Below are 56266 nucleotides of genomic sequence, written 5' to 3'. Positions count from 1 at the left end.
AAGGACGCGCCGCCGAAGGAGGTCGGCAAGACCGACGCGCCGCCGGCCAAGGGCGGGTACCAGGCCGGCGGGTCGATCTCGTTCTCCGCCGGAACGGCGACGGCCCCGGCCCCGCCGCGGCCGCCGACCAAGCCGATGCCGGTGGTGCCGGACCTGCTGCCCGAGCGGACCGAGGTGGACGGCCAACCCGGTGTCGGCGACGACGCCGCGGTGCCTCGGGACGCGCCGAGCCGGGACATCCTCGAGGTGCCGCTGCCCGAGGACGTGGTGATCGAGGAGATCGTCGTCGAGGAGACGACGGTGCGGCCCGACGGCACCGTGGAGACGGTCTTCGTCGAAGAGGTCATCGTCGAACCGATCGGGACGGCGCCGGGGGCGGTGGTCGACGGCACCGTCGGCGACGTGATCGACGAGATCGCCGCGCCCCCGGTACACGAGGAGATCGAGCCCACCGCCGGCCGGCTGTCCCGGCTGCGGGGCCGGCTGTCCCGGTCGCAGAACGCGTTCGGCCGATCGCTGCTGGGCCTGCTCGGCGCCGGCACGCTGGACGACGACTCCTGGGAGGAGGTCGAGGACACCCTGCTGATGGCCGACCTCGGTGCGGCGGCCGCGGCGGAGATCACCGAGCAGTTGCGGGCCGCGGTGGCCGCGCACGGCGTCACCGACGCGACCAGTGCCCGCGCCCTGCTGCGCAAGGTGCTCATCGACGCCGTCGACCCGTCGATGGATCGGTCGGTGCGGGCCCTGCCGCACGACGGGCGGCCCAGTGTGCTGCTGATCGTCGGCGTCAACGGCACCGGAAAGACCACCACCACCGGAAAGCTGGCCCGCGTGCTGGTGGCCGACGGCCGGCACGTGGTGCTCGGCGCCGCCGACACGTTCCGGGCCGCCGCTGCCGATCAGCTGCAGACCTGGGGGGAGCGGGCCGGGGCCGTGGTGGTGCGGGCGGATGCCGGGGCCGACCCGGCGGCGGTCGCGTTCGACGCGGTCAAACGGGGCATCACGGATGGCGCCGACGCCGTGCTGATCGACACCGCCGGCCGGTTGCACACCAAGACCGGGCTGATGGACGAGCTCGGCAAGGTCAAACGGGTCGTTGAAAAACTGGCGAAAGCAGACGAAATTTTGCTGGTGCTGGACGCCACCACCGGGCAGAACGGCCTGGTGCAGGCCACCGTGTTCGCCGAGGTGGTGGACATCACCGGGATCGTGCTGACGAAGCTGGACGGCACGGCCAAGGGCGGCATCGTGGTGGCCGTGCAGCGGACGCTGAACGTGCCGGTCAAGCTGGTCGGGCTCGGCGAGGGCCCGGACGACCTCGCGCCGTTCGAACCCGCCGCCTTCGTGGACGCCCTATTGGGTGACTGAGCGTCACACGTTGTCTTCGCCCGGGAAACACGTCGGAAACACATTCCGAAGCGTGTTCACACCGGCGAAACCTCCGGGAGCGCCCGGCGCAACACGCACCGGCGAATCTTCGAGTGTCATTCGGGCCTGCCGCCCTGCTCGCCGGCGGCCGGCCCGAACATCCCACTCCTAGAGCCTGGAGGCTTGATGGATTCCACCTTCGAACTGGACGCAGGCAATACCGCCTGGATGCTGGCCGCGGCATCGCTGGTCCTGTTGATGACTCCCGCGCTGGCGTTCTTCTACGGCGGCATGACGCGGTCCAAGTCCGTGCTGAACATGATGATGATGAGCTTCGGCGCGCTGGCTATCGTCGGACCGATCTGGATGCTCTGGGGTTACTCCGAGGTGTTCGGCGAGAACATCGGCGGCGTCATCGGCAATCCCTTCGAGTTCTTCGCCCTGCACGGGCTGACCGACGAGAACGGCCTGATGGCCGCGACCGGCGTGCCCGCCACCGTGGCCGTCGGCTACCAGGCCACCTTCGCGATCATCACGGTCGCGCTGATCAGCGGCGCGATCGCCGACCGGGCCCGCTTCGGCACCTGGCTGGTGTTCTCGGCCCTGTGGGTGACCCTGTGCTACGGCCCGATCGCCCACATGGTGTGGGGCGGTGGCGCGCTGGGTACCGAAGGCTTCGTCGCCCAGTGGCTGTCCACGCCGATCGACTTCGCCGGTGGCACGGTCGTGCACATCAACGCCGGTATGGCCGGCTTCATGCTGGCGATCATCATCGGCAAGCGGAAGGGCTTCGCCAAGGACCCGATGAAGCCGCACAACCTGCCGTTCGTCATGCTCGGCGCCGCGCTGCTGTGGTTTGGTTGGTTCGGCTTCAACGCCGGCTCCGAATTCGCCGCCGACGGCACCGCCGGTCAGGCGTGGATCAACACGCTGACCGCCACCTGCGTCGCCGCCCTCGGCTGGTTGATCGTGGAGCGGATCCGGGACAAGCATGCCACCAGCCTGGGCGCCGCGTCCGGCGTCGTGGCCGGCCTGGTCGCGATCACCCCGGCCGCCGCGGCCGTGGACGTCGTCGGATCGATGTTCGTCGGCCTCGCCGCCGGTGTGGTCTGCGCGCTGGCCGTCGGCCTGAAGTACCGGTTCGGTTACGACGATTCGCTCGACGTGGTCGGGGTGCACCTGGTCGGCGGCATCATCGGCACCGTGCTGATCGGTCTGTTCGCCAACGTCACCCGGGACGCGGACGGTGCGGTCACCTCGTCGACCTGGGCCCCCGACGGCGCCCTGAACGGCCTGTTCTACGGCGGCGGCTGGACCCAGCTGTGGACCCAGATCCTGGTCGCCATCATCGCTGTCGTGCTGTCCGGCGTGATCACCCTGATCATCGGCTACGCGCTGAAGTTCACCATGGGCTGGCGGATCCCCGAGGAGCACGAGGTCGAGGGGGTCGACGTCACCACCCACGGTGAGGCCGCCTACGACCTGGAGCCGTCGTCCGGCGCGAGCCACACGTCCGGCGCGCTCACCCACGTTCCCTCGCACCGCGCCCAGGAGGCCAAGGCATGAAGCTCGTCACCGCCGTCATCAAGCCGTTCAAGCTCGACGAGGTGCGTGCAGCGTTGCTTGCCTTCGGGGTCCAGGGAATGACCGTCTCGGAGTCGTCGGGCTACGGCCGCCAGCGCGGCCACACCGAGGTCTACCGCGGCGCGGAGTACACCGTCGAACTGCTGCCCAAGGTCCGGCTGGAGATCCTCGTCGACGACGAGGACGCCGATGACGTCGTCGACGTCATCGTCCGCGCCGCCCGCACCGGCAAGATCGGCGACGGCAAGGTCTGGCAGATTCCGGTCGAAACCGTGGTGCGCGTGCGCACCGGCGAGCGCGGTCAGGAAGCGCTGTAGGCCGATGCGGAATTCGCCTGTGGGGATGGCGGGCGGTTTCGCGCAGTTGCGAGCCCAACTGCTGAGCCGGACCGGCGTGCCCGGTCCGGCTCGGCGGAAGGCCCTGGCGCGGTTGACCGACGGTTGGCTCGGTGAACTCGCCCAGGACGCCGGGGTCAACGTCGGCGGCGTCGCGCTGGTGGCGGTCGGCGGGTACGGCCGCGGCGAACTGTCGCCCTTCTCGGATCTCGACCTCGTTCTGCTGCATTCGACGGAGACGCCGGCCTCGTACGCCGGCATGCTGGCCGAGCGGCTCTGGTACCCGATCTGGGACTCCAAGATCCGGCTCGACCATTCGGTGCGCAGTGTCGGCGGCGCGCGCCAGATCGCCCGGGCCGACCTGCCGGCCATGCTCGGCATGCTCGACCTGCGGCACATCGCCGGCGACCCCGACCTGGCCACCACCCTGCACCGGCGGGTCCTGGCCGACTGGCGGTCCGACGCGAAGAACCGCCTCGCGGACCTGCGGGAATCCTGCCAGGAACGCGCGGATCGCTCCGGGCAGCTGGCCTTCGCCACCACGCCCGACCTCAAGGAGTCCCGCGGCGGGCTGCGCGACCTGGTGGTGATGCGCGCGGTGGCCGCCTCCTGGGTGGCCGACTGCCCGCACCAGGGGCTGGAAGAGGCCCGGTCGGCCCTGCTGGACGTCCGTGACGTCGTGCAGACCATCGCCGGCCGCGCGACGGACCGGCTGCAGGTGCAGGACCAGGACGCCGTGGCCGCATCACTGGGGCTCGACGACCGGGACGCCCTGCTCAAGCACGTCGCCGGGATCGCCCGCACGGTCGACCACGCCAGCGACCTGACCTGGCACCGGGTGGACCGGGCCCTGTCCCGGCCGCAGGGCACGATCACCGATCTCGGTGGCCGGCTCACCCGGCGCATCGAACGCACCCCGCTGGCCGACGGCATCGTCGAGCAGGCCGGTGAGGCGGTGCTGGCCCGGGCGGTGAACCCGGCGGGCGACCCGACCCTGGTGGTGCGGGCGGCGGCCGCGGCCGCCCAGGCCGGGCTGCCGGTCTCGCCGGCGACCGTGCTGCGGCTGGCCCGCACGTGCCCGCCGCTGCCCGACCCGTGGCCACCGGTCGCCCTGGACGCCTTTCTGTCCCTGCTCGGCGCCGGTGAGCCGATGATCGCCGCCTGGGAGGACCTGGACCAGGCCGGCCTGATCGCCACCCTGCTGCCCGGGTGGGAGCGGCTGCGGTCGCTGCCGCAGCGCGACCCGATCCACCTGTACACGGTCGACCGGCACCTCATGCAGACCGCCGTCGTCGCGTCCGGGCTGGTCCGCCGGGTCGCCCGGCCGGACCTGCTGCTGCTCGCCGCGATCCTGCACGACATCGGCAAGGGGCCGCGGGAGGACCAGCGCGACCACGCCGACCACGCGATCGTCGGGGCCGATCTGTGCGTGCCCTGGCTGCGCCGGATGGGCTTGCCCGCCGCTGATGTCACTGTCATCGTGACCTTGATCCGGCACCACCTGCTGCTCGGCGACTCGGCCGCCCGCCGCGACCCGGACGACCCGGCGACGATCCAGACCATCGTCGACGCGGTCGGTGACGTGCAGACCCTCGAGCTGCTGGCGGCACTGACCGAGTCGGATGCCCGGGCCGCCGGCCCGGCCGCCTGGACCACCTGGCGGGCGGGCCAGATCCGGCACCTGGTGGGTCGGGTCCGGCGGGCGCTGGCCGGGGAGCAGCCGGCGCAGCCGCCGGCGATGACCAGGGTCGAGACCGAACTCGTCGAGGCCGGCGGGGTCGGCATCGTCATCGAGCAGGTCCCCGCGGCGCTGCGGATCACGATCTGCGCACCGGACCGGACCGGCCTGCTGGCCGCGTCGGCCGCGGTGCTGACGATGCACCGGCTGACCGTGCGGTCGGCCGCGATCCGCACGGTCGACGGGAACGCCCTGCAGACCTGGATCGCCGCGCCGCAGTTCGGGGACGCGCCGGCGGCGGCGACGCTGCGGGCCGACCTGGTGCGGGCGCTGGACGGCAGCCTGGACGTGGCCGCCCGGCTGGCCCGCCGGACGGCTCCGCCCCGGCGCGGGCCGGTGGTGCCGCCCGAGGTGCGGCTGCCCGAGAACGCCTCCGCCACCTCGACGGTGATCGAGGTTCGCGCCCACGACCTGCCCGGTCTGCTGTACAAGGTGTCGTCGGTGCTCGCCGCCGCCGGCCTCGGCGTGGTCAGCGCCCGGGTGGACACCCTGGGCGCGGACGCGGTCGACGTCTTCTACGTGCAGACCCCGGACGGGGCGCCGCTGACCGCGCCGCGGGCGCGGGAGGTCGCGGCGCTGATCGATCAGGCGCTCGCCTGACCGGGGGACTGACCGATCCGCGGGAAGGGCTTGGTGGCGAACACCTGCTCGACCGGCAGCTGGAAGTACTCGGCGATGCGCAGGGCCAGCAGCAGGCTGGGGCTGTACTCGCCGCGTTCCAGGTAGCCGACGGTCTGGTAGTGCACCCCGACCGCCAGGGCCAGCTGGCGCCGGGTGATGCCGCGCTCGGCGCGCAGCACCGCGAGCCGGTTGTGGAGCACATCAGACACGTTGCAGGGCCTTCTCCCGGCGGGCCGCGACGGAAGATCCGGATTCCCGGCGGGCCATCCGGCGCAGCAACGGCGGGGCCACCAGGAACCCGACGACGGCCCAGACCAGCAGCACGCCCACCGCGGCCAGGGTCCGCCAGCTGCCGTCGATCTCGACGGCGGCCGCGGCCTCGGGCAGCAGCGCCGAGCGCAGGCCCAGCCCCAGCCAGTAGGTCGGGGTGAGCTGGCCCAGCACCTGCGCCCAGCCGGCCATCTGGGCGAGCGGGAAGAAGATGCCGGAGACCCAGATGATGCCGCCCATCACGAGCATTCCCCAGCCGCCGACCATCCGCGGGCTCTTGAACACCGACCCGATGGCGAACCCCAGCGGCAGCACGGCGAGCAGGCCCAGCAGCAGGAAGCCGATCGCCTCCATCCAGCCGGTGAGCCCGTTCGCGGTCAGGCCCGGAATGAAGAAGAAGGCAGGGATCAGCACGATCGCCATGCTGAACGCGATCTCCAGGGTGGTCCGCAGCATCTGCCCGACGACGTACCCGGTCATTCCGCCGGGTATCGATTTGAGCCGCAGCAGGGTGCCGTCCTCCCGTTCGGTGGCCAGCTGGGTGGCCATCCCGTAGGCCCCGGAGAACACGATCTGCAGCGCCAGCAGGCCGGGCAGCATGAACAGCGCCACCGAGACGTCGGTGTCGGGCAGGGTGGTGTCGCGGTTGAGCCAGAGCACGACGAGCACGATCAGCGACACGATGACGTAGTAGGCGATGTCCTGGCCGGCCCGCACGCTGTTGGCGAACTCGACGCGTCCGCGGCGCAGGCCGCAGTGCACGGGATTCATCGGACGACCTCCGGGCTCGGCGTGGCTTCGTCGGCGACCATCGACAGGTAGGTGCTCTCCAGGCTGGGCCGGCGTACCTCCAGGTCGGTGATGGAGCCGGTTTCGGGGCGTTCGTGCGCGAACAGGTCGCGGACGAAGCCGGTCGCGTCGTCGGTGGCGTGCACCTGACGGACGCCGTGCTGGGTCCAGCGCACCTCGGCGGTGCCGGCCACCTGGCGGGCCAGCGCCTCGGCGCTGCCGTCGGCGACGATCCGGCCGTGATGCAGGATCAGGATGCGGTCGGCCAGCTTCTCCGCCTCGTCCAGGTCGTGCGTGGTGAGCAGCACCGTGGTGTCCTGCAGGTCGGACAGCCGGTGCACCAGGTCGTGGAAGTCGCGGCGGGCGGCCGGGTCGAACCCGGCGGTCGGTTCGTCGAGGAACAGCAGTTCGGGCCGGCCGACGATGCCGATCGCCACGTCGAGGCGGCGCCGTTGACCGCCGGACAGGGTGGCGACCTTGGCCCGCCGGTGCCCGGTCAGGCCGACCATCTCGATCAGCTCGTCGGTCGGGTAGGGCCGGGGTCGATCGGGCGTGCTGTACGGCGCGTAGAAGCCGCCGAGGTGGTCGAGCAGGTCGCGCACCCGCCACCGGCCGTGGTCCCGCCAGGACTGCAGCACCACCCCGATCCGGGCCCGCCAGGCCTCGTTCGCCCGGGTCGGATCCTCGCCCAGCACGCGCACCGTGCCCGCCGACGGGGTCCGGAAACCCTCCAGGATCTCGATGGTGGTGGTCTTGCCCGCACCGTTGGGGCCCAGCAACACCAGGACTTCACCGCGGGCGATGGTGAAGTCGACGCCATGAAGCACGTCCTTGGTGCCGTACCGCATCGCCAGGCCTGACACTTCGACAGATGTGTAGGACGACATGTAGCAGTTCTACTACATCTCTACGGCCGATAGGATCGCACCGTGTTCGAAACCCTGTCCGATCGCCTCTCGTCGGTCTTCACCAACCTTCGGGGCAAGGGCCGGCTGACCCCGGCCGATATCGACAAGACCTGCCGCGAGATCCGCGTCGCACTGCTCGAGGCGGACGTGGCGCTGCCGGTCGTCCGCGCCTTCGTGGCCCGGATCAAGGAACGTGCGACCGGTGTGGTCGTGTCCGCCGCGCTCAATCCGGCCCAGCAGATCATCAAGATCGTCAATGAGGAGCTCGTCGCGATCCTCGGCGGCGAGACCCGGCGGCTGACCTACGCCAAGACCCCGCCGACGGTGATCATGCTGGCCGGCCTGCAGGGCGCCGGCAAGACCACCCTGGCCGGCAAGCTGGCGCTGTGGCTCAAGGGACAGGGGCACACCCCGCTGCTGGTCGCCTCCGACCTGCAGCGGCCCAACGCCGTCACCCAGCTGCAGATCGTCGGGGAGCAGGCCGGCGTGCAGGTCTTCGCCCCCGAGCCCGGCAACGGGGTGGGCGATCCGGTCGCGGTGGCCCGCGGCGGCGTGGACCACGCCCGGGTCCGGCTGCACGACGTGGTCATCGTCGACACCGCCGGCCGGCTCGGCGTCGACGCCGAGATGATGCAGCAGGCCGTCGACATCCGTGATGCGGTGCAGCCGCAGGAGATCCTGTTCGTCCTCGACGCGATGGTCGGCCAGGACGCGGTCACCACCGCGCAGGCGTTCCGCGACGGCGTCGGCTTCAACGGCGTCGTGCTGACCAAGCTGGACGGCGACGCCCGCGGTGGCGCCGCGCTGTCCGTGCGGCACGTGACCGGGCAGCCGATCATGTTCGCCTCCACCGGCGAGAAGCTGGCCGACTTCGACGTCTTCCACCCGGACCGGATGGCCTCCCGGATCCTGGGCATGGGCGACATGCTCACCCTGATCGAACAGGCCGAGCAGCATTTCGAGGCCGACCAGGCCGAGGCGATGGCCGCCAAAATGGCGGGCAACGAGTTCACCCTCGACGACTTCCTCGACCAGATGATGATGATCCGCAAGATGGGTCCCATCGGCGGCCTGCTCGGCATGCTGCCCGGCGCCGGCCAGATGAAGGAGGCCCTGGCCAACGTCGACGACCGGGACATCGACCGCACCGCCGCGATCATCCAGTCCATGACGCGCGCGGAGCGGCAGGACCCGAAGATCATCAACGCGTCCCGGCGGCAGCGCATCGCCAAGGGGTCCGGGTCCACCGTCTCCCAGGTGAACGCGCTGGTGGAGCGGTTCTTCGAGGCCCGCAAGATGATGTCGTCGATGGCCGGCCGGTTCGGCCTCGGCGGCCGCCCGTCCAACCGTAAGGCGGCCAAGGGACGCAAGGGCAAGCGCTCGACCGGGCGCGGGCCGACCCCGCCGAAGGTCAAGGGCATGCCCGGCGGCTTCCCCGGCATGGGGGCGCTGCCGCCCGGGATGGGCGCGCCGGGTGGGGCCGCGCCCGGCGGGCTCCCCGGTCTGGACCAGTTCCCCGGCGACTTCGACCCGAGCAAGCTCAAGTTCCCCAAGCAGTGAGCCCGGACCTGCGGGTCCGCGGCACCGACCCGGCCACCGGCGAGCCGGTCGACCTGGCGGTCTCCGGCGGCCGCATCGTCGATGGAGCCGCTGCCGGCGCGGTCACCGTCACCGGGTTCGTGCTGCCGGGCTTCGTCGACGCGCACTGCCATGTCGGCTATTCGCCGACCGGCCCGGCCACGATCGCGGAGGCGGAGCAGCAGGCGCTGACGAACCTGCAGGCCGGGGCGCTGGCCCTGCGGGACTGCGGATCGCCGGTGGACACCGGCGAGCTGGTCGACCGGGACGACCTGCCCGTGCTGATCCGGGCCGGCCGGCACGTGGCGTTCGTCAAGCGGTACATCAGGGACCTGGGCGTCGATCTGGACGATCCGGACGACCTGCCGGCCGAGGTCGCCCGGCAGGTCGCCTACGGCAGCGGGCAGTGGGTCAAGATCGTCGGCGACTGGATCGACCGCGGCGCCGGCGACCTGGCCCCGCTCTGGCCGGAGGACAAGCTGGCCGAGGCGGTCGCGCTGGCCCACGCCGCCGGCTGCCGGGTCACCACCCACGTCTTCGGCGAGGATGCCCTGCCCGGCCTGCTCGCCGCCGGCGTCGACTGCATCGAGCACGGCACCGGGCTGACCGACGAGACGATCGCCACCGCCGCCGCCCAGGGCACCCACCTGGTCCCGACGCTGATCAACATCGAGAACTTCCCGGCGTTCGCCGAGCAGGCGACGCGGTTCCCGGCCTACGCCCGGCACATGCGTGAGCTGTACGCGCGCAACCACGAGACGGTCCGGGCCGCGGTCGACGCCGGCATCGCGGTGCACGCCGGCACCGATGCCGGCGGGTTCATCGAGCACGGCCGGATCGCCGACGAGGTGATCGCGATGGGGCGGCTGCTGGGCATGCGCCGGGCGCTGGCCGCCGCCGCGCACGAGGCCCGGCAGTGGATGCGGGTACCGGGCACCGAGGTCGGCGCGCCGGCCGACCTGGTCGTTTTCGCCGACGACCCGGTGGCCGATCCGTCCGTGTTGCAGCGGCCGGCCGTGATCATCCGGGCCGGTCGGGTGGTGCGGGGCACCGTCGGCGCGGCGGCGCGCTCCCATCGACTACACTGACCCGGTTACGGTCGCGCAGCGGACCCTCTCACCGGTCGCGGCCGCCATTGGTGTGTTCGGACCGCTGCCCCACGCGGACCAGAACCCGCCCCCCGCACCGATCCGCAAGGAGCATTGCAGCACCGTGGCAGTCAAGATCAAACTCGCTCGCTTCGGCAAGATCCGTGAGCCGCACTACCGCATCGTCGTCGCCGACTCCCGGACCCGCCGCGCCGGCCGGACCATCGAGAACATCGGCCTCTACCAGCCGAAGGCCGATCCCAGCGTCATCGAGATCGACTCGGAGCGGGCGCAGTACTGGCTGGGGGTCGGCGCGCAGCCGACCGAGCCGGTGCTCGGCCTGCTCAAGGTGACCGGCGACTGGCAGAAGTTCAAGGGTCTGCCCGGCGCCGAGGGCACCCTGAAGCCGCAGCCGGTCAAGGCCGACAAGCGCGCGCTGTACGAGGCCGCGATCGCCGCCGTCGGTTCGGACGACGGGAACTCCGCGACGACCGCGCGGCGTCGCCCGGCCAAGGCCGAGGCTCCCGCCGACGAGGCCGCGACCGAGAGCGCCGACGCGTCGTGACCATGCTCGAGGACGCCCTGGACCATCTGGTCCGGGGCATCGTCGACCATGCCGACGACGTCAGCGTCGAGATGACGACCGGCCGTCGGGGCCGCACGCTGCAGATCCGGGTGCACCCCGACGATCTGGGCAAGGTCATCGGTCGTGGCGGGCGCACCGCTACCGCTCTGCGCACCGTGATGAGCGCGGTCGGCGGCCGCGGGATCCGGGTCGACGTCGTCGACACTGATAGATAGAGCCCGATCCTCCGATGCCTGATGTGATGGTCGGCCGGATCGGCCGGCCGCATGGGCTGCGCGGCGACGTCACCGTCGCCGTGTCGACCGACGACCCCGACACCCGGTTCGCGCCGGGCTCGGTGCTGGATTCGGACCGGGGTCCGCTGACCGTGGCGGCCCGGCGCCGATCCGGCGGCGCTCTGGTGCTGCGGTTCGAAGGCGTCGAGGACCGGGACGCCGCCGAGGCGCTGCGCGGCACCGCGCTGAGCGTTGCCGCGGAAACGCTCCCCGAGGTCGACGACCCGGACGAGTTCTACGATCACCAGCTCGTCGGGCTGGCCGTGCGGCACGCCGACGGCCGGGCTCTCGGCGAGGTGATCGACGTCTGGCATCCACCGGCGTCCCCGGTCCTGCTGGTCCGCCGGCCGGACGGGACGGAGGAAGCGGTGCCGTTCGTGCGCGCACTCGTGCCCACCGTCGATCTGGCCGGCGGGTTCCTGGTCGTCGAGCCGCCCGACGGCATGTTCGGCTGAGGATCCTTCATGCGGATCGACGTCATCTCCATCTTCCCGGCCTACCTGGCGCCGTTGCGCGAGTCACTGCTGGGCAGGGCGATCGACGACGGCCGGGTGCAGCTGGGCGTGCACGACCTGCGGGACTGGACGACCGACCGGCACCGCACCGTGGACGACGCCCCCTACGGCGGCGGGCCCGGGATGGTGATGCGGCCGGACGTGTGGGGCCGGGCGCTCGACGCAGTGGTCGATCCCGCCGCGACATCCGGTGCTGTCCTGGTGGTGCCGACGCCGGCCGGGCGCCGGTTCACCCAGCCGGTGGCCGCCGAGCTGGCCCTGGGTGAGCACCTGGTGTTCGCCTGCGGCCGGTACGAGGGGATCGATCAGCGGGTGGTCGTCGACGCGGCCACCCGGATGCCGGTGCGGGAGCTGACCATCGGCGACTACGTGCTGGCCGGCGGCGAGGTCGCCGCGATGGTGATGATCGAGGCGGTGACCCGGCTGCTGCCCGGCGTGCTGGGCAATCCGGACTCCGCGGTCGACGACTCGTTCAGCGGTCCGCTCGAGCAACTGGTCGAGGCGCCGTCATACACCCGGCCGCCGGTGTACCGGGGACTGGCCGTGCCGCCGGTGCTCACCAGCGGTGACCACGCCGCGGTGGCCGCCTGGCGGCGTGAGGAATCGCGGCGCCGTACGACCGAGAACCGACCCGACCTGCCGATTCAATGATCAGGGTCCCGCTCTGGCACAATGGAGCGGTTGCCCTGCCGACTTGTGATTTGAGGAATTCCACATGAACACCCTGGACGAACTGGACGCCGCCTCCCTGCGGTCCGACATCCCGGACTTCCGGCCCGGCGACACGGTCAAGGTCCACGTCAAGGTCATCGAGGGCAACCGGTCCCGGGTCCAGGTCTTCGCCGGCCATGTGATCCGCCGCCAGGGTGGCGGGGTCCGCGAGACCTTCACCGTGCGCAAGATCAGCTTCGGGGTGGGTGTGGAGCGCACCTTCCCGGTGCACTCGCCGAACCTGGACAAGATCGAGCTGGTCACCCGGGGCGACGTCCGGCGGGCCAAGCTGTACTACCTGCGCGACCTGCGCGGTAAGGCCGCCAAGATCAAGGAAAAGCGCGAAGGTCGCTGACCGGACCCGGTCCTGGTGTCGGACTCGCCGGAATCGGCCGACTCGGCCGATCAGGCTGACCCAGTGGCGGACGAGCCCACGGCCAGGCCGCCGAAGAAGAAGCGCCCGTTCTGGGTGGAGCTGCCGATTCTGATCGTCATCGCGTTCGCGCTGACGTTTCTGATCCAGACCTTCATCGCGAAGGTCTATTACGTCCCGTCCGGGTCGATGGAACAGACGTTGCACGGCGTGTCGTCCGGTGGTGACCGGATCCTGGCGAACAAGATCGTCTATGACTTCGGCGAACCCGAACCGGGCGACGTCGTGGTGTTCTCCGGGCCGCCGTCGTGGGCGCCGGAGGCCCGGATCCCGGGTCCGTCCAACTGGTTCGGGCAGGTGCTGCAGTCCCTCGGTTCGGTGGTCGGCATCGCCCCGCCGAACGAGAAGGACTACGTCAAACGGGTCATCGCGACCGGCGGGCAGACGGTTCAATGCTGCGATGCGCAGGGCAACGTGACGGTCAACGGGCACTCCCTGAACGAGCCGTACATCTACGAGCCGATCGAGTTCATCCCCGGCCAGCTCGACTGCACCACCACCCAGATGTCGCGGCGCTGCTTCGGTCCGGTGACCGTTCCCGACGGCCAGCTGTGGGTGATGGGCGACCATCGCTCCGACTCCGCCGACTCGTCCTACCAGTGCCAGGGGATGCCGGCCGGCAGCGGAGCCCAGTGTCAGGGTCCGATCCCGGTCGACAACGTCATCGGCAAGGCGGTGTTCATCGTCATGCCGCCGTCCCGGTGGGGCACCATCTCCTCGCCCGACCTCGATGCCGGATGGGGGCCCTGATGGCCGCCGTGCGGCGGCCGAGCCTTCGGCTGGAGAAGCAGCTGATGCGGGACGGGGTGATCCGGCTCGCCGCGATGGACGAGGTCGGCCGGGGCGCGCTGGCCGGCCCGGTGACGGTCGGCGTGGTGGTGGTGACTCCGTCGGTGCGCCGCGTGCCGCCCGGATTGGCCGACTCCAAGCTGCTCACCCCGGTGGAGCGGCAGCGGCTGGTCGGGCCGGTGCGCCGCTGGGTCGGTGAATACGCCGTCGGGCACGCGGGCGCCGACGAGATCGACACGATCGGCATCATCGCCGCGCTGCGGCTGGCCGGCCGGCGGGCGTTGGCCGCGCTGTCCGGGCCGGTCGACGCGGTCCTGCTCGACGGCAACCACAACTACCTGCGCGAGCCCGCCGAGGACGTCGTCGGACCACCCGTGCACGTGCGGATCAAGGCCGACCTGACCTGCGCCGCGGTGGCCGGCGCGAGTGTGCTGGCCAAGACCGAACGGGACGCGATCCTGACCGACCTGTCGCCGGCCTACCCCGTCTACCGGTTCGCCGAGAACAAGGGATACGGGACCCCCGAGCACGTCGCCGCGCTGCGTGAGCACGGGCCGTCGGCGATGCACCGGCGCAGCTGGCGGCTGCCGTGCGGGGAGCAGTTGGCCGAGAGGATGATGTTCTCGTGAGCGAGGGGTCGGCGTGAGCGCTGAGGATCTGGAACAGTACGAGACCGAGATGGAGCTGCAGCTCTATCGGGAGTACCGGGACATCGTCGGCCAGTTCTCCTACGTGGTGGAGACCGAGCGCCGGTTCTACCTGTGCAACGCGGTCGACCTGCAGGTACGCAATCCCGACGGTGACATGTACTTCGAGCTGCGGATGTCGGACGCCTGGGTCTGGGACATGTACCGGCCGGCCCGATTCGTCAAGAACGTCCGGGTGGTGACGTTCAAGGACGTCAACGTCGAGGAGCTGGAGAAACCGGACCTGCGGTTGCCCGGCGACGACCAGTTCTGACGTGAACCCGTCGTGATCGACGTCCAGGCGCTGCGGGCGCAGTTCCCGGCCCTGCGGTCCGGGTCCGGCTTGCCGATCGCCTTCTTCGACGGTCCGGGCGGCTCCCAGGTGCCCGACGCGGTGGCTGCCGCGGTGGCCTCGACGATGACCGCCGGCATCGCCAACCGGGGCCGGGTGACGGCGGCCGAACGGGTCGCCGACGACACCGTGCTCGCCGCCCGCGCGGCGATGGCCGACCTGCTCGGTGCCGACGCCGGGGGCATCGTCTTCGGCCGGAGCATGACCGCACTGACCTTCGACATGGCCAGGACCCTGGCCGCGACATGGTCGCCCGGTGACGAGATCGTGGTGACCCGGCTCGACCACGACGCCAACATCCGGCCCTGGGTGATCGCCGCGCAGCGGGCCGGGGTGACGGTGCGGTGGGCCGAGTTCGACGCGGCGACCGCCGAACTGCCCGTCGACGCCGTGGCGAGTGTGCTCACCGACCGGACCCGGCTGGTCGCCGTCACCGCCGCGTCCAACCTGCTCGGCACCCGGCCGGACCTGACCGCGATCTGCGCCGCCGCCCACGAGGCCGGCGCGCTGACCTACGTCGACGCGGTGCACGCGGCCGCGCACGCCCCGTTGGACCAGGCGCAGCTCGGGGCGGACCTGCTGGTCTGCTCGCCGTACAAGTTCCTCGGTCCGCACTGCGGGGTGCTGGCCGGCCGGGTCGACCTGCTGCAGACGCTGCATCCGGACAAGCTGCTGCCGTCCACCGATACGGTGCCCGAGCGGTTCGAACTGGGCACCCTGCCCTACGAGCTGATGGCTGGCACCACCGCGGCGGTGGACTTCCTGGCCGCGCTGGCCGGCCAGGCGCACCGGGTGGCCGGCGACCGCCGGCAGCAGCTGCTGGCCGCGATGGCCGCAGTGGACGAGCACGAGGAACGGTTGCGCCGGCGCATCGAGTCCGGGGTGGCGCAGCTGCCCGGCGTCACGGTGCATTCCCGCGCCGCCCGGCGCACGCCGACCCTGCTGCTGACCTTCGCCGGCCGGTCGGCGGACGAGGCCTACCGGTTCCTGGCCGGACGGGGCGTCAACGCGCCGGCCGGCTCGTTCTACGCGATCGAGGCATCGCGGTTCCTGGGGCTGGGCGACGGCGGCGGGTTGCGGGTGGGTCTGGCCCCGTACAACGACGACGCGGACGTGGACCGACTGCTGGCCGGCCTGGCAGAGTTCGCGTCATGAGGTTCTCCGTCTTCAGGATCACCGAGTGAGCATCGACCCGTCGCGGATCGACATCGAGTTCGACCCCCGGCGGCAGCGGATGGTCGGGGTGTCCGCGCACGGCCTGCTGCCCTTCGACGTGCCGTTCATCAGCGAGATCACCGGCAACCTCTGGCTCGGCGGCTGCGAGGACGGGCTGGTGCTGCCCGAGTTCATCGAGCATCTCGTCTCCCTCTACCCGTGGGAGAAGTACACGGTCCACCACGAGCTGGACTCCCGCCTGGAGATCCGGATGTACGACCAGACCGACCAGGCGATGGACCAGGTCGACGCCATCGCGACCTGGGTCAACACCTGCCGGCGAACGGCACCGACCCTGGTGCACTGCCAGGCCGGGCTCAACCGGTCCAGCCTGGTAGCCGCTCGGGCGCTGGTTCTCGACGGCATGACCGCCGACGAGGCGATCACCCTGATCCGGCAGAAGCGGTCGCCGGCCTGCCTGTGCAATCCGTCGTTCGAGCGGTGGCTGCGGGCGAGCTAGCAGGTGCTCGGGGTTGGGGTACCCGCCCGCGCCGCGGCGAAGAACGCCAGCACGTCCGGCACCACGTCGAGGGCGATCTGCCCGTGCCCGGCGCCGGGGACTTCCTTGAAGACCACGTGGGTGCCCTTGCCGCATTGCTGCGTCACGAACTGCTCGGTGGCCGCCGGATGGACCAGTTGGTCGGCCAGGCCCTGGGCGACGAACAGCGGCACCGTGATCGGCGCGTTGCCCGGGGTGTTCTGCTGCAGGATGCCGGCCCACGGCTCGGTGGTCGCCGGGTCGTTGCTCAGGTACTTCCCGACCAGCGGACCGGCGATGTCGTGCAACTCGCGGTTCTGCCCGATGAGGCAGAGGTCCGCCATCTGCGGGGTGGCTGCCGCGCCGTCGTCGGTGAGGACCTGGGTCAGGGCCAGGCCCGGGATGGTCGAGCCGTAGACGCTCTGATAGGTCTGGAACGCGTACGAGCCCAGCGACACCCCGGAGACGTCGCCGATGTCGTCGTCGAGCAGGGTGCCCAGTTCGGTGGCGGGCGCGGCCACCGCCGCGGCCGTCAGCCGGAGGTCGGGGGCATAGCTCGGCGCCTGCTGCGCGGCGAACAGCACGGCGTGACCGCCCTGGGAATGCCCCCACAACAGCACGTCGCTCAAGGTCGTGACGCCGGTCGGGGCCAGCTGCCGGCTCGCCCGCACCGCGTCCAGCACGGAGTTCGCCTCCGTGGCCCCGACCAGGTAGGAGTCCGGCCCGGCGACCCCCATCCCCGGGTAATCCGCGGCGACCACGGCGTAGCCGGCGTCCAACAGGTTCGTCATGCCCTCGATCAGGTCGAACGGGTCCACGCCGGTCGACGGGGCGCACCGGGCGGCCATCCCGGTGGTCGGGTGACCCCAGGCCACCACGGGCCGCGGGCCGCCGCCGGTCCAGGGTGCGGTCGGCGCGATCACCACCGCGGAGGCGAGCAACGGCGCGCCGTGCACGTCGGTCGAGTGGTACATCACCCGCCAGGCGACCGTGCCGTACGGCGCGGACCGCAACTCCTCGGTGCGCACCACGTCGCCCGGGTTGCCGGCCGGGATCGGGTCGGGCAGCGCGTAGAACGGCTGCTCGGTGATCTCCTCGGCCACACCCTCTTCCAGGCGGTGCTCGGTGGACTGCGCGCACCCCGCCAGCAGGCACGCCGCCGTGAGCAGTGCGCCGAACGCCCAACGTCTCCCTGGCTTCACCCCAGGATTGTGCCTGACAGGGACGTCAGAAGTGACGGCTCAGGAGTACAGACGTCCGGCCAGCACCGCGGCGTAGATGCCCTGGCCCAGCTTGTTCGGATGGAGAATGCGCCGCTCGGGTCACCGCCCGGCGGAGGCGCGCCGACCCCGGAAGAACGGGTCGGAAGAATGTCCAGACCACGGAACCGTGGAGATGCCGCAGACATCCAGCCCGCGGAAGTGCGGCGCGGCGTTGGCGAATCGGAAGTTCGGCCGCCCGCGACGTCTGCTTCAGGGCCGCGTTGACCGAGTTGGCGAAGTCCGCGGCCACGGAGAGCTCTTCCCGGTCCATGTACGGGCAGAAGGGTCCGACGTAACCGGCCGGATCCGGGAACGGATTGCCGTAGTCGACGACGATCACCCTGGCCTTGGCGTGCACGGTGTCGATGCGGGCCTGGACCGCGTCGTTGAGTTTCCGGAACGTGGACGGTGCGGTCAACGAAATATGCTCAGCGAGTCCTGAACGGTGCGGCCGTCGGGCAGCCCTGGTCGCGATGGCAGGTAAGTCGGCGCCGTCTGGATCCAGGCAGAAATAGACCAGCAGCCCGAAGCCGAAGTCGTTGCCACCGGCCTGCACCGTCACCAGGTCGGTATCCGCGCTGATCCGGCGTCGAGTTGCGCAGGCGCCCTCGACGGCCGTCGTCGCACCGCTGCAGGCGGGGAACGCCTGCAAGGTCACCAGCCGCAACTGTTCCAGCCGTTCCGCGTACGCCGATGACTTCGATCGCGCGCAGGCGTCGTCGCTGTAGGGCGTGGTTGCCGGCCCCGGCGGCGAACGAATCGCCCAGGGCAACCAGGTCCGGCGCGTGATGGCGACCCGTCCCGGCGGCGGCCGGCCCGGGCGACCAGCACGGCGGCGAGGACGCCCGCGACGACGAGGAGCTTGGTCAGGAGGCGGCGCATCACGGTTCGTGAGCCTGCTCGCCCCTGTCCGATTTGTCGATAGGCCGAACGGGCGGAGGAAGCCCGGATCGGGTGATCGATGCCCATCGGGTGACAACGATATCTGGACCCGTTTCCGTCGAAATGGATCATGAATTCCGCGACGTTTCCGCGCGGCGACGTTTCGAGTTCGTTGCCGGATCGTGTCTGCGGCCATTCGGGGGGTCGGGGAACGGTATTCTATGACCGTCCGTTCCCGCGCCGTCCGGCGCCCGACGTACCCGATGGAAGCAAAGTGACAATCCGCATACAGAAGAAGTCCGCGACCACCTCCAAGGTCATGTTCGTCCTGCCCGATGAGATCCATCCGGGCGCCGTCTCGGCGGTCGGCACCTTCAACGACTGGCAGCCCGGGGTGCACAAGCTGGTCAAGCGCAGCAATGGCACCCGCAGCGTGAGCGTGGAAGTCCCTGCGGGGCAGGAGATCTGCTTCCGCTACCTGGGCGACGGCGGGGTCTGGTTCGACGACCCGGAGGCCGACACCGTGACCCACGAGGGCACGCTGGTCAAGGCCTGAGCGACCGCAGCACCCCGGGTCACCAGGCCCGGGGTGCTGCGACGGTGACTGACCCCGCTGTTAGTCCCCAGGCTCGAAGTTGTCCACATTCTTCGGATCCGTCCCTGATCGCGACCGCGGGTGCCGCACAGTGGCCGGGTGGCTGCTAAGGACGAACTCGGGCGCCGGGGCGAGCAGTTGGCCGCCGAGCACCTGGAACAGAAGGCGGGACTGACGGTCCTGACCCGGAACTGGCGTTGCGCCGAGGGCGAACTCGACATCGTGGCGACCGACGCCACGGCCGACACCGTCATCTTCTGCGAGGTCAAGACGCGCAGCGGGATCGGCTACGGCACGCCGTTCGAGGCGGTCACCCAGGGCAAGCGGCGAAAGTTGCGGCGGCTGGGCCTGCTCTGGCTGACCGAGAACCGGATCAGGTCGTATCCGGCGATGCGGTTCGACGTGGTTGGCGTGCTCCTCCCGCCGGGCGGACCGGCCCGGATCGAGCATCGGGCGCAGGCGTTCTGATGACGCTCGCGCGCACCTGGTCGATCGGCCTCACCGGGCTGGTCGGGCAGCTGGTCGCCGTCGAGGCCGATCTGTCCGCCGGCCTGCCCGGCACCGCGGTCATCGGCATGCCCGATCAGGCGATCGTCCAGTCCCGCGACCGGATCCGGGCCGCGATCGTCAATTCCGGCTACAAGTGGCCCGACCGGCGGATCACCCTGGGATTGTCCCCGGCCGCGCTGCGCAAGAGCGGCGCCGGATACGACATCGCCTTGGCCATAGCGGTTCTCGCCGCCGCCGGCACGCTGCCCGGCACGGCCGCGGGCAGCACCGTGCTGATCGGCGAACTCGGCCTGGACGGTGCGACGCGGCCCGTGCGCGGCGTGCTGCCGGCGTTGCTGGCCGCCCGGGCGGCCGGCCGGAAGCGCGCGATCGTCCCCCTGGGCAACCTGTCCGAGGCGGCGCTGGCGACCGGCATGACGGTGTGGGGGACGGATACCCTGGCCGACCTCGTCGCCAGCCTGACGGGCGAGAACCACGGCATGATCAAGGGTGTCGCGCCGGACACGGCGCCGCCCGCGGAGGTGCCGGATCTGGCCGACGTGCTCGGTCAGCCCGAGGCTCGGCTGGCGCTGGAGATCGCCGCGGCCGGTGGCCACCACCTGGCCATGCTCGGACCACCGGGCGCCGGGAAAACCATGCTGGCGGCGAGGCTTCCGGGGATCTTGCCGCCGCTGGACGACGAGGAGGCCCTCGAGGTCACCGCCGTTCACTCGGTGGCCGGGCTGCTCGACGAGAAGACCCCGTTGATCACCCGCCCACCCTTCATCGACCCGCATCACTCGGCGACGCAGGCGGCAATCATCGGCGGTGGCTCGGGCCAGATCCGGCCCGGCAGCGTCAGTCTGGCCCACCACGGCGTGTTGTTCCTGGACGAGGCGCCGGAGTTCGAGCGGCGGGCGTTGGATGCGTTGCGGCAGCCGTTGGAGGAGGGGGCCGTGTTGTTGGCGCGGGCGGTCGGGGTGGTGCGGTTTCCGGCGCGGTTCCAGTTGGTGCTGGCGGCGAATCCGTGTCCGTGTGCGGCGGCCAGTGATGCGGATTGCCGGTGTGGTTCGGTGCAGCGGCGGAACTATCTGAACAAATTGTCGGGGCCGTTGATGGACCGGATCGATATCCGGATCGATCTGCCGGCCTTGCCCCCGTCGATTCTGACAGCGGCGGTGGGGCAGGGGGAGTCGAGTGCGGTGGTGGCGGAGCGGGTGGTGTTGGCGCGGAAACGGGCGGCGCATCGGTGGCGGGACACGTCATGGCGGTGCACGGCGGCGGTGCCGGGGTCGGTGGTCCGGCGGATGTGGTCGCCGGGCGAGGCGGAGGCGCAGTTGTTGGAACGTGCGGTGCGGTCGGGGCGGTTGACCGGGCGCGGGTTCGACCGGGTGTTGCGGTTGTCGTTGACGGTGGCGGATCTGGCCGGGCGGGACGTGCCGTCGACGGCGGATGTGGCCGCGGCGTTGGCGCTGCGGTGCGGGGAAACGCTGTGAGTCCGCTGGCGGACGCGGCCGCACCGGACGGTGCGGCGGGTGACGAGGCGCGGGTGGCGTTGGCCGGGTTGCTGCGGGTGTGTGAGCCGCCGTGCGCGGCGGTGGCGCGGTTCGTCGGGGCGCAGGGTCCGGTGGCGGCGTGGCAGGCGGTGCTGGCGCGGCGGGCGCCGCGGGCGGTGGTGTCGGCGACGGCGGCCCGGGTGGACGGGGTGGATCCGGCGGCGCTGGTGGCTCGGGCGCGGGCGGATCTGGTGGCGGCGCGGCGGGTGGGGGCGCGGTTGATCGGTCCGGACGACGCGGAATGGCCGGTGGCGGCGGTGTCCTCGTTCACCGGTGCGGTCGGCCGGGGGGTGCGGGGTTCGGGTCCGCCGCTGGGTCTGTACGTGCGGGGGCGGCCGTTGGCCGGGTTGCCGGATCGGGCGGTGACGGTGGTCGGGTCGCGGGCGAGCAGCCCGTACGGGACACGGGTGGCGGGGGAGGTGGCGTACGAGTTGGCCCGGGCCGGGTGGTCGGTGGTGTCCGGGGCGGCGTTCGGGATCGACACGGCGGCGCACCGGTCGGCGTTGCAGGTGATCCGCCCGGTGGTCGCGGGCGCGCCGGGATCGGCCGGCGCGGGCCGGTCGGTGACGGTGGCGGTGCTGGCCTGCGGGATCGACCGGGCGTATCCGGAGGCGAATCGGGAGTTGCTGGACTTCATCCCGAGGTTCGGGTCGGTGGTCAGCGAGTACCCGCCGGGGACGGTGCCGGCGCGGCATCGGTTCCTGGTGCGGAACCGGCTGATCGCGGCGTTCGGGGCGGGCACGGTGGTGGTCGAGGCGGGGCGGCGGTCGGGGACGCTGTCGACGGCGGCGGCGGCCGAACAGCTGGGTCGGGTGGTGATGGCGGTGCCGGGTCCGGTGACGTCGGCGATGTCGGTGGGCTGTCATCTGCTGCTGGCCGATCGGTTCGCCCAGCTGGTGACCGGTGCGGACGATGTGTTGGCGGCGGTGGGTTCGGCGTCCGGTGCGGTGATGGGGGCGGGGGACGGGGCGGTGCCGGGGGAGGATCCGCGGCATCCGACGGACGGGCTGGAGCCGGAGACGGCGCGCGTGTATGACGCGTTCCCGGCGCGTGGGTCGATCTCGGTGCAGGACCTGGTGGTCGAGTCGGGGTTGCCGGTGTCCGCGGTGCTCGGGGCGTTGGCGGTGCTGCAGCTGCACGGGCTGGTCGACCAGCAGGGGCCGTTATGGCGACGGATCCGGCCCGACCGCTAGCATTGACAGCAACCATGGAGGTCGGAGTGGCTACCATCACCGTGCGCAACCTGTCGCCCACGACGCAACGAAAGATCAAGCAGCGCGCGGCGGCCAACAACCGTTCCATGGAGGCGGAGGCGCGCGCGATCCTGACCGCGGCCGTCGGTGACGACGGATTCGGACCGGCCTGGCTCGCGATGGCAGCCGGGGTCGGCGGCGTCGAGCTCGACCTGCCCGAGCGCAGCATGCCTCGGGACGCCGACGTGTCGTGATCGTCCTCGACACCAACGTGCTGTCCGAGCCGCTCCGGCCCCGGCCGGATCCGGGAGTGCTCCGGTGGATCGGCCGCCAAGCGGAAATCGGCACCACGGCGATCACCGTCGGTGAGCTCCTGGTCGGGCTGGCCCGGCTGCCACCGGGTCGGCGGCGAGATCAGCTGACAGTCGCCATGGAGCAGACCCTGGACCAGTTCCGCGACAACGTTCTGTCCTACGACCAGCGTGCGGCGCACGCCTACGCCCGGCTGTCCGTCCGTCGACGGGAGGCGGGAGCGCCGCTCTCGGTCGAGGACGGCATGATTGCGGCGATCTGCTCAGTGCACCGCTGCGCTCTCGCGACCAGGAATGCGCGCGACTTCGGCGGGCTGGACCTGGTCCTGGTCAATCCCTGGGAACAGATCTGATCGCGGACGACCACACCGGCCGATGAGTTGCCCACCGTCGGACGGTCTACCTGGGCGAGAACCGAATCGCGTCACGGTACGTACCCACGAGCGACTCACCGAACAAGAGTCACCGCACCGGAAGTCCCGGCCGATGCCCGGCCGGAGCGGGCGGTGACCACGTTGCAGCACGCCGGTTCCCGGCGGTCGATGCCCGGCCGCCGGCGGCAGTACCGACCAGCGTGGCCGGCCTCGGTCACCGCGCCGCCCGAGAGCCCTCGGTTCGAGCCCTGTCGCCGACCCCGGGTCAGTCGATACCCTGAAGCGGTCCGATGTGGACGGGCCCCGGCGTGGCACTCCAGCGCAACCCGGTCCGGACGGGACGATTCGCACTGACCTGCGAACGACGGCACCCGACGAAGGGATGTGCGGCATGCGACGAGTCGTCGCGATCGCCAACGGCAAGGGCGGGGTCGGCAAGACCACGCTGACCGCCGGACTGGCCGGCCAGCTCGCCGCCGGCGGTTCCCGGGTGCTGGTGGTGGACACCGATCCGCAGGCGAATCTGGCCCGGGACCTGGGCTATCCGTCCGGTGACGGCGGCAACCTGTCGTTGGCCATCACGCATGGGATGCCGTTGGAGGTCGAGCGCGGCGTGCGGGATCGGCTGGACGTGGTGCCGGGCGGACCGGCCCTCTGGGACGTCCCGCCGGCGTTCACCGCCCGTGGTGCGCGCGGCGCCACCCTGCCTGGCCTCAAGCCCGCGCTGGACAAGGTCAGGCCGGAGCAGAAGGGTTCGGAGAAGGGCGACTACGACGTCGTGCTGATCGACACCCCGCCGGGCGAGCCGATCCTGCAGGAGCTGGTGTTCGGCGCCGCCGACTTCCTGATCATTCCCACGCGATCCGACGAAGCCAGCCTCGACGGGCTCGTCGTCGTCGCCCAGCGGTTCGCCGCCGCCCGCACGGTCAACCCGGAGCTGACCCTGCTCGGCGTCGTCCTGTTCGGCGTCCGGGCGGGCAGCACCCGAATGATCGGTCGGGTGCGGACCGCGCTGGAGGAGACCCTCGGCGATGCCGCGCCGGTCTTCCCGACCTCGATCCGGTACCTGGAGAGCGCGGCCGTCGACATGCGCAGCCGCGGCCTGCTCCCGCACGAGCTGACCGAGCTGCACCGGTCGGACACCAAGAAGCGGTTGTCCCGGCTGCGGGAGGGGGCGCCGGCGCAGACTCGCGACAGCCTGCTCAGCCGCAACTCCTCGGCCGAGGGACTGGCCGCCGACTACGCGGCGCTGGCCGACGAGGTGCTCGCAGCGATGAAGGCCCGCAAGGGCGGCGCCAAGCGCCGACTGGAGGTGGCGGTATGACGAGGCCGAACCTGGAGGGTCTGTTCACCGGCAGCGCGCCGGCGGACCCGCCGATGACGTGGCTGAACGGCAAACCGGCCGCGCCCGAACTACCACCGCAGGCCCAGGCGGCACCGAGGCCGACCACCCCGGCTCCATCGGCCGAGCCGGCCGGCCCGGCCGGGTTGTTCGACCCGATCGCGCTCGCCGAGCGCTACTTCGCCATGATGCAGACCCTGCTCGACCTGCAACGTGATTTCGGGATGCGGGTCGCCCATCAGGTCGCCGAGCTGCCCCCGATCAACCGGTTCCGGCGCTGACCGACGTCAAGGTCGAACTCCACCGCCGGCTGCGGGGTGCCCGCACGCATCTGCTGTCTCGGCTGGTCGGGTTGGGCGAGTACGACCTGCGCCGGCCGGTGGTCGGCAGCGGCACGAACCTGTTGGGGTTGGTCAAACACCTGGCCGGGGTGGAATACGGCTACTTCGTCGAGGCGTTCGGTCGCCCCTGGCCGGAGCGGCTGCCGTGGGTGGACGACGGGTCCATCTGGCACGACGCGGATATGTGGGCCACACCCGACGAGTCCGCCACGGACCTGATGGCGCTGTACCGCCGGGCCGCCGGACACGCGGACCGGACGATCACCGAACTGGACCTGGATGCGCCGGGGCTGGTCGCACACTGGCCGGCCGAGCGCCGGCATACCACCCTGGCGGTCCTGCTGGTGCACATGGTGGTGGAGACCGCTCAGCACGCCGGGCACGCCGACCTGGCCCGCGAGCTGATCGACGGTCGGGTCGGCGGCGAGCTGACCGAACCCGACGGTTCCTTGTTCGCCGCCGCGCAGACCGCCGCCGGGGAATTCGCGGAGAAAATCTGAGAACCGTCGGCCCCGGGTGTACGTATCCCCGGGAGAAGCGCTCCTCAAAGCAACAACAGGATGGTCCACCCGGCGAACAGCGACCGATGCCCGGCCGAACAGGGTGGAACGTCCCGCCTTCCAGCCCCCCCGGGGAGTCGGCGGCCGATGCCCGGCCGCCGTGGGTGAGCGGAAGACGAGCGAAGTGCGGGCCGCGTGATGCACCACGCCGGCCCGCACGCGCATGTCGGCCGCCGGGCCGCTGCCGTCGGGCATGCCGCCGCTACCCAGCCCTGCGCCGTCCGGGATGACAGTCGGCGCGCATTCCGGGCCGGTCCGGTCGCGGGATGGGACGATGTCGCTCGTGCGTAGGACGACCGCGGCCATGCGCGGCGAGCTGCCGCCGCCGCTGGTCGACGTCCTCGACGACTACGAACTGTTCCTGGCCGCCGAGCGCAACCGTTCGCCGGCCACCGTCGCGGCGTACGTGGCCGACGTGGTCTCGTTGCTCGATCACCTGGGCCGGATGACCGGTGACCGGGACGCTGACCTGTCGGAGCTGGCCTTGCCGGTGCTGCGCAGCTGGCTGGCTCGGCAACGCTCTACCGGCGCGGCCCGCTCGTCCATGGGCCGCCGGGCGGCCGCGGCCCGCGGGTTCACCGCCTGGGCGCACCGTACCGGGCGGTTGACCCAGGACGTCGGCGCCCGGCTCGCCGCGCCGCGACCGGACAAGACTCTGCCAGCGGTGCTGCGCGTCGAGCAGGCGCAGCGGATGCTGGCCGCAGCCCCGGTCGAGGAGCAGGCGGCCGATCCGGCCGCGAGCGCCGACCCGTCGGACCCCGCCGTCGCACTCCGGGACCAGGCGATCCTGGAGCTGCTCTACGCCTCGGGCATCCGGGTGTCCGAGCTGACCGGGCTGGACCGGGAGGCGATCGACCGGCACCGGCGGGTCATCCGGGTGCTGGGCAAGGGCGACAAGCAGCGCACCGTCCCGTACGGCCTACCCGCCGACCGGGCGCTCGGGGACTGGCTGGACAAGGGTCGGCCGGTGCTGGCGACCCGGGAGTCCGGCGATGCCGTGTTCCTGGGCCGGCGCGGGCGCCGGATCGACCAGCGGGCCGTGCGGACCCTGGTGCACCGGCGCACCGCCGCCGTCGACGGTGCGCCGGAGATCGCCCCGCACGGGCTCCGGCACACCGCGGCCACCCACCTGCTCGAGGGTGGCGCCGACCTGCGTGCGGTGCAGGAACTGCTCGGCCACGCGAGCCTGGCGACCACGCAGATCTACACCCACGTGTCCACCGAGCGACTGACCGCGGTGTACCGGCAGGCGCACCCGCGGGCGTGAATTGCTAGGGGTGGGTGGCTGGCGTGCTCGGCGGCGACGTCCCGGACAGCGCGGACGAGCAGTTCGCCGTCTGGTTCCACGCCCACGAAGGCGACGCAGTTGTTGTCACCGTCACGGTGGGTGGTGGCGGTGGCGCCGGGTCCGTGTGCACGCCGGTCGAACTCGTGGAGGTGGTTGACGGTGTTGTCGATGTCTCGTTGCAGTTACTCAGGCGCAAGTAACTGGCGGAGTTGCGTGCGGACTCGATCTGCTCGTTCGGCAATGGCGAGAATGCGCACACACCTTGGTACAGGCCTGCCGGAAAGTCCAACTTGGTGATGGACTTGATGGTTCCCGTTGAATCCGGGCCCAGCCGTTCAGAAAGGAGGATCGACACCGTCCCCTGAAACTTGTCGTGCCGGCTGTTGAGGAAATCCTGCAAGTTGTCCCCGGAGCCTGCTCGAATGGAATGAGCGTATATCTGTTCGCAGATCTCTGCGGTGGTGCGGTCGATCACGCTAAACTTGCTCAGGCCCAAGACCTGCACCGAAAGCTGATCTTTGGTGGCAAGTCCGGCCGCGTTGGATTCAACGGTTAGCGTCACCTGGCCGCCTGAGTACGTGGCCTGAAGTGCGATCCCGGGCTGTTCGCGGTCCGCGACGGAAAGTGCGCCCAAGAGGATGGTCGCGCAGATCGACGCAACGATGCCCATGACGTATCGACCTCGAAGAACCTTCTTTCGGTCGCCCGATCGTGATTCGCTGAGATCGACAGTGAAAAATCCAAGAGTCGCGAGAAGCGTGACGATCAGAAGGGCACTGATGGCAATAGGGTAATTGCGGACCGCTCTGGTCAGAATATCACCGGTGACCCCAACTGCGGCGAGTGCGGCAACAAAGAGTGCCACCACGGCCGTCAATACCTGAGTCGGGGAGAATCCACCCTCATTCTTGCCAGGATCGTCTGTCCTCGCGGACTGACGCCGTCGTGCGCCGGATAGGTAGGTATTTCGATCAAACTGGGTCATTGCGGTAATTTTCGCCAGGCAAGGTGCAGCGGAAGCCAGGCAACGGCCAAGGCGAGGGCATACATCCCGCCGTAGAGTATGACGGCGTACTCGGGAAACTCTGCTGGATCGACAAACGAAGGGTCAAGCTGGCTTATCTGCGCGGTGACCGTGTATCGGAGGATTACCAAGGACATGGTTGCCACGAAGATAATGCCGGACAACGCCAGGAGGCACTTCTCTACGAGACCCCAAAGATCCTCCAATTCCATGCGTCTCGGAGCAGGTTCGGAACGGCTTGCGGTCCAATCGGTAATGCTCCAAATAATTGCAACCCACGGAATAGCCGCGATGACCCCGACAAAAGCCAATGCGTAGCGACCCGACCGCCACCATTGCAATGGAATCGTTGCGGTCACTGGATTAAGTGTCCGAAGGAGCACGAATACGAGGACGCCGACCATGATAGAGAATGCGATGGCCCCCATCCAGTGGCGCTTTCCAACCCTTATTTCTCCGCCCTGCCTGAGCTTCCTACCCTTCCTGGCGTTGTTCCATCCCCATTTGAACGCGACGCCCCAGTACAGGATCGAGAGCGCCAACGCTGCAATCCAGAGGCGATAGCGGGGGCTCCCCATCAACGTGGAGCTCATCGAGAAGTCGCCGTCTGGTTGGGGTGTGTCGGGATCTGGATCAACTGTGAGCTGGCCGATGATCCAGAGTGCGAGAACGACGACCGTGAGAAGAAGAAGGATCAGGAAACTCAGTCGATAGCTCTTGGTCGGTGCCAGCAGGTTAGCCTGTATGGCACCACGGATGCGCTCGATCACGATGATTCCTCGCGCTTCGTGGCCAGATCTTGCTCGTTGCCTCCGCCAAACGCTAACGACGTTCTGCGATCGACGCCACCTATTTCCCGGACCCCGGGATGTCGAATGAAGGACGGGTTTTTGCTTCGCACCAACAACTATTGACGTGACTTCGTTGGTGCTGCCCGACAGGCCTGCCGATCGCGGTCGCAGTGTGTGGAAGTCGGTGGGCACCGGCTCCGCGGTGCGATGGTCTGCTCCTGGCCCGTATCCGACCCCGTGGGCAAGGATGGGCGGGTTCGGCGTACCTCGCGCCGAACGGCTATCGGTGGAACGTCAGCGGCACCCCACCGACGGAGACGACCGCACCGTCGGCGAGCGGGCCGGGCGGCGGCGCGAGCCCGTCCACCGTGGTCCCGTTGGTCGACCCGAGGTCCCGGACGACCACGCCACCGGGCTGGTGCGCGAATTCGGCGTGCCACCGGCTCACCCGGCTGTCGGTCAGCCGGATCCGGGCGTCCGGGTGCCGGCCGACGCGGAAGACCGCCCCCGGGGGCAGCACCACGATCTGGCCGTCCGGCAGGAGCAGCCACGGCAGGACCTGGCCGCCGTCGCTGCGGTAGGTCGCGGACAGCTCCACGTCGCTCGCCGGCGGGGCGGGCGCCGGCGGCCCGGGCACCCGGAGCGCCGGGGACTGGGTGAGGATGTCCCGCTCCAGGGTGCGCAGCCGCTCACCGGGTTCCAGGCCGAGCTCGTCCTGCAACACCCGGCGGGCGCGACCGTAGGCGGCCAGCGCGTCCGCGGTCCGTCCGGACAGCGCGAGCGCGCGCATCAAATGCGCCCACAGTCCCTCCCGCAGCGGCTGCTCGGCCAGCAGCGCCTCGGCATCGGCCGCCGCCTGCCCGTGCCGGCCCAGCCCGATGAGCGCGGCCAACCGGTCCTCGCGGGCGGTGAGCAGCCGGTCGGTCAGGGTGACCCGGTGCCCGACGAACCACGAGGTCGGACGGACTCCGGCCAGCGCCGGCCCGCGCCATCGGCCCAGCGCGGCGTCGAACGCGGCCAGCGACCGGCCCCAGTCGCCGGCCCCGGCGGCCCGTCCACCCTCGTCCGCCGCGGCGACGAACTCACCGACGTCGAAACCGCCGAGCTGCGCCCGGTACCCGCCGGCCTCGGTGATCAACAGCCCGGAACCCGTGCGCGGCTGACGGTTTGGCTCAAGCAAGCCACGCAGCGTCGAAACATGCTGCTGCAGACCTTGTTCCGCCCGCGCGGGCGGTGCGTCGCCCCACACCGCGTCGATCAGCAACGCGGTACCGGCGAGCCGCGGTGCCTGCAGGGCCAGGCAGGCCAGGATCGCCGCCTGCCGGGCGCTGCCGACCGCCACCGGGCGGTCGTCGACATGTGCCGTCACCGGGCCGAGCAGGCCGACTCGTAGGATCGTCATCGTCCGATGATCCTGGCAGATGGCGGATCGAAGCGGAGGCGCCCATGACGGCCGACGCCGCCGAACTGGGCGCCGCGCTGCCCGACTACGTCATCGGGGAGTTGCTCGGCCGCGGACAGTTCGGTCTGGTCTGGGCCGCCCGTCATCGCCGCCTCGACCGCGCCGCCGCGGTCAAGCTGCTGACCGGTGGAGCCGTCGCCGACCCGCGCAACGCCGAGCGGTTCCGCCGCGAGGCCCGGCTGCTGGCGCAGATCGACCACGGGCACGTCGTGCGCGTGCACGACTTCCGGGAGACCGGCGGGCGGTCGCTGCTGATCATGGAACGGTTGACCGGCGGCACCCTGGCCGACCGGCTGCACACCGGCATGAACGCCGAATCGATCCTGGTCGCGGTGGTCGCGGCCGCCTCGGGGCTGCACCACCTGCACCGGCAGGGGGTGCTGCACCGCGACGTCAAACCGGCCAACCTCATGTTCGACGCCGCCGGGGTGCTGAAGGTGACCGACTTCGGCACCGCCCGCGGCCAGGACCTGCTGCGCGGGGTGACCGACATCGTCGGGCCGGTCGCGCCGGGCACCGACGTCCACCGGGCGGTCACGGTCAACATCGGCGACCTGACCGGCCTGGACTGCACCTCCCCCGGCGAGTTCATCGGCACGCCCGGCTTCACCTCCCCCGAGCAGGCCGCGATCGCGCTGGGCCTGGCTGCGGCCCCGGTCGGCGCGGCGGCCGACCAGTACGCGTTGGGGGTCGTGCTGTACCAGGCGCTGTCCGGGTGCTACCCGCACGCGGTCGACGGAGGTGTCGCGGCCGTCCTGGCCCGACGCGCCGGCCAACCCGCGCGGAGCGTCACCGACGCCAATCCCGCCGTGCCGCCGCCCTTCCGGCCGGTGATCATGCGCGCGCTGGAGCGCCGCCCGGAGGACCGGTACCCGTCCGTCGAGGATTTCGCCCTCGCCGTGTGCGCCGCGGCGACCGCGACGTGGGGGCCGACATGGGCGAGCCGTTCGACAGTCGACCTCGCCGAGCCGGGGCCGCTGTGGACCGCCGTGCACGCTCCCGCCGCACCGGTCGGAGTCCCACCGCTCGGTGCCGCGCCGGGCCCGCGCCGGAGGCCCCGCCGGTGGCGACCGTGGGCCGCGGTCGCCGCGATCGTCCTGGCCGGCGCCGCCGCCACCACCGTCATCCTGATCCGGACCGCCGATCCGCCGGTCGACGGGGCCGCGACGGGTGGGGCGACCGCCGCCCCGGTCGTCCCGGAACTGTTGACCGACTGGCGGTTTCCCACCGGTGGGCAGGTGTTCGCGACTCCGGCGATCGTGGGCGACGTGGTGGTGATCGGCGGCCTGGACGGTTCGATCTACGGGATCGACCGCGTCGGCGGCGACCGACGGTGGACCGTTCCGACGGACGGCGCGGTGCGTTCGTCCGCGGCATCCAGCGCCGATCTGGCGATCGTCGGATCCGACGACGGCCAGGTCCGCGCGATCCGGGTCGGCGACGGCACGGTCGAATGGACGATCCCGATCAACGTCACGATCGTCGGGGGCCCGGCCGTCACGGCCGACTCGGTGTACGTCGCGGCGGACCGGCTGTACGCGTTCGCCGCTGACACCAGGCAGCAGCGGTGGGCCGCCGACATCGGTGGGAGCAGCTCGTCGACCCCGGTGGTGGCCGGCGACCGGGTGATCGTCGGCAGCAACGACGGCCACGTGTACGGCTTCTCGGTGGCCGACGGTGCCGAATCCTGGCGGGTGTCGACCGGGGGCCCGGTGCTGGCCCCGCCGGTCGTCGCCGACGGCGTCGTGTACGTCGGCAGCCGGGGCCGGGTGGTCGTCGCCCTGGATGCGGCGACCGGCACCGTGCAGTGGCGCACCCAGGTAGGTGCGCCGGTGCACGGTGCGGTCGCGGTGGCCCAGGATCGGGTGTTCCTCGGCACCACCACCGGGACCGTCCTGGCCTTGCGGCGCGACGACGGGTCGCCCTGGTCGAGGTGGACCACCGTGGGCCGGGTGGACGCGGCACCGGCTCTGGTCGGCGGCGCCGGGGTGGTCATCGGCACCAACGACGGTCGGATCGTGCAGCTCGACCGCGACCTGCTCCGGGTGCTCGGCGAGTACCGGACCGGGGGACCGGTGCTGTCCTCCCCGCTGGTGGTGGACGGCGCGATCTACGTCGGCAGCTATGACGGATCGGTGTATCGGCTACAGGTGGCGGTCGATTGACCACGGCCGGTGATCCACCCGCCCGTGTGAGTTGTCCGTGAGTGTCCTCTGAGTGGTGATCGGTTACGGTTTTTCGCATCCACCCGTCCGGCGTCGAGGGGAATCACCGTGGCTTCGCGAACACCGTCCACCGCCGGCACGTCGGCACGCCGAACCTGGTGGATCGCGGCCGGTGTGGCCGTGGCCGTGGCCGTCGCCGCCGTGTTCGGTGCCGTCGTGGTGATCCTCGGCGATCAGCACAACGCGGCCGAGAATGCCGTTCCGGCAAGCACCGTCACGCTGGAGCCGATCGGGACCGCCGGCCCCGACCCGTTCCTGGCCGCGGTCCGGATCACCGAGGTCACCGAGTTCCCGGGGGCGGTCACCGACGTCGCCGCGACGGTGTCGGCCGCGCTGGTCCTGGACCCGGCGACCGGGACGCGCGGTGCCCGCGGCGACACCGAAACCCTCTACGGCGGCAGCGGGGAGCTGGCCCATTGTGACGTCGCCGCGCTGGCCGACTATCTGGCCGCCAACCCGGCGAAGGCGGCCGCCTGGGCCGGTGTCCGGGGGGTCGCACCGGGCGAGATCCGCGACTACCTCACCGGTCTCACCCCGGTCGTGCTGATGCACGACACCCTGGTCACCAACCATGGTTTCAGCGGTGACGTGGCCACGCCGCGGCCCGCGGTGCTGCAGGCAGGCACGGCCGTGCTCGTCGACGACACCGGCCTGCCGGTGGTCCGGTGCGCCTGCGGCAACCCCATCGCCGCGCCCCCGCCCATCCCGCTCGGCTCCGCCGCCCTGCTCGGAACCCGTTGGGCCGGATACGATCCCGCACGGGTGACGACGATCGGCAGTGGCGCGTCGCAAGCCGGATTCGTGCTGGTCGACGTGCTGACCGGGGAGCGCCTGACCTGGCCGGCCGGCGCCCATCAGCGCCCGGCCGCGGCGGCCCCATCCACCACCGCGGCGCCGGCGCCCGCGACCTCCGGCCCGGACTGCGCGTTCCAGGCTGCATGGGGCGGGGCCCAGGCCGCGTGGGTGGAGTCCCGGAAAGGGAGCATGACCTGCGCCGACATGATCGCGAAGTGGCGGCAGTACGAGGACTGGCCCGGTGCGCGGATGGGCCAGGCCCAGGCCGTGCTGTTCGAGGACGGCTCCGACTGCGGTATGAGCTATTACCCCCCGAGCGACTGGGGCCGGGAGCACGACGACCAGCAGGCGGTGTGCGCGGCCATCCCGCCCGGTTCCGGCGCCTACGGCAAATGGCTGGACAACTCCTCCAGCCCCAGCGGCCGCATCCCCTGCTGACGAAGGGCCGACGACGTGTCCGATCTGCCACCGCCCCCGCCACCGGCTACCAAGACGCGGCGACCCGTCGGACTGTGGGTTGCCCTGGCCGTCGCCGTGGCCCTGCTGGTCGGTGTCGGCGCCACCGCCGTCATCGTGCTGACCGGCGACCAGCCGGCCGCGGCGAGCGAGACGGTGCTGCTCGAGCCCGCCGCCGACCCCGGGCCCGACCCGTTCGTCAGCACCGTCGCCATCTCTGCGGTGCCGACCTTCCCCGACGAGGTCCGGGCGGTCGCCGCGAGCACGGCGAACGGCCTGGCCGTCGACCCGGCCGCCGGCACCCGCACGGCCGCCGGCACCATCGACGCCCTGTACGGCGGGTCGGGGGAGCTGGGCACCTGCGACCCGGACCAGCTGGTCGACTTCCTGGCCGCGAACCCGGCGCCGGCCGCCGCCTGGGCCGACGTGCACGACATCGCGCCGGACCGGATCGGCGATTACGTGGCCACCCTCACCCCCGTCGTGCTGCTGTACGACACCGCGATCACCAACTACGGCCTCCAGGGCGGCGTGGCCACCCCGCGGCAGTCCGTGCTGCAGGCCGGCACCGCGGTACTGGTCGACCCCACCGGCACTCCGGCCGTGCGGTGTGCCTGCGGCAACCCGCTCACCGCGCCGACCGTCCGCACCCTGCCGGCCGCCGACCTGCAGGGCATCCGGTGGGACGGCTTCGACCCGGCCGCCGCGGTGGCTGTCACCCCCGGTCCGCGGACCGCGACGTTCACCCTGGTCGACATCGCGACCGCGGCGACCTTCCAGCGGCCGGCCGGTCTGGCGTCCCTGTCCACCCCCGCCCTGCTCGCCGCGACGCCGACCGGCATCCAGCGCAGCACCGACGGGCAGCAGTGGACCGTCGTCGGCACCATCGACCCGGTGGCCGGCACCGTGGACAGCCTGGATGCGAGCGACGATCTGGTCGTCGCGGTCGGCGGGGTTCGCTGGGACGGCACGAACCAGCCGTCCGGGGTGATTGTGACAAGCACCGATGGGAGCACCTGGAGCGAGCCGATCGCAGTTGCGGACTACCTGGTCGACGTCGCCTACGGAAACGGAAGCTGGCTGGCCCTGGGCGGTGCTTCGCCCGGCGCGACCCCCGACTCCATCGCGCGTGCCGTGCTCTACCGCTCGTCGGACGGTCGGACCTGGGACCGGCAGGAGGTCACACTGCCGGGCGAGCACAGTGTGTTCGACCTGGCCGGATCCATCGACTTCGGCGCCGGTCACTGGCTGATCCCGGCCGCCGACAACGTGGGCGACTCCGGCATCCCGTACCTTTTCAGCAGCTCGGACGGCGCTACCTGGACCGATGTCCCGGTGCCCAACAGCGAGTACGTCACCGACGCGCGGGCCTTCACCGGCCAGGCATGGGGCATCACCGGGGCCGAGCTGTTCTACGACAACGGGTTGAACGAGGCGCCGCGGCAGGAACTTCGGGTCGGCGGCAGCGGCGACGGCGCCGGCTGGCAGCCTGTGCCGGGCACACCGGCCAACCTTCGGCTGATCCGGCTGTCCTGCACCGCCGACCGCGGCTGGCTGGGATCGGCCGTCGACACGACCGCGTCCGGCTGGGTGGGCGCCATCCACACCAGCGCCGACCTGGTCACCTGGTCGCCGCTGGGCACCGGCCCCGACGGGGGCGTCACCGATGTCATCGCGGTCGGCGCCGGCACCGAGCCGGACCCGGCCAAGTGCGGCACCCCGGCCGCGACGGCGCCCACGGTCGCCGCGGGTGAATGCGATCTCGGCCGCGCCCTCGGCGACGGCCGACGGGAGCTCGGGGTGGTCACCGGTGGCGAGCTCACCTGTGACGAGATGCGGTCCCGCTGGACCGCATATTGGGACTGGACCGGGCCGAAGCAGGGGACGGCGGCCTTCCTGGACTTCGGTGACGGCTGGAGCTGCGACATCGTCCCGCTGTCGGCCCAACTGCCCGGCCAGAACGACTGGGGTTGGGACGGGCGATTGGGCGAATGCGGCCACGCCGACGGGCGGGCCTTCGCCGCCTACCCGCAGGACCGGTTGCCGGCCGGCGGGACGCCCGACGGGACGCCGAGCACCACCCCAGCCGCACCGCCGGGTCCCGCCGACGGCGACCTGGGCCTGACCCGGCCGATCTCCAGGCCGGCCTGCGACGGCACCGGAATCGTCATCCTGCACTCCTCGGTCGACCCGGACGCGTACGCATCCGAGATGCAAACGTTCCTGAACCGGTTCCCGAACGCGCAGTACCTGCGCACCGACCTGACCGGGTGCTCGTCGCTCAACCGGATGTCCCAGCAGGGGACCCTGATCTACGCGGCCTACATCCCGGTCGGAAACGACCAGGCGGCGGTGTGCGCGGCTCTGCGCGAATCTGCCGGCGCCTACGCGAAGTGGCTGGACAACACCTCCGACCCGAATTCCCGGATCGCCTGCGGGTGAGCCCCGCCCCGGTTTCACCGGCCGTCCCACGGCCACAGCCGGACCGCCCACGGCCGCAGCAGGGCCATCGGATCCAGATAGGTCCCGTCGGGCAGCCGGGCGCCCCAGTGCAGGCAGCTCGCCGGCGCGCACGGCGGGTGCCCGGGGGCCAGCGTGCCGATCGGCTGCCCGGCGGCCACCACGGCGCCGGCGGTGACCGTGGCGCTGACCGGCTCGTAGGTGGTGCGCAGGCCCCCCTCGTGCACGATCGACACCACACCCCGGTCGACCAGCGGGCCGGCGAAGACCACCCGGCCCGATCCGGCGGCGGCGATCACCGTGCCCGGCGCGGCCGCCAGGTCGACGCCGCGGTGCCCGGCGCCGTACCGGTCGGCGGGCGGCGCGAACGGGACCAACACCGCCGGCGGGGGTGGCACCGGGAGCTCGAACCCGGTTTCGGAGCCCGCCGAGCCCGCCACCGAACCGGCATGGGCCGACCCGGTGGACCCGACGGCACCGGGGAGGATCAGCAGCCAGACCAGCAGCACCAGGGCGAGCCGGGTGGGGCGCGGACAATTCATGGCCCGACGATGACCGGCCGGGCCGCGCCACGGGGCGCCGATCCCGTCGTTGTGGATGAAATTCGGACATGGGGATCGCTGGGGATCGCTGGGGATCACCGAAACGTCGCCGCGGAAACGTCACCGATATATCGGAAACGCCAACGATCTATCGAATGCCCGAATTGTCGATATCGCGGGAACGTGCGGACGGTCCGGCGCCGAGCCGCCGGCGAGGATGTCACGACCGGCCGGCCGATCGAGTAGCCTGATCGGGCAGCTCGCCACCGGTGGGCTGACTTCGCACGCCTTACCGCCAACCGGGACGCTCCACTATCCCGACCGGCCCGCGATGCACCGAGGTCCCCGCTACCGACACCGTGTTCCGACACGAGGTCGACAGTCGGGGCGGGCGCATCCGGAGGGCGTCAGGGCCACGGGTCACCCGACCCGCGGCGACAACCGAACCCTGCGTTCGCGTGCCCGGACATGGTCCGGCGCGAGCGCTGCACCAGGAAGGACGGCCCATGGCTGTCGTCACGATGCGCCAGATGCTGGACGCCGGTGTCCACTTCGGACACCAGACCCGGCGCTGGAACCCGAAGATGAAGCGGTTCATCTTCACCGAACGCAACGGCATCTACATCATCGACCTGCAGCAGACCCTGCAGTACGTCGACCGGGCGTTCGAGTTCGTCAAGGAGACCGTCGCCCACGGCGGCACCATCCTGTTCGTCGGCACCAAGCGGCAGGCCCAGGAGGCCATCGCGGAGCAGGCGACCCGGGTCAACATGCCCTACGTGAACCAGCGCTGGCTGGGCGGCATGCTCACCAACTTCTCCACCGTGCACAAGCGTCTGCAGCGGCTCAAGGACCTCGAGGCCATGGAGACCAGCGGCGAGTTCGACGGCCGCACCAAGAAGGAGGTCCTGCTGCTGACCCGCGAGAAGGAGAAGCTGGCCAAGACCCTCGGTGGCATCCGGGACATGGCCAAGGTGCCGTCCGCGGTGTGGATCGTCGACACCAAGAAGGAGCACATCGCCGTCGGCGAGGCGCGCAAGCTGAACATCCCGGTCGTCGCGGTGCTGGACACCAACTGTGACCCGGACGAGGTCGACTACCCGGTGCCGGGCAACGACGACGCGATCCGGTCCGCGGCGCTGCTGACCAAGGTGATCGCCGAGGCGGTCGCCGCCGGGCTGATCCAGCGCAGCGGCGGCGGCGCCGGCAACACCCAGGAGGAGCCGCTGGCCGAGTGGGAGCGCGAACTGCTGGCCGCCCACGAGGCCCAGGCCGCGCCGGCCGCCGAGCCGGCCGAGGCCACCGCTCCGGACGTCGCGCCCGTGGAGGCCGTTGACGCCGTCGAGGTCCCGGCCGACCAGCCGGCCGGCGCCGACGCCTGATCTGCTGCCCAGTCACTCCCCGATTCTCGAGAAAGTAAGGAACACCGCCGACATGGCAATCAGCGCGGCCGATGTCAAGCGGCTCCGGGAACTCACCGGCGCCGGCATGATGGACTGCAAGCGGGCTCTGGAGGAGTCCGGTGGCGACTTCGACCAGGCGGTCGAGTATCTGCGTATCAAGGGTGCGAAGGACATCGGCAAGCGGGCCGAGCGCACCACCGCGAACGGCCTGGTGGCCGCGGTCGGCGGGGCACTGGTCGAGCTCGACTGCGAGACCGACTTCGTGGCCAAGAACGCCGAGTTCCAGGAGCTGGCCGAACGGATCGTCAACGTCGCGGCCCAGCTCGACGCCGGGGTCACCCCCGACGGGCTGCTGGCGGCGGAGCTGGGCACGGGCACCGTCGCCGACGAGATCAACGCCCTGTCCGCGAAGATCGGCGAGAAGCTGGAGTTGCGCCGGGTCGCCAAGTACGACGGCAACACCACCGTCTACCTGCACAAGCGCTCGGCCGACCTGCCGCCGGCGATCGGCGTGCTGGTCGAGTACACCGGCGAGACCGAGAGTGCCGCGGAAGCCGCGCGCGGTGCGGCCATGCAGATCGCCTCGCTCAAGGCGCGGTACGTCTCCCGGGACGAGGTCCCGGCCGACGTGGTGGACAACGAGCGGCGGATCGCCGAGGCCACCGCCCGCGAGGAGGGCAAGCCCGAGGCCGCGATCGCCAAGATCACCGAGGGCCGGTTGAACGGTTTCTTCAAGGAGGCCGTGCTCGCCGAGCAGGGTTCCGTGCTCGACTCGAAGAAGACCGTCGGCGCGCTGCTGTCCGCGGCCGGGGTCACCGTGACCGCGTTCACCCGCTTCGAGGTCGGCACCGCCTGATGCCCGAGGTCCACCCGCGGCGCCCGTTCCGCCGGGTCGTCCTCAAGCTGGGTGGCGAGATGTTCGGCGGCGGCGAGGTCGGGGTCGATCCCGACGTCGTCTCGACCGTCGCCGAGCAGATCGCCGAGGTCGCCGCCGACGGCGTGCAGGTTGCCGTCGTGATCGGCGGCGGCAACTTCTTCCGCGGCGCGCAGCTGCACGAGCGTGGCATGGAGCGGGCCCGGGCGGACTACATGGGCATGCTCGGCACGGTCATGAACTGCCTGGCCCTGCAGGACTTCCTGGAGCGTGAGCACCACATCGACACCCGGGTGCAGACCGCCATCACCATGGGGCAGGTCGCTGAGCCGTACATCCCGCGGCGGGCCGAGCGGCACCTGGAGAAGGGCCGCGTGGTCATCTTCGGGGCCGGTGTCGGCATGCCGTACTTCTCCACCGACACCACCGCGGCCCAGCGGGCCCTGGAGATCGGCGCCGAGGTCGTGCTGATGGCCAAGGCGGTGGACGGGGTCTACGACATGGACCCGCGGCGGTTCCCCGAGGCCACCATGTACCACGAGATCACCCATCGCGAGGTCCTGGAGAAGGGGCTGCAGGTGGCCGACGCGACCGCGTTCAGCCTCTGCATGGACAACGACATGCCGATCATCGTGTTCAACCTGCTGACCGACGGCAACATCGGCAAGGCTGTGCGTGGGGCGACCATCGGCACCCTGGTGTACACACCTCCCCGCCTGGACAAGTAGCCGGAAGGGCACGATCAATGATCGACGAAGAACTCTTCGACGCCGAGGAGAAGATGGAGAAGGCGGTGGGCGTGGCCAAGGACGACCTGGCCACCCTGCGCACCGGGCGGGCCAACCCGAACATGTTCGGCCGCATCCAGGTCGACTACTACGGTGCCCCCACCCCGATCACCCAGATGGCGGCGATCAATATTCCCGAGGCGCGCATGGCCGTCATCAAGCCCTACGACGCCAGCCAGCTGCACGCGGTGGAGAAGGCGATCCGGGATTCGGACCTGGGCGGCCCTGGACAAGATGTCCAAGGACGGCGAGGTCGGCGAGGACGAGGTGACCCGGGCCGAGAAGGAACTCCAGCAGATCACCGACCGGTACACCCACCAGGTCGACGAGCTGGTCAAGCACAAGGAAGCCGAGCTGCTCGAGGTCTGATGGCAGCCCAGAGTGCCGGCGGACCTGCGGACGAGTCCGGCCGCCCCGCACCCGCGCCGGCGGCTTCCGGATCACGCGCCGGTCGGAACCTGCCCATGGCGGTGGGCGTCGGGGCCGGGCTCGGCGCCGTCGCCCTGCTGAGTCTGCTGACCTACCGGATCTCCTTCCTGATCATCATCGCGGCGGCGGTCGGCATCTCGGTCTGGGAGCTGCAAGGGACGCTGCGGCGGGCCCGGGGCATCAACCTGACCTGGATCCCCATCGGCATCGGCACGATCGCCACGATCGGCCTGGCCTGGCCGTACGGCGCGGCCGCGCTGGGCATCGGGGTCGCCGCGACCACCCTGCTCTGCATGGTGTGGCGGCTCCCGGGCGGTGCCGACGGCTACCTGGCCGACCTGTCGGCGTCGGTCTTCGTCACCGTCTACATCGGCCTGTTCGCCGGTTTCGCCACCCTGATGCTGGTGCCCGACGACGGCGCCCAGCGGATCCTGACGTTCCTCATCCTGGTCGTCGCCAACGACGTCGGCGGGTATGCGGCCGGCGTGCTGGCCGGCAAACACCCGATGGCGCCGACCATCTCGCCGAAGAAGTCGTGGGAGGGCTTCGGCGGGTCGGTCGCCGGCTGCATGCTGGCCGGCGCGCTGTGCATGTGGCTGCTGCTGGACGGGGTCTGGTGGCGCGGGCTGGTGATCGGCGTGGTCATTGCGATCACCGCGACCATCGGCGACCTGACCGAGTCGTTGATCAAGCGCGACCTCGGGGTCAAGGACATGGGCACCCTGCTACCCGGGCACGGCGGTCTGATGGACCGGATGGACTCCCTGCTGCCGTCGGCGGTCGTCACCTGGGCCCTGCTGACGGTGCTCGTCTGACATCATCGGACGGGTGACCCCGCCCCTGGTCTTGGTGCACGCCTTCCCGCTGGACTCGCGGATGTTCGACGGGATTCGGCCGGCGGTGGCCGGCCGGACCCGGTTGCTCACCCCGGACCTGCGCGGCTTCGGCGGTGGCCCGCCGTTGCGGTCGATCGGAGCAGCGGCGCCGGACCTGACCGTGTTCGCCGACGACGTGCTGGCCGAGCTGGACACCGCCGGGATCGAGCGGGCCGTGGTCGGCGGGGTGTCGATGGGTGGTTACATCGCGCTGAACCTGCTCCGCCGGCACCCGGACCGGGTGGCCGGCCTGGTGCTGGCCGACACCCGCAGCGGCGCGGACGACGACGCCGCACTGGAACGCCGGCGCGCGGCCGCCGATCACGCCGATCGCGGCGAGATCGCCGCCGGACCCGACGCGATCGCCCCGCTCGTCGCGGACACCGCATCCGGCCTGCTCCGGGCCGACCTGGCGGCGATCGCCGGCGCGGTGCCGGCGGCCACCATCGCCTGGAGCCAGCGGGCGATGGCCGCCCGGCCGGACTCCACCGCGGTGGTGGCCGCGGTCACGGTGCCGGTGCTCGTCGTGGTGGGGGAGAAGGACACGGTGACCCCGCCTGCGGTGGCCCGGCAACTGGCGGCGACGGCGCCGGAGGCCGAATTGGTCGAATTACCCGGAGTGGGGCACCTGTCGCCCGCCGAGGACCCCGTCGGCTTCGCCGACGCGCTGATCGGTTGGCTGTCCCGGCGGTTCTGAACCGGGGCGGCCGAGGTGAGGTGTCGGACCCCTGTGGCAGGGTGGAGGCATGGGGAATCCGATTTCATTCGGTGATGGAGTGGTCACGCCGGGCGCACTCCCGGCATATCCGGGGGCACAGGAGCTGGCGGCGGCCACCCGCGGCCAGGCGCTGGTGCTCCGCGGGCTGACCAAGGCGTTCGGGCCGCGGGTCGCCGTCGACCACATCGATCTCGACGTACCGGTCGGCTCGTTCTTCGGCCTGGTCGGGCCGAACGGGGCCGGCAAGACGACAACGCTGTCCATGATCACCGGGCTGCTCCGGCCGGACGGCGGTCGCGTGCTGGTGGCCGGGATCGACGTGTGGAACGACCCGGCGGCCGCCAAGGCCCGGATGGGAGTGCTGCCGGACGGCCTGCGGCTCTTCGAGCGGCTGTCCGGACCGGAACTGCTCTCGTACCTGGGTCGGTTGCGCGGGATGCCGTTGGACGTGGTCAGGCAGCGGTCGGCCGAGCTGATCCGCGTCCTGGACCTCGACGACGCCGGGAACAAACTGGTCGCCGACTACTCCACCGGCATGCGCAAGAAGATCACCCTGGCCGCCGCACTGCTGCACTCGCCGGCGCTGCTGCTGCTGGACGAGCCGCTCGAGGCAGTCGACCCGGTGTCCGCGCGGATCATCCGTCATGTGCTCACTCAGTACACCCGTGCCGGCGGCACGGTGGTGTTCTCCTCGCACGTGATGGCGCTGGTCGAGGGTCTGTGCTCGCACGTCGCGGTGATGGCCGGTGGGCACATCATCGCTGCCGGTGAGCTGGCCGCGGTCCGCGGGGACGCACCCAGCCTGGACGACGCGTTCATGCACCTGGTCGGGGCCGACGACGTGCAGGAAGGGGGGCTGTCGTGGTTGGGGTCTTCGCCGGCCTGAAATGGCACCTGGTCACCAGCCGGATCCGGGCCGCCGGGGGTGCGAAGCGGGCCTGGACGATCGTCGGGCTGGTCGTCCTGCTGCTGGTCGCAGTCTTCATCGGGGTGTCGTTCGGCAGCCTCCGGCTGCTTCCGGCGGACGCCGTCCCGATCATGACGAGCCTGTTGACGTTGCAGCTGATCGGGTGGGTGCTCACCCCGCTGGTCGCCTTCGGGGTGGACGAAACCGTCGACCCGCAGCGGTTCGCCCTGTTGCCGCTGCGCCCGCAGACGCTGCAGAGCGGGCTGCTGGTCACCTCCCTCATCGGGTACCTGCCGGTGGCGAACATGATCGCGCTGGTCGGCATCGCGGTCGCGCTGAGCGTGCCCTGGTCGCTGCTGCCGGTCGCCCTGGTCTGCATGATCGTGCAGATGCTGCTGTGCGTGGTGCTGTCCCGCGCGGCGTCCACCTCGATGTCGGCGTTGATGAGCAGCCGGCGCGGCCGCGACCTGGGCATGGCCGTCGGCCTGGGCATCTTCGTGTTCTACATGCTGTTCGTCTTCCTGACGAACTCGTCCGGCAGCAACCCCTCGGCCAACGGGCAGGCGCTGCGCACCGGCGTCTTCGGGGTGGCCGACGTGCTGCAGTGGTTGCCGCCCGGCGCGCTCGCGGCGCTGCCCGGGCAGGTCGGCGCCGGTGAGTGGGACCGCGCCCTGCTGTCCGCGGTGATCGCGCTGGCCGGTCTGGCCCTGGCCTGGTGGTGGTGGTCGGTGGCGTTGCGCCGCAGCCTGACCACCGTTCCGTCGTCGACCGAGGGGTCGTCGCCGTCGCATGGTGTGGAGGGAACCGCGGTCGCGGTCGGCGTCGTCGGCACGATGAAGGTCGTCGCCGGCCGGGACCGGTTGCTGGCCTGGCGGGATCCGATGCGCCGGATGCCGTGGCTGATGGTGGTGCTGCTGACCGTCGCCTGGCCGTTCCTGGTGATCCGCGGATCGGGCGCGGTCTTTGCGGTCGCGTTCGGCGCGCTGCTGTGCGGCGCGCAGGCCGGAAACCAGTACGGCGTCGAGGGTTCAGGGCTCTGGCTGCATCTGCAGACCGTCACCGACCGGGTGCGGGCCCGCGGCGAGGTGCTCGGGCATGCGATCGTCGCACTGATTCCCGGGGTGGTCATCGTGCTGGCCGGCATCGCCGTGCAGGCGACCGTGCACGGCGACTTCCAGCACATCCCGGCCGCCGCCGGGGGCTGCCTGGCCGCCCTGTTCGGCGCGGTGGCGGTCTCCTGCTACATGTCCGCGCGGCTGCCGTACGCGCAGCCGCAGAGCCGCAAGTCGATGTTCGCCTCGAGCGTCCCGGGCCAGAAGGGACGCACCACCGCGGCCAGCTTCGCCTTCCTCATCGGCGGTTTGGTCGTCGCGCTGCCGACGATCGTGCTGGTGTTGCTGTCGCTGCTCGTCGACCCGGTGTGGGGGTGGCTGGCGTTGATCGTCGGGCCACTGACCGGCCTGGTCGCACTGGCGATCTCCGTGCGGATGACGGCCGACCGGTTCCTTCAGAACGGCCCGGAGATCTTCGAGCTGGTCCGCGCGGGCGACCGGGTCTGACCCGGTCGTACGCCTCCTCCTCAGGCGCGGGCGCCGGGGAGGCTGACGCTCGACCCCGGCGACGCCCGTCCACCGGGACGCCCGACTTCCCTGGGGACGCGCGGCCCCCAGGACGCTCGAATGAGCGGAACCGAAACGGTCCCCATCCCGAAGGATGGGGACCGTTGGTGGACTCTCGATGCGGTGGTGCGGTGGTGCGGTGGTGCGGTGGTGCGGTGGTGCGGTGGTGCGGGGCCGGGGTGGGTCAGCGACCCATCGCCCGATCGGCCAGGGCCCGGAAGCCCGACCGCTGCTGGGCGGGGACGCCGGACTCGTCGGTGGACTCCACCCGGGCGAACGTGTCGGTGTCGGAGTCCGAATACTCCCGGCCGGCCGGCCGGTCGCGGTCGAAGTCGGCGGCGATCGCGTTGAGCTTGTCGTCGGTCGACTCGGCCGTCGAGGAGCCGGCCTTCGCGTCACCGGCCGGGGCGGAGTCGGTCAGGTCGTCCTCAAGTGCGGCGGCGGACTCGACCACGGGCGGGACCTCGGCAACGACGTCCGGCTGCTGGGCCTTCAGGGATTCGACGGTCACGTCGTCCCACGGCCCCGATTCCTCGTCGAACCCTCGGGGCAGCCCGGTCGGCCGCGCCTCGGGATCGGCCGGGAAGTCCGCGGTGACCGGCCGGCCCGTCTCGGCGGCGGGGGGATCGAGCAGGGCCGGCCCGGAGGCGGCCAACTTGTCCACCTGGCCCAGGTGCTCGCGCAGCGATGCGAGTTGGTCGAGCACGTGCTCGCGCAGCGAGGTCAGTTCCTGCACCGCGTGATCGGCGTCGGCGACCCGCTGGTGGCTCTGGGCCGCGGCCCGCCGGACCAGTTCGGCCGCGTGCGCGGTGGCCTCGGCGACCAGCCGCTCGGATTCGGCGGTGGCGTCGGCGATGCGCTGCTTGGCGTCCGCGACGGATAGTTCCTCGCGTTCGGTGAGCCGCTGGTGCGCCTCGGCCCGGCGAGAACTGATGGCGATCTCGAAGTCTTCCTCGACGGCGGCGCGGCGGGCGGAACTCTCCGCGTCCAGCCGATCCCGCTCGGCCTTCGACGTGGCCGTCAACCGCTCCGCTTCCGCGCGGGCGGAGCCGAGCGTGTCGGCCGCCTCCGTGCGCGCCGACGTCAGGGTCTGCTCGGATTCGGTGCGGGCGGCGGACAACGTCGCCAGCGCTTCTTCCCGAGCGGCGGTCAGGGTGGCGCGGGACTCCGTGGATGCTTCGGCGACCAGCCGCTCGGCCTCGGCCGTGGCCGACGCGAGGGCCGCCTGCGACTCCTGCCGGGCCGTCGACCTGGTCTGCTCGGCCTCGGCGCTGGCCTCGGCCAGCAGGTCACGGACCTGGTCGGCCAACTGGCGGCGGGTCCGTTCACGCTCGACGTCGAACGCCTCGCGATCAGTGGCGGTCAGCGCTGACATTTCCGAGGCGGCGGCGCGCATCTTGTCCGCGTCGGTGTTCGCGCGGGCCCGGATCTCGGCCGCTTCCTCCTCGGCCAGCCGGATCATCCGCTGCATGCGGTTGGACAGGCCGGTCATCGACACGGGTTCGCGGGCCATGTTGTCCAGCTGCGCCCGCAGCTCGTCCACCTGTCGCTGCGCGGTCTCCAACTGGGCCGACACCTCGGACAGCCGCTGGTTGGTGGCGTCGCTGTTCGCGGTGGCGATGCGTAGGTCGTACTCGAGTCGCTCCAGATGCGCGGTCACCTGGTCGGGGGCGAAGCCGCGCCGGACGAGGTCGAAAGGAATCTGGGCCGGCAGCCACTCGTTCGTGCTCATGACCCCCATCGTTCCACTCGTCCGCGCCGTCTCCCCGGCGCAACGCCGAATCAGTCGTGTAGGCCCGCCGGCTGCACCAGTTCGACCAGCACACCGCCCGCGTCCTTGGGATGCAGGAAGTTGATGGCCGAGCCGGCGGTGCCCCGCCGCGGCTCGTCGTACAGGGTCCGGATGCCGGCGTCCCGGGCCGCCTGCGCCGCCGCGACGACGTCCTCGACCCGCAGGGCGAGCTGCTGCAGGCCCGGACCGTTGCGGTCGATGAACCTGGCAATCGTCGATTCCGGGGTGAGCGGCGCCAGCAATTGCACCTGGGTGGACCCGGGTGCGGAGCCGAAGGCAATCATCGCCTCCTCGACGCCCTGTGCCTCGTTGGTCTCCCGATGGGCCAACCGGCCACCCAGCGTCTCGGTGTAGAAGGCGATCGCGGCATCGAGATCGGGGACGGCGACTCCGACATGGTCGACAGCGGTGCTCGGCAGGCCCATGCCCTACCGTAGCGGGCATGGATGAGGGGCCCGCGCCGGCCGCGGGTCCGCCCGGCGACCGCGTCGCCGCGCTGATCGGCGGGGCCGTCGGCGGCTCGGTCCGCGCGATCGCCCGGCTGATCAGCATGATCGAGTCCGGCGGCGACGCCGCGGCCGGTGTCGCGGCCGGCCTTCTCGGACGGCCGCGCGGCGCCACCGTGCTGGGCATCACCGGCCCGCCCGGCGTCGGCAAGTCCACCCTGATCACCGCGCTGATCGGGCGCTACCGGTCCCGAGCCGCCCGGGTCGCGGTCCTGGCCGTCGACCCGTCCAGCCCGTTCTCCGGCGGCGCCCTGCTGGGCGACCGGGTGCGGATGAACGAGCACGGCACGGACCCGGGCGTGTTCATCCGCTCCATGTCCAGCCGCGGCGAACTGGGTGGGTTGTCGACGGCGACGGCCGGCGCGGCGGATCTGTTGTCGGCCATCGGCTTCGACGTGGTGATCGTGGAGACCGTCGGGGTCGGTCAGAACGAGGTCGCCGTGCTCCGGCTGGCCGACACGGTGCTGGTGGTCCTGTCGCCCGGCCTGGGTGACGGGATCCAGGCGGCGAAGGCCGGGATCCTCGAGATCGCCGACGTGCTGGTGGTGAACAAGGCGGACCGCGAGGGGGTGGCGACGACCGTGCGCGACCTGAAATCGATGGTCGCGCTCGGCCGGTCCGGTGCTGCCGATGCCGGGCGGTGGCGGATCCCGGTCCTGACCACCGTCGCCGTCGACCGGGCCACCGATCCCGACGGTGCCGAACGCGCCGGAATCGACCGCCTGCTGGACGCCGTCGACACCCATCGGCAGCACCTGGACCGGCACGAGGGGGCCGACGCCCGGGCGGTCCGCCGGGCCGAGGCCGCGGTCGAGGCGCTGGTGCTGCAGCGGTTGCAGGCGGCCCTGCACGCCCCGGCCGGCCGGGAGTCGTTGGCCCGGGCCGCGACCGAGGTCGCCGCGGGGGGCGCCGACACCCACACCGCGGCCGACCGGGTGCTGCGGGGGCTCATCGGCGGGTAGGACCGCGTCGATCCGGTGAGGCGGTCGCGTACCGTCGCGATCATGGCGGAAACGATCATCGCCCGCGAGGTCGTCAAACGGTACGGAACGGTGACCGCCGTCGACGGCGTGTCGTTGACGGTCGGCGCGGGCGAATTCTTCGGCATCCTCGGCCCGAACGGGGCCGGCAAGACGACCCTGGTCGAAATGATGGAGGGGCTGCGGGAACCGGACGCCGGCTCGGTCACGGTGCTCGGCGAACCGGTGTGGCCACGCAACACCAAACTGCTCACCCGGGTCGGGGTGCAGTTGCAGGGCACCTCGTTCTTCGAGCGGCTCACCGCCCGGGAGCAGCTGGCCACGTTCGGCGCGGTGTACGGGGCGTCGGCGTCCCGGGTCGACGAGATGCTGGAGCTGGTCGGGCTCACCGACAAGGCGTCGACCCGGGCCGAGAAGCTGTCCGGCGGTCAGGCGCAGCGGCTGTCCATCGCCTCCGCGCTCGTCCACGACCCGGACGTGGTGTTCCTGGACGAGCCGTCCGCGGCGCTGGACCCGCAGGCCCGGCGCAACCTCTGGGACGTGCTGCGGGCGATCAACGCGCGGGGCAAGACGGTGGTGCTGACCACCCACTACATGGACGAGGCCGAAATCCTCTGCGACCGGGTCGCGATCATGGATGCCGGCAAGATTTTGCAGCTGGGCCCGCCGGCCGAACTCGTCCGCGACCTGGGGGCGCCGGTCCGGATCGCGGTCGAGGCAGGCGCACTGGGTCAGGACCTGGCCCGGGGAATCGACGGGGCGGAATCGGTGTCGGGCGACGGGGTTTCCACGGTGATCACCACCCGGCGGCCGGCGCCGGTGCTCCAGGCCCTGGCCGGGATGGATGCCCTGGCCGGCCTGCAGGTGCGCGGCGCGACGCTGGAGGACGTCTTCCTCCAGCTGACGGGGCGGGAGTACCGGGCATGAGGCCGAATACCGAGGTGACCACGCCGGCGCCGGCGCCGACACCCATGGCGGCCGGCCGGTCGCGGGGCTTCACCAGCCTGTCCACGGCCATGTTCAAGAGCTTCTACCGGGACTGGCTCTCGGTCGGCTTCTCCGTGTTCTTCCCGCTGTTCTTCATCATCATCTTCGGCACCATCTTCTCCGGCGGCGGATCGTCGTCGGCCCCCACGGTGATCCAGGTCGGGGCGGTGCCGGTGATCGACCAGCTGCCGCCCGAGGCGAAGGCCGCCCTGGACGACGCGGTGAACATCGAGCCGGGGACCACCCTGGAGGCCGCCCTGGCGCAGGTCCAGAAGGGCGACGCCGGCGGGGCGATCGAGCAGCAGGGCAACACCCTGATCGTGCACTACTCCTCGGCCGACCAGGTGACCTCGGCCACCGTGCAGGGCATCTTCAACGCCTTCGTGAACGAAGCCAACATCGCCGCCTCAGGCGTGCCGCCGACCTATCAACTGGACACCCAGCAGGTCGAGGACCAGTCCCTCAAGCCGATCCAGTTCATCGCTCCCGGGATGATCGCCTACGGCATCGCCGTCGGCGCGGTGTTCGGCGCGGCGATGACGCTGATCACCTGGCGACAGAAGCAGCTGCTGCGCCGGCTTCGGCTCGCCCCGGTGTCCACCGGCACCATCGTGACCTCGCGGGTCGTGGTCTCGCTGGCGGTGGCCCTGGTGCAGCTCGCGCTGTTCATCGGGATCTCGGTGCTGCCGTTCCTCGGCCTGAAGCTGTCCGGAGCCTGGTACATGGCCGTGCCGCTGGTGATCGCCGGCACCCTGGCGTTCCTGGCGATCGGCCTGTTCGTCGGCGCGGTGGCCAAGACCCAGGAGGGTGGCAGCGGGCTGGCGAACCTGATCACCCTGCCCATGGCCTTCCTGTCCGGCGCGTTCATCCCGCTGGAGAGCGCGCCGGCCTGGCTGAGCACGATCGGCAAGTTCCTGCCGCTGACCTACCTGGTCGAGGGGCTCAAGGACGTCATGGTCCGCGGCGAGGGGCCACAGGCGGCCCTGCTGCCGATCGGCATCCTGCTCCTGTTCGCCGTCGTCGTGACGTTCATCGCCACCCGGTTCTTCCGGTGGGACTCGGCCTGATCGTCCGGCTCAGGCGAAGTCGCCGGCCGCCTGCCGCACCTTGGTGAGCAGGACCGACAGCTGCTCCTGCTCCTGCTCGTCCAGGCCGACGAAGCCGAACTCGGCCTTGGTGACGGCCTCGGTGGCCGCGGTCAGCCGCTCCCGGCCCGGGCCGGTCAGCTCGACCAGGGTGGTCCGCCGGTCGCTCGGGTGGGGCAGCCGCCGGGCCAGGCCGTCGGCCTCCAGCCGGTCCACGATGTTGGTGATCGACGTCGGGTGCAGCTGGAGCCGCTCGCCCATCATCCGCATCGGCAGCGAGCCGCGCTTGGAGAAGGACAGCAGCACCAGGGCCTCGTACCGGGCGAAGGACAGGCCGTGCGGCTTGAGGCTGTCGTCGACCGAGGCCAGCAGGATCTGTTGGACCCGCATGACGTTGGTGACGGCCGACATCGCCGTGCTCGGCCCGATCCGCTCGGACCACGTCCGGGCCGCCTTGGCAATCGGGTCGAAGGGCAGCGCGGGGGTCGTCACGTTGGTGCTCATGGCTTGCACCGTAGCAACCTGGTCGAATGCGCGAATGGTAGGGCATCCGACTATCGGATATCCTGGTTTCTATGACGGAGCAAGGTTCGATCGAGGGCGGACGGGCACGGTGGGCGCGCCGGTTCGCGGCCGCTCAGGACGCCGGCCGGGTGCGGGACGCGGACTACACCACCCTGTCCGGGATGACGGTCGATCCGGTCTACGGTCCGGCGCCGGGCGACGTCGTCCAGGACTTCGAGCGGATCGGCTGGCCGGGGGAGTTCCCGTTCACCCGTGGCCTGCACGCCACCGGGTATCGCGGCAAGCCGTGGACCATCCGCCAGTTCGCCGGTTTCGGCAACGCCACCGACACCAACCGCCGGTACAAGATGATCCTGGCCGAGGGCGGTCACGGACTGTCGGTGGCCTTCGACATGCCCACGCTGATGGGGCGGGACTCGGACGACGCGCGCTCGCTCGGCGAGGTCGGCCACTGCGGGGTGGCGATCGACTCGGCCGCCGACATGGACGTGCTGTTCGACGGCATCGACCTGGGCGCCGTCACGACGTCCATGACGATCTCCGGCCCCGCCGTCCCGGTGTTCTGCATGTACCTGGTCGCCGCCGAAAGGCAAGGCGTCGCGGCGGAACGACTCAACGGCACCCTGCAGACGGACATCTTCAAGGAGTACATCGCGCAGAAGGAGTGGATCTTCCCGCCGGAGCCGCACCTGCGCCTGATCGGCGACCTGATGGAGTACTGCACCCGGGACATGCCCGACTACAAGCCGCTGTCGGTGTCCGGCTACCACATCCGGGAGGCCGGGTCCACGGCCGCGCAGGAACTGGCCTACACGCTCGCGGACGGGTTCGGCTACGTGGAGCTGGGCCTGTCCCGGGGCCTGGACGTGAACTCGTTCGCGCCGGGTCTGAGCTTCTTCTTCGACGCGCACATCGACTTCTTCGAGGAGATCGCGAAGTTCCGGGCCGCCCGGCGCATCTGGGCCCGCTGGATGCGGGACGTGTACGGCGCCACCGATCCCCGCGCGCAGTGGCTGCGATTCCACACCCAGACCGCGGGGGTGTCGTTGACCGCGCAGCAGCCCGACAACAACGTCACCCGGACCGCGGTGGAAGCCCTCGCCGCCGTGCTGGGCGGGACGAACTCGTTGCACACCAACGCTCTTGACGAGGTGCTGGCCCTGCCGACCGAGCGGTCCGCGCAGATCGCGATGCGCACCCAGCAGGTGATCATGAACGAGACCGGCGTGATCAACGTCGCCGATCCGCTCGGCGGCAGCTGGTACGTGGAGGCCCTGACCGACCGGATGGAGGCCGAGGCCGAACGCATCTTCACCCGGGTCCGCGACCTGGCCGCGCTGGCAGTGCCGTCGGGCGAGCACCGGATCGGCGAGCTGACCAGCGGGATCCTGCGCGGCATCGAGGACGGGTATTTCACCGGGGAGATCGCCGACGCCGCGTTCGCCTACATGAACGCGGTCGAGAAGGGCGACAAGAAGGTGGTCGGGGTGAACACGCTGACCGGCGGCGTCGGCGACGATCTGAAGATCATGCGCATCCCGGCCGAGGTGGAGCAGCAGCAGAACGCGGCGCTGGGCCGGCGACGGTCGGCGCGCGACGCCGGCACCGTTCGGACGGCGCTGGACCGGTTGGTCGCGGTGGCCCGGACCGGGGACAACATGGTGCCCTCGATGCTCGACGCCGTGCGCGCGGAAGCGACGCTGGGGGAGATCTGCGACGCGCTGCGGGCCGAGTGGGGGGTGTACACCGAGCCGGCGCGGATCTGACGGATTCCGGCACCGGTCCTGGGCCTGCCGACCGCAGCCGTCGGTGCCAACCTGGTGGTCATGAGGATCCTGTTCAGCAGTTGGCCCGGTCTCGGGCACCTGCTGCCGATGGTGCCGCTGATCCGGGCCGCGATCGAGGCCGGCCACCAGGTGCGGGTCGCCTCCGGCGCGGACCTGACCGAACCGATCGAACACCGTGGGCTGACCGCCGAAGCGGCGGGGCCGACCCTGGCCCAGGCCTATGCGGCGGCGAACGAGGCGAACCGCAGGTCCGGCCCGGCGACGCTGGGCGCGATGGAACGGCTGGACCCGCGGCGGGCCGCGCTGATGGCCGCCCGCACGTTCTTCGGCGCCTCCGCCGTCCTGCGCGCTCGCGACCTGCTCACCCTGTTCGACCGGTGGCGGCCGGATCTGCTGATCCACGACACGGTGGAGGTGGGCGGGGCGACCGCGGCGCTGGTTGCCGGGATCCCGCACGTCCTGCATTCCTACGGCCCGCTGGTCCCGGGCCAGGGTGCGTTCGCCCGGGAGATCGGGGCGACGGTGGCCGATGCCGGCCTACCCGACCCGACGCCGGCCGTCTTCGCCGCGCCCTACCTGGAGGTCTGCCCGCCCGACCTGCAGCCGCAGGGAACCGACCCGTGGACGGACATCGTGCCGATCCGGCCGACCGCGGGTGAGGTGCCGCCCGGCGGGGTCCTGCCCGCCGGTTTCGCAAGCCTCCCGCACTCCGCGACGGTCTACCTGACCCTGGGGACCGTCACCAACCAGGCGCCGCAGGTGTTCCGATCCATCCTCGATGCCTGCGCCCGGCACCCGGTGAATGTGGTGGTCACCACGGGTCCGGGCGTCGATCCGGCGGAGATCGCCGGCGGCCGGCCGAACGTGCTGGCCGTGCCGTACCTGTCGCAAGCCCTGGTGCTGCCGCACTGCGTGGCGGTGGTGTCGCACTGCGGTGCCGGCACGATGTTCGGCGCACTCGCCCACGGGCTGCCGCAGCTGTGCCTGCCCCAGGGCACGGACCAACCGGCCAACGCCGCCGCCGTGGTGGCCGCCGGAGCAGGCGTGGTGCTGGCGCCGGATCAGGTCGACGTCGATGCCGTGTCCGGCGCGCTGGATCGAGTGCTCGGCGATCCGGCGATCCGGGCGGCGGCCGAACGGGTCCGCGCCGAGATCGACCGGATGCCGGCGCCCGCCGACGTGCTGCCGACGATCATCGACCGGGTCGCGCGCTGAGCACATCCGGTCGCTCGACCGGTCGGGCCGGCGGCGGCCGGCCGGGTGGTCGCCTCGACGGATCGCCGGGGTGAAGCTCGACGGCGAGTCGTGTGAAGATGAGGCCATGAGTGAGGCCGGCCGAGCGAACCACCAGCACAGTGCGGGCGATCCGCGAGACCCGAGCGGAGCGACCGCATGAGCCGTCCTGATCCGCGCCAGCAGCAGGCCGTGGCCATGAGTGCCGCGTTCGCGGGCGCCGTCGACCTGTCGGCGTTGAAGAATCGGGCGGCGCCCACGGCCGGGCCCGGGGCCGGAAGTGCCCCGGCCCCGGGTAGCCCGGCCGGCGCCCAGGCGGGGGGCCAGGAGGCGTCGCCGTTCGTCGTCGACGTCGACGAGGCCACCTTCGGCGGGCTGGTCCAGGCATCGGCCCAACTGCCCGTCGTGATCAACCTCGAGGCGGCCTGGGCCGAGCCGAGCCTGGCGCTGGGGGCCGCACTGAGCAACCTGGCGGCCGCGAGCGGCGGCACGTGGATCCTCGGTCGGGTCGACGTGGACGCCAATCCGCAGATCGCCCAGGCGTTCCAGGTTCAGACGCTGCCCATGGCGATCCTGCTGGTGCAGGGTCGACCCGCCGCCGAGGTGCCCCTCACGACGTCCGAACCGGAGTTGCGGCAATGGTTCACGCAGGTGTTGGACCAGTTGCGGCCGGCATTGCCGGGGATCGCCCAGGCGGAGGCGCGGCTGGCCGCCGAGAACGGGGATGCGGCCGAGCCGGAGCCCGATGACCCGCGGTTCGTGGCCGCCGAAGATGCGCTGGCCCGTGGCGACTACGCGGCCGCCACGCTGGCGTACCAGCAGATCCTGGCCGCCGAACCGGGCAACACCGAGGCCAAGGCCGCACTCGCGCAGACCGGCCTGCTCGCCCGGGTCGACGAGCTGCCGGCGGACGCGATCGCCCGGGCCGATGCCGCTCCGGATGACGTCGAACTGCAGAAGGGCGCCGCGGATGCGCAGGTGGCCGCCGGCGACGCCGCGGCGGCATTCGCCCGGCTGATCGCCACCGTCCGCCGCACCGCCGGCGACGAGCGGACCGCGGCGCGCGAGCACCTCATCGAGCTGTTCGGGCTGTTCGCCACGGATGACCCCGAGGTCATCAAGGCCCGTCGGGCGCTGGCCGCGGCGCTGTACTGAGCAGTCCTCGTCGGCGGCCGCGAAGACCTGACCCGGCGTCAGGAACAGGCCGCCCGGCCACCGTGGAAGCCGTCGGCGTAGGCGGCGAGCTCGGCGAACGAGGCGCCCGGGCGGGAGCGGACCAGGTCCAGGGCCTCGTCGGCGTCACCGGCCCAGGAGCCAAGGCTGCCGGCCGGGGCCGATCCGAACACCGACGCGGTCCACGCCCCGGTGAAGCAGGCCGCTGCCACGTCGTCGTCCGCCGCCGCCCGCCCGGTGGCCCGGGCGACGGCCGCGCCGGCGGCGAACTGGCCGATGGTGACGGCCCGTTCGACGTCGGTGGGGTCGGGCGCCGCCGGGGGGGTCCCGGCGAAGGCGGACACGGACGCCGCCGCCGCGTCGAGCGCGGCGGCCGTGGTGCCGTACCGCGGCGTCACCGGGGGGTCGGTCAGCACCCCGGCCCGGCCCAACGTGGGGGACAGGTCGGCGGTGGTCATCGCCCAGCAGGCCAGGCCGCCGGCCCGGAACCCGTGCAGGACGGAGTTGAGCCGGTCCAGGGCCAGCCCGTGGGCGGTCGGGTCGCCCGGGGCGACGGTCGCCCGGTCGCGGAAGTCGAGCAACGGGGCGACTGCCCGGGTCAGGGACGCCACCGGCAGGTGCACCCGCGCGGTGGTCCCCGCGGAGGCGGCGGCCAGGAACGCGCCCGCGGCGCAGTCGGCCTGGGCCTCGATCAGCAGCGCCGGGTAGCGGTCCGGGTCGGCGCGCCGGTCGGCCGGGGTGGGTCCGACCTGCGCCTGCACCGCGTGCCCGAACTCGTGTGCGAACGACGCGGCCAGGCCGCCGCTGCCGTACGACCCGAGGAGCACCGGGACCAGGGCGGCGGAATCGAAGACGATGCCGTCCTGGGCCGGACAGTAGAACGCGTTGCCGGCGATCTGGGCCGGATCGGCGATGCACAGCGCGCCGCCGCCCGACGAGCCCGACGAACCGGCCGGCGCCGCGGAGTCCATCGACACGAACCCACCGGTGGGGGACCGCAGGGCGGTCCCGCCCGCGGCATCGATCGTCGCGGTCCAGTAGTCGGACAGGTCGGCCAGCACCGCCGAGACGACTCGGTCCCCGTCGGCGGAGCTGGTGAACGGATCCAGCGGATCGCCGGCCGCCGCCGCCGTGCCGAATGACCCGGCGACGGCGATCGGGACCCCGCCCGACGTGGTGTCGATCCGCTCGGTGGCCACGGCCGAGCCCCCCCGGCCCGTGGCGGTCGCCGCGGCGACCACCAGCGTCACCGACAGCGCCATCACCAGCCCGGCCAGCGCGAGAGCGACCCAGCGTGCCGGCCCGCGGCCGGAGTCGGTGCTCACCTCGGCCCCGCCGGGGCGGGCGACCGCGGGCCCGGGACCGCGGTCGGGGTGGCGCTGTTCAGTCGAAACCAAAGGCGACCGATATGCCCGTAATGCACCGTTGCTTTGGGCTGGGCCGACCGGTGCGCTGATCGAAGTCTCGAATTGACGCCCGATTTATCCGTATTGATGGGACTTGGATCAGCGCAGCCGGCCCGGGGGCGCGAGGCCCCAGCCGCACGTGGTTTCAGCCCGAGGGGACGGCCCCTATGGGGCCGACCGCCGTTCAACTCGGCAGCCTGCGCCCGAAATGTCGGTTCTGTTGCCGAGTTGATCAGCCTCGGGGCGTGGGTGGCCTGGGGTGTGGCGTCGGCATTGGCCAGGCATGGAGCGCCGGCGGCGGCCGGCGGGGTCACGCTGATCAACTCGGCAGCCTGCGCCCGAAATGTCGGTTCTGTTGCCGAGTTGATCAGCGTCGCGGTGCGGGCGCTCAGCGCCCCGACCCGGGCCGGCGGCCCGACCCAAGCCGGTGCCCCGACCCGGGCCGGTGCCCCGACCCGTGCCGGTGCCCCGACCCAAGCCGGTGCCCCGACCCAAGCCAGAGCCCCGACCCGTGCCGGTGCGCAGGCCGGGGCGACGGCTAGTCCTCCGTGTCCGGCACCAGCCACAGCGCACCGAGCGGTGGGATGGTGATCGTCGCCGACGCCGGCTGTCCGTGCGAGGCGTGCTCGGTCGCCATCACCGCGCCCATGTTGCCGGCGCCGGATCCGCCGTACAGCTCGGAGTCGGTGTTCACCGCCTCCTTCCACATCCCGGCGTGCGGCAGCCCGATCCGGTACCCGCTGTGCGGCATCGGCGAGAAGTTCAGGATGCAGGCGAGCACCGAACCGTCACTGCCCCAGCGCAGGTAGGCCAGCACGTTGCCCTCGCGGTCGTTGGCGTCCAGCCAGGTGAACCCCGTGGGGGTGAAGTCCTGGGTGTACAGCGACGGGCTGGCCTTGTAGACCCGGTTGA

The 56266-nt window shown here is 71.6% G+C and carries 56 protein-coding genes and 1 pseudogene (2 of these 57 only partly in view); 43 read left to right on the top strand and 14 right to left on the bottom strand.

What is annotated here, in order from left to right:
• The 4 genes from ftsY to ACILSK_RS08825 form a co-directional block, all read left to right on the top strand.
• Nucleotides 1-1368, top strand: partial view of a signal recognition particle-docking protein FtsY gene (gene ftsY, locus ACILSK_RS08840; RefSeq protein ID WP_395726779.1) — the 3' portion only. Its footprint begins 99 nt before the window's first position; only the last 1368 of its 1467 coding nucleotides appear in the window; its start codon lies beyond the left edge, outside the window; the stop codon is at nt 1366-1368.
• Nucleotides 1369-1554: 186 nt separating this feature from the next.
• Nucleotides 1555-2934 (top strand): ammonium transporter, encoded by a 1380-nt coding sequence (locus tag ACILSK_RS08835; RefSeq protein ID WP_395726778.1) that lies wholly within the window; start codon nt 1555-1557, stop codon nt 2932-2934.
• A complete protein-coding gene (locus tag ACILSK_RS08830) occupies nt 2931-3269 on the top strand; it encodes a P-II family nitrogen regulator (RefSeq protein WP_395726777.1) in 339 nt (112 codons plus the stop codon). Before ACILSK_RS08835 ends, ACILSK_RS08830 begins: the two co-directional genes overlap by 4 nt.
• Nucleotides 3270-3294: 25 nt before the next feature.
• Nucleotides 3295-5625 (top strand): [protein-PII] uridylyltransferase, encoded by a 2331-nt coding sequence (locus tag ACILSK_RS08825; protein ID WP_395726776.1) that lies wholly within the window; start codon nt 3295-3297, stop codon nt 5623-5625.
• Here ACILSK_RS08825 and ACILSK_RS08820 read toward each other — a convergent pair.
• From ACILSK_RS08820 to ACILSK_RS08810, 3 genes are read right to left on the bottom strand one after another with little or no spacing between them, the layout of a single operon-like run.
• The gene (locus ACILSK_RS08820; RefSeq protein WP_395726775.1) at nt 5610-5855 is read right to left on the bottom strand and encodes a helix-turn-helix transcriptional regulator; all 246 of its coding nucleotides are present in this window, start codon (nt 5853-5855) and stop codon (nt 5610-5612) included. The genes ACILSK_RS08825 and ACILSK_RS08820 overlap by 16 nt on opposite strands.
• Nucleotides 5848-6687, bottom strand: coding sequence for an ABC transporter permease (locus ACILSK_RS08815; protein ID WP_395726774.1), 840 nt, complete (start codon nt 6685-6687; stop codon nt 5848-5850). The genes ACILSK_RS08820 and ACILSK_RS08815 overlap by 8 nt, the downstream gene beginning before the upstream one ends.
• On the bottom strand, nt 6684-7592 hold the full coding sequence (locus tag ACILSK_RS08810) for an ABC transporter ATP-binding protein (protein ID WP_395726773.1): 909 nt from the start codon (nt 7590-7592) through the stop codon (nt 6684-6686). The genes ACILSK_RS08815 and ACILSK_RS08810 overlap by 4 nt, the downstream gene beginning before the upstream one ends.
• 42 nt (nt 7593-7634) lie before the next feature.
• On the opposite strand from ACILSK_RS08810, the gene ffh reads away from it, so the two are divergent.
• The 12 genes from ffh (at nt 7635) to ACILSK_RS08750 (ending at nt 16301) form a co-directional block, all read left to right on the top strand.
• Nucleotides 7635-9173 carry a signal recognition particle protein gene (ffh, locus tag ACILSK_RS08805; RefSeq protein ID WP_395726772.1) on the top strand — a complete coding sequence of 513 codons (1539 nt, stop codon included), beginning with the start codon at nt 7635-7637 and terminating at the stop codon, nt 9171-9173.
• Nucleotides 9170-10279: an amidohydrolase family protein gene (locus ACILSK_RS08800; RefSeq protein ID WP_395726771.1), complete on the top strand. Its 1110-nt coding sequence runs from the start codon at nt 9170-9172 to the stop codon at nt 10277-10279. The genes ffh and ACILSK_RS08800 overlap by 4 nt, the downstream gene beginning before the upstream one ends.
• A gap of 124 nt (nt 10280-10403) precedes the next feature.
• Nucleotides 10404-10844 (top strand): 30S ribosomal protein S16, encoded by a 441-nt coding sequence (rpsP, locus tag ACILSK_RS08795; RefSeq protein WP_395726770.1) that lies wholly within the window; start codon nt 10404-10406, stop codon nt 10842-10844.
• Between the two features lie 2 nt (nt 10845-10846).
• Entirely contained in the window at nt 10847-11080 is a 234-nt protein-coding gene (locus ACILSK_RS08790) for an RNA-binding protein (RefSeq protein ID WP_395726908.1), read from the top strand.
• 14 nt (nt 11081-11094) lie between these two features.
• Nucleotides 11095-11595, top strand: coding sequence for a ribosome maturation factor RimM (gene rimM / locus ACILSK_RS08785; protein WP_395726769.1), 501 nt, complete (start codon nt 11095-11097; stop codon nt 11593-11595).
• A 9-nt stretch (nt 11596-11604) separates the two neighbouring features.
• Nucleotides 11605-12306: a tRNA (guanosine(37)-N1)-methyltransferase TrmD gene (trmD, locus tag ACILSK_RS08780; RefSeq protein ID WP_395726768.1), complete on the top strand. Its 702-nt coding sequence runs from the start codon at nt 11605-11607 to the stop codon at nt 12304-12306.
• Nucleotides 12307-12370: 64 nt separating this feature from the next.
• Nucleotides 12371-12721, top strand: a complete 351-nt coding sequence (rplS, locus tag ACILSK_RS08775; protein ID WP_395726767.1) for a 50S ribosomal protein L19 — start codon at nt 12371-12373, stop codon at nt 12719-12721.
• Between the two features lie 12 nt (nt 12722-12733).
• Nucleotides 12734-13549 (top strand): signal peptidase I, encoded by an 816-nt coding sequence (lepB, locus tag ACILSK_RS08770; protein WP_395726907.1) that lies wholly within the window; start codon nt 12734-12736, stop codon nt 13547-13549.
• Nucleotides 13549-14217 (top strand): ribonuclease HII, encoded by a 669-nt coding sequence (locus ACILSK_RS08765; RefSeq protein ID WP_395726766.1) that lies wholly within the window; start codon nt 13549-13551, stop codon nt 14215-14217. Before lepB ends, ACILSK_RS08765 begins: the two co-directional genes overlap by 1 nt.
• Nucleotides 14218-14230: 13 nt before the next feature.
• On the top strand, nt 14231-14548 hold the full coding sequence (locus ACILSK_RS08760) for a DUF2469 domain-containing protein (protein WP_395726765.1): 318 nt from the start codon (nt 14231-14233) through the stop codon (nt 14546-14548).
• Nucleotides 14549-14560: 12 nt separating this feature from the next.
• Nucleotides 14561-15781, top strand: a complete 1221-nt coding sequence (locus tag ACILSK_RS08755) for a cysteine desulfurase-like protein (RefSeq protein WP_395726764.1) — start codon at nt 14561-14563, stop codon at nt 15779-15781.
• A 25-nt stretch (nt 15782-15806) separates the two neighbouring features.
• On the top strand, nt 15807-16301 hold the full coding sequence (locus tag ACILSK_RS08750) for a dual specificity protein phosphatase family protein (protein ID WP_395726763.1): 495 nt from the start codon (nt 15807-15809) through the stop codon (nt 16299-16301).
• On the opposite strand, the gene ACILSK_RS08745 is transcribed toward ACILSK_RS08750, so the two are convergent.
• Together ACILSK_RS08745 and ACILSK_RS08740 are read right to left on the bottom strand one after the other, a co-directional pair.
• Complete coding sequence (locus ACILSK_RS08745) at nt 16298-17521, bottom strand: alpha/beta fold hydrolase (protein ID WP_395726762.1); 1224 nt, start codon at nt 17519-17521, stop codon at nt 16298-16300. The two genes, ACILSK_RS08750 and ACILSK_RS08745, sit on opposite strands and share 4 nt — an antisense overlap.
• A gap of 25 nt (nt 17522-17546) precedes the next feature.
• The gene (locus ACILSK_RS08740) at nt 17547-18353 is read right to left on the bottom strand and encodes a hypothetical protein (protein WP_395726761.1); all 807 of its coding nucleotides are present in this window, start codon (nt 18351-18353) and stop codon (nt 17547-17549) included.
• Between the two features lie 384 nt (nt 18354-18737).
• Here ACILSK_RS08740 and ACILSK_RS08735 point away from each other — a divergent pair, with 384 nt between their 5' ends.
• The 10 genes from ACILSK_RS08735 (at nt 18738) to ACILSK_RS08690 (ending at nt 26491) form a co-directional block, all read left to right on the top strand.
• The gene (locus ACILSK_RS08735) at nt 18738-19019 is read left to right on the top strand and encodes an isoamylase early set domain-containing protein (protein WP_395726760.1); all 282 of its coding nucleotides are present in this window, start codon (nt 18738-18740) and stop codon (nt 19017-19019) included.
• 138 nt (nt 19020-19157) lie between these two features.
• On the top strand, nt 19158-19526 hold the full coding sequence (locus tag ACILSK_RS08730; RefSeq protein WP_395726759.1) for a YraN family protein: 369 nt from the start codon (nt 19158-19160) through the stop codon (nt 19524-19526).
• Entirely contained in the window at nt 19526-21043 is a 1518-nt protein-coding gene (locus tag ACILSK_RS08725; RefSeq protein WP_395726758.1) for a YifB family Mg chelatase-like AAA ATPase, read from the top strand. The genes ACILSK_RS08730 and ACILSK_RS08725 overlap by 1 nt, the downstream gene beginning before the upstream one ends.
• Complete coding sequence (locus tag ACILSK_RS08720) at nt 21040-22296, top strand: DNA-processing protein DprA (protein ID WP_395726757.1); 1257 nt, start codon at nt 21040-21042, stop codon at nt 22294-22296. Before ACILSK_RS08725 ends, ACILSK_RS08720 begins: the two co-directional genes overlap by 4 nt.
• 26 nt (nt 22297-22322) lie before the next feature.
• Nucleotides 22323-22550 carry a FitA-like ribbon-helix-helix domain-containing protein gene (locus ACILSK_RS08715; RefSeq protein WP_395726756.1) on the top strand — a complete coding sequence of 76 codons (228 nt, stop codon included), beginning with the start codon at nt 22323-22325 and terminating at the stop codon, nt 22548-22550.
• A complete protein-coding gene (locus ACILSK_RS08710; RefSeq protein WP_395726755.1) occupies nt 22547-22960 on the top strand; it encodes a type II toxin-antitoxin system VapC family toxin in 414 nt (137 codons plus the stop codon). The genes ACILSK_RS08715 and ACILSK_RS08710 overlap by 4 nt, the downstream gene beginning before the upstream one ends.
• Nucleotides 22961-23372: 412 nt before the next feature.
• Complete coding sequence (locus tag ACILSK_RS08705; protein WP_395726754.1) at nt 23373-24305, top strand: ParA family protein; 933 nt, start codon at nt 23373-23375, stop codon at nt 24303-24305.
• Nucleotides 24302-24604, top strand: coding sequence for a hypothetical protein (locus tag ACILSK_RS08700; RefSeq protein ID WP_395726753.1), 303 nt, complete (start codon nt 24302-24304; stop codon nt 24602-24604). The genes ACILSK_RS08705 and ACILSK_RS08700 overlap by 4 nt, the downstream gene beginning before the upstream one ends.
• Nucleotides 24601-25164, top strand: coding sequence for a DinB family protein (locus ACILSK_RS08695; protein WP_395726906.1), 564 nt, complete (start codon nt 24601-24603; stop codon nt 25162-25164). Before ACILSK_RS08700 ends, ACILSK_RS08695 begins: the two co-directional genes overlap by 4 nt.
• Before the next feature lie 334 nt (nt 25165-25498).
• Nucleotides 25499-26491, top strand: a complete 993-nt coding sequence (locus ACILSK_RS08690) for a tyrosine recombinase XerC (protein ID WP_395726752.1) — start codon at nt 25499-25501, stop codon at nt 26489-26491.
• Between the two features lie 4 nt (nt 26492-26495).
• On the opposite strand, the gene ACILSK_RS08685 is transcribed toward ACILSK_RS08690, so the two are convergent.
• From ACILSK_RS08685 to ACILSK_RS08675, 3 genes are all read right to left on the bottom strand, one after another.
• Complete coding sequence (locus ACILSK_RS08685; RefSeq protein ID WP_395726751.1) at nt 26496-27497, bottom strand: hypothetical protein; 1002 nt, start codon at nt 27495-27497, stop codon at nt 26496-26498.
• Nucleotides 27494-28306 carry a hypothetical protein gene (locus ACILSK_RS08680; RefSeq protein ID WP_395726750.1) on the bottom strand — a complete coding sequence of 271 codons (813 nt, stop codon included), beginning with the start codon at nt 28304-28306 and terminating at the stop codon, nt 27494-27496. The genes ACILSK_RS08685 and ACILSK_RS08680 overlap by 4 nt, the downstream gene beginning before the upstream one ends.
• Nucleotides 28307-28607: 301 nt before the next feature.
• On the bottom strand, nt 28608-29729 hold the full coding sequence (locus ACILSK_RS08675) for a BTAD domain-containing putative transcriptional regulator (RefSeq protein ID WP_395726749.1): 1122 nt from the start codon (nt 29727-29729) through the stop codon (nt 28608-28610).
• Nucleotides 29730-29773: 44 nt separating this feature from the next.
• On the opposite strand from ACILSK_RS08675, the gene ACILSK_RS08670 reads away from it, so the two are divergent.
• The 3 genes from ACILSK_RS08670 (at nt 29774) to ACILSK_RS08660 (ending at nt 35707) form a co-directional block, all read left to right on the top strand.
• Nucleotides 29774-31954 (top strand): PQQ-binding-like beta-propeller repeat protein, encoded by a 2181-nt coding sequence (locus ACILSK_RS08670; protein ID WP_395726748.1) that lies wholly within the window; start codon nt 29774-29776, stop codon nt 31952-31954.
• 108 nt (nt 31955-32062) lie between these two features.
• On the top strand, nt 32063-33247 hold the full coding sequence (locus ACILSK_RS08665) for a DUF6777 domain-containing protein (protein ID WP_395726747.1): 1185 nt from the start codon (nt 32063-32065) through the stop codon (nt 33245-33247).
• Between the two features lie 15 nt (nt 33248-33262).
• Nucleotides 33263-35707, top strand: coding sequence for a DUF6777 domain-containing protein (locus tag ACILSK_RS08660; protein WP_395726746.1), 2445 nt, complete (start codon nt 33263-33265; stop codon nt 35705-35707).
• Between the two features lie 14 nt (nt 35708-35721).
• Here the strand turns inward: ACILSK_RS08660 and ACILSK_RS08655 are convergent, their stop codons facing one another.
• A complete protein-coding gene (locus ACILSK_RS08655; RefSeq protein WP_395726745.1) occupies nt 35722-36267 on the bottom strand; it encodes a M23 family metallopeptidase in 546 nt (181 codons plus the stop codon).
• Nucleotides 36268-36773: 506 nt separating this feature from the next.
• Here ACILSK_RS08655 and rpsB point away from each other — a divergent pair.
• From rpsB to ACILSK_RS08615, 8 genes and pseudogenes are all read left to right on the top strand, one after another.
• Complete coding sequence (gene rpsB, locus ACILSK_RS08650; protein ID WP_395726744.1) at nt 36774-37649, top strand: 30S ribosomal protein S2; 876 nt, start codon at nt 36774-36776, stop codon at nt 37647-37649.
• Between the two features lie 52 nt (nt 37650-37701).
• Nucleotides 37702-38526, top strand: coding sequence for a translation elongation factor Ts (gene tsf / locus ACILSK_RS08645; protein WP_395726743.1), 825 nt, complete (start codon nt 37702-37704; stop codon nt 38524-38526).
• Nucleotides 38526-39272 carry a UMP kinase gene (gene pyrH / locus ACILSK_RS08640; RefSeq protein WP_395726742.1) on the top strand — a complete coding sequence of 249 codons (747 nt, stop codon included), beginning with the start codon at nt 38526-38528 and terminating at the stop codon, nt 39270-39272. Before tsf ends, pyrH begins: the two co-directional genes overlap by 1 nt.
• A gap of 17 nt (nt 39273-39289) precedes the next feature.
• Nucleotides 39290-39701 (top strand): annotated as a pseudogene (locus tag ACILSK_RS08635) (ribosome-recycling factor).
• Between the two features lie 95 nt (nt 39702-39796).
• Nucleotides 39797-40576: a phosphatidate cytidylyltransferase gene (locus tag ACILSK_RS08630; protein WP_395726741.1), complete on the top strand. Its 780-nt coding sequence runs from the start codon at nt 39797-39799 to the stop codon at nt 40574-40576.
• Nucleotides 40577-40589: 13 nt separating this feature from the next.
• The gene (locus ACILSK_RS08625) at nt 40590-41333 is read left to right on the top strand and encodes an alpha/beta fold hydrolase (protein WP_395726740.1); all 744 of its coding nucleotides are present in this window, start codon (nt 40590-40592) and stop codon (nt 41331-41333) included.
• 49 nt (nt 41334-41382) lie between these two features.
• Nucleotides 41383-42240 carry an ABC transporter ATP-binding protein gene (locus ACILSK_RS08620; protein WP_395726739.1) on the top strand — a complete coding sequence of 286 codons (858 nt, stop codon included), beginning with the start codon at nt 41383-41385 and terminating at the stop codon, nt 42238-42240.
• Nucleotides 42216-43820, top strand: a complete 1605-nt coding sequence (locus ACILSK_RS08615) for a hypothetical protein (RefSeq protein ID WP_395726738.1) — start codon at nt 42216-42218, stop codon at nt 43818-43820. Before ACILSK_RS08620 ends, ACILSK_RS08615 begins: the two co-directional genes overlap by 25 nt.
• Nucleotides 43821-44064: 244 nt before the next feature.
• On the opposite strand, the gene ACILSK_RS08610 is transcribed toward ACILSK_RS08615, so the two are convergent.
• Both ACILSK_RS08610 and mce read right to left on the bottom strand, forming a co-directional pair.
• Nucleotides 44065-45612: a hypothetical protein gene (locus ACILSK_RS08610; RefSeq protein WP_395726737.1), complete on the bottom strand. Its 1548-nt coding sequence runs from the start codon at nt 45610-45612 to the stop codon at nt 44065-44067.
• A 50-nt stretch (nt 45613-45662) separates the two neighbouring features.
• Nucleotides 45663-46097 (bottom strand): methylmalonyl-CoA epimerase, encoded by a 435-nt coding sequence (gene mce / locus ACILSK_RS08605; protein WP_395726736.1) that lies wholly within the window; start codon nt 46095-46097, stop codon nt 45663-45665.
• A 17-nt stretch (nt 46098-46114) separates the two neighbouring features.
• Between mce and meaB the strand changes: the two genes are divergently transcribed.
• From meaB to ACILSK_RS08590, 3 genes are read left to right on the top strand one after another with little or no spacing between them, the layout of a single operon-like run.
• Nucleotides 46115-47140: a methylmalonyl Co-A mutase-associated GTPase MeaB gene (gene meaB, locus ACILSK_RS08600; protein WP_395726735.1), complete on the top strand. Its 1026-nt coding sequence runs from the start codon at nt 46115-46117 to the stop codon at nt 47138-47140.
• Between the two features lie 42 nt (nt 47141-47182).
• Nucleotides 47183-48085 carry an ABC transporter ATP-binding protein gene (locus tag ACILSK_RS08595; RefSeq protein ID WP_395726734.1) on the top strand — a complete coding sequence of 301 codons (903 nt, stop codon included), beginning with the start codon at nt 47183-47185 and terminating at the stop codon, nt 48083-48085.
• Nucleotides 48082-49212, top strand: a complete 1131-nt coding sequence (locus ACILSK_RS08590; RefSeq protein WP_395726733.1) for an ABC transporter permease — start codon at nt 48082-48084, stop codon at nt 49210-49212. The genes ACILSK_RS08595 and ACILSK_RS08590 overlap by 4 nt, the downstream gene beginning before the upstream one ends.
• A gap of 9 nt (nt 49213-49221) precedes the next feature.
• On the opposite strand, the gene ACILSK_RS08585 is transcribed toward ACILSK_RS08590, so the two are convergent.
• Nucleotides 49222-49734 carry a MarR family winged helix-turn-helix transcriptional regulator gene (locus ACILSK_RS08585; RefSeq protein ID WP_395726732.1) on the bottom strand — a complete coding sequence of 171 codons (513 nt, stop codon included), beginning with the start codon at nt 49732-49734 and terminating at the stop codon, nt 49222-49224.
• 71 nt (nt 49735-49805) lie between these two features.
• Here ACILSK_RS08585 and ACILSK_RS08580 point away from each other — a divergent pair, with 71 nt between their 5' ends.
• The 3 genes from ACILSK_RS08580 to ACILSK_RS08570 all read left to right on the top strand — a co-directional run bounded on the left by ACILSK_RS08580 (nt 49806) and on the right by ACILSK_RS08570 (nt 53930).
• The gene (locus ACILSK_RS08580; protein WP_395726731.1) at nt 49806-51521 is read left to right on the top strand and encodes a methylmalonyl-CoA mutase; all 1716 of its coding nucleotides are present in this window, start codon (nt 49806-49808) and stop codon (nt 51519-51521) included.
• Between the two features lie 60 nt (nt 51522-51581).
• Nucleotides 51582-52757 carry a glycosyltransferase gene (locus tag ACILSK_RS08575; protein ID WP_395726730.1) on the top strand — a complete coding sequence of 392 codons (1176 nt, stop codon included), beginning with the start codon at nt 51582-51584 and terminating at the stop codon, nt 52755-52757.
• A 177-nt stretch (nt 52758-52934) separates the two neighbouring features.
• Complete coding sequence (locus tag ACILSK_RS08570; RefSeq protein WP_395726729.1) at nt 52935-53930, top strand: tetratricopeptide repeat protein; 996 nt, start codon at nt 52935-52937, stop codon at nt 53928-53930.
• A 38-nt stretch (nt 53931-53968) separates the two neighbouring features.
• On the opposite strand, the gene ACILSK_RS08565 is transcribed toward ACILSK_RS08570, so the two are convergent.
• Nucleotides 53969-55273 (bottom strand): neutral zinc metallopeptidase, encoded by a 1305-nt coding sequence (locus ACILSK_RS08565; RefSeq protein WP_395726728.1) that lies wholly within the window; start codon nt 55271-55273, stop codon nt 53969-53971.
• Nucleotides 55274-55892: 619 nt separating this feature from the next.
• Nucleotides 55893-56266, bottom strand: partial view of a 1,4-alpha-glucan branching protein GlgB gene (gene glgB, locus ACILSK_RS08560; protein WP_395726905.1) — the 3' end only. Its footprint extends 1831 nt past the window's final position; the window shows 374 of its 2205 coding nt (coding positions 1832-2205); its start codon lies beyond the right edge, outside the window; the stop codon is at nt 55893-55895.

Source organism: Nakamurella sp., from assembly GCF_044224575.1.
In the GTDB taxonomy this organism is placed as follows: Bacteria; Actinomycetota; Actinomycetes; order Mycobacteriales; family Nakamurellaceae; genus Nakamurella.
This window is presented reverse-complemented; position numbering and strand designations above follow the sequence as displayed.

Excerpts from the sequence above, each read along its gene's own strand:
- ACILSK_RS08835 (WP_395726778.1), top strand. The coding sequence starts at position 1,555 with ATGGATTCCACCTTCGAACTGGACGCAGGCAATACCGCCTGGATGCTG.
- ACILSK_RS08830 (WP_395726777.1), top strand. The coding sequence starts at position 2,931 with ATGAAGCTCGTCACCGCCGTCATCAAGCCGTTCAAGCTCGACGAGGTG.
- ACILSK_RS08825 (WP_395726776.1), top strand. The coding sequence starts at position 3,295 with ATGGCGGGCGGTTTCGCGCAGTTGCGAGCCCAACTGCTGAGCCGGACC.
- ACILSK_RS08815 (WP_395726774.1), bottom strand. The coding sequence starts at position 6,687 with ATGAATCCCGTGCACTGCGGCCTGCGCCGCGGACGCGTCGAGTTCGCC.
- ACILSK_RS08810 (WP_395726773.1), bottom strand. The coding sequence starts at position 7,592 with ATGTCGTCCTACACATCTGTCGAAGTGTCAGGCCTGGCGATGCGGTAC.
- ACILSK_RS08790 (WP_395726908.1), top strand. The coding sequence starts at position 10,847 with ATGCTCGAGGACGCCCTGGACCATCTGGTCCGGGGCATCGTCGACCAT.
- rimM (WP_395726769.1), top strand. The coding sequence starts at position 11,095 with ATGCCTGATGTGATGGTCGGCCGGATCGGCCGGCCGCATGGGCTGCGC.
- trmD (WP_395726768.1), top strand. The coding sequence starts at position 11,605 with ATGCGGATCGACGTCATCTCCATCTTCCCGGCCTACCTGGCGCCGTTG.
- rplS (WP_395726767.1), top strand. The coding sequence starts at position 12,371 with ATGAACACCCTGGACGAACTGGACGCCGCCTCCCTGCGGTCCGACATC.
- ACILSK_RS08765 (WP_395726766.1), top strand. The coding sequence starts at position 13,549 with ATGGCCGCCGTGCGGCGGCCGAGCCTTCGGCTGGAGAAGCAGCTGATG.
- ACILSK_RS08725 (WP_395726758.1), top strand. The coding sequence starts at position 19,526 with ATGACGCTCGCGCGCACCTGGTCGATCGGCCTCACCGGGCTGGTCGGG.
- ACILSK_RS08705 (WP_395726754.1), top strand. The coding sequence starts at position 23,373 with ATGCGACGAGTCGTCGCGATCGCCAACGGCAAGGGCGGGGTCGGCAAG.
- ACILSK_RS08700 (WP_395726753.1), top strand. The coding sequence starts at position 24,302 with ATGACGAGGCCGAACCTGGAGGGTCTGTTCACCGGCAGCGCGCCGGCG.
- ACILSK_RS08690 (WP_395726752.1), top strand. The coding sequence starts at position 25,499 with ATGTCGCTCGTGCGTAGGACGACCGCGGCCATGCGCGGCGAGCTGCCG.
- ACILSK_RS08685 (WP_395726751.1), bottom strand. The coding sequence starts at position 27,497 with ATGACCCAGTTTGATCGAAATACCTACCTATCCGGCGCACGACGGCGT.
- ACILSK_RS08675 (WP_395726749.1), bottom strand. The coding sequence starts at position 29,729 with ATGACGATCCTACGAGTCGGCCTGCTCGGCCCGGTGACGGCACATGTC.
- ACILSK_RS08670 (WP_395726748.1), top strand. The coding sequence starts at position 29,774 with ATGACGGCCGACGCCGCCGAACTGGGCGCCGCGCTGCCCGACTACGTC.
- ACILSK_RS08655 (WP_395726745.1), bottom strand. The coding sequence starts at position 36,267 with ATGAATTGTCCGCGCCCCACCCGGCTCGCCCTGGTGCTGCTGGTCTGG.
- rpsB (WP_395726744.1), top strand. The coding sequence starts at position 36,774 with ATGGCTGTCGTCACGATGCGCCAGATGCTGGACGCCGGTGTCCACTTC.
- tsf (WP_395726743.1), top strand. The coding sequence starts at position 37,702 with ATGGCAATCAGCGCGGCCGATGTCAAGCGGCTCCGGGAACTCACCGGC.
- pyrH (WP_395726742.1), top strand. The coding sequence starts at position 38,526 with ATGCCCGAGGTCCACCCGCGGCGCCCGTTCCGCCGGGTCGTCCTCAAG.
- ACILSK_RS08630 (WP_395726741.1), top strand. The coding sequence starts at position 39,797 with ATGGCGGTGGGCGTCGGGGCCGGGCTCGGCGCCGTCGCCCTGCTGAGT.
- ACILSK_RS08620 (WP_395726739.1), top strand. The coding sequence starts at position 41,383 with ATGGGGAATCCGATTTCATTCGGTGATGGAGTGGTCACGCCGGGCGCA.
- ACILSK_RS08610 (WP_395726737.1), bottom strand. The coding sequence starts at position 45,612 with ATGAGCACGAACGAGTGGCTGCCGGCCCAGATTCCTTTCGACCTCGTC.
- mce (WP_395726736.1), bottom strand. The coding sequence starts at position 46,097 with ATGGGCCTGCCGAGCACCGCTGTCGACCATGTCGGAGTCGCCGTCCCC.
- meaB (WP_395726735.1), top strand. The coding sequence starts at position 46,115 with ATGGATGAGGGGCCCGCGCCGGCCGCGGGTCCGCCCGGCGACCGCGTC.
- ACILSK_RS08595 (WP_395726734.1), top strand. The coding sequence starts at position 47,183 with ATGGCGGAAACGATCATCGCCCGCGAGGTCGTCAAACGGTACGGAACG.
- ACILSK_RS08590 (WP_395726733.1), top strand. The coding sequence starts at position 48,082 with ATGAGGCCGAATACCGAGGTGACCACGCCGGCGCCGGCGCCGACACCC.
- ACILSK_RS08585 (WP_395726732.1), bottom strand. The coding sequence starts at position 49,734 with ATGAGCACCAACGTGACGACCCCCGCGCTGCCCTTCGACCCGATTGCC.
- ACILSK_RS08580 (WP_395726731.1), top strand. The coding sequence starts at position 49,806 with ATGACGGAGCAAGGTTCGATCGAGGGCGGACGGGCACGGTGGGCGCGC.
- ACILSK_RS08575 (WP_395726730.1), top strand. The coding sequence starts at position 51,582 with ATGAGGATCCTGTTCAGCAGTTGGCCCGGTCTCGGGCACCTGCTGCCG.
- ACILSK_RS08570 (WP_395726729.1), top strand. The coding sequence starts at position 52,935 with ATGAGCCGTCCTGATCCGCGCCAGCAGCAGGCCGTGGCCATGAGTGCC.